Source organism: Streptomyces sp. NPDC057623 (assembly GCF_042800355.1).
Lineage (GTDB): Bacteria > Actinomycetota > Actinomycetes > Streptomycetales > Streptomycetaceae > Streptomyces.
Genome location: NZ_JBHVGZ010000004.1, coordinates 9,004 through 66,674, shown reverse-complemented (window position 1 = coordinate 66,674; position 57,671 = coordinate 9,004). Strand labels below are relative to the sequence as shown.

40 protein-coding genes and 1 pseudogene (1 of these 41 running past the window's edge) are annotated in these 57,671 nt (G+C 69.7%); 14 read left to right on the top strand and 27 right to left on the bottom strand.

The features are described 5' to 3' along the window. The 3 genes from ACFU95_RS06055 to ACFU95_RS06045 form a co-directional block, all read left to right on the top strand. Nucleotides 1-723, top strand: the 3' portion of a protein-coding gene (locus ACFU95_RS06055) for a putative T7SS-secreted protein (protein WP_383822391.1). Its footprint begins 477 nt before the window's first position; only the last 723 of its 1,200 coding nucleotides appear in the window; its start codon lies beyond the left edge, outside the window; the stop codon is at nucleotides 721-723. Nucleotides 724-821: 98 nt separating this feature from the next. Beyond that, nucleotides 822-1,343: a hypothetical protein gene (locus ACFU95_RS06050; protein ID WP_383822388.1), complete on the top strand. Its 522-nt coding sequence runs from the start codon at nucleotides 822-824 to the stop codon at nucleotides 1,341-1,343. 265 nt (nucleotides 1,344-1,608) lie between these two features. Then, the gene (locus ACFU95_RS06045) at nucleotides 1,609-2,898 is read left to right on the top strand and encodes an HRDC domain-containing protein (protein ID WP_383822386.1); all 1,290 of its coding nucleotides are present in this window, start codon (nucleotides 1,609-1,611) and stop codon (nucleotides 2,896-2,898) included. 29 nt (nucleotides 2,899-2,927) lie between these two features. Here ACFU95_RS06045 and ACFU95_RS06040 read toward each other — a convergent pair whose 3' ends face one another. From ACFU95_RS06040 to ACFU95_RS06030, 3 genes are read right to left on the bottom strand one after another with little or no spacing between them, the layout of a single operon-like run. Further along, the gene (locus tag ACFU95_RS06040; RefSeq protein WP_383822384.1) at nucleotides 2,928-3,758 is read right to left on the bottom strand and encodes a carbohydrate ABC transporter permease; all 831 of its coding nucleotides are present in this window, start codon (nucleotides 3,756-3,758) and stop codon (nucleotides 2,928-2,930) included. Then, nucleotides 3,755-4,708 carry a carbohydrate ABC transporter permease gene (locus ACFU95_RS06035; RefSeq protein ID WP_383822382.1) on the bottom strand — a complete coding sequence of 318 codons (954 nt, stop codon included), beginning with the start codon at nucleotides 4,706-4,708 and terminating at the stop codon, nucleotides 3,755-3,757. The genes ACFU95_RS06040 and ACFU95_RS06035 overlap by 4 nt, the downstream gene beginning before the upstream one ends. After that, nucleotides 4,708-6,018 (bottom strand): ABC transporter substrate-binding protein, encoded by a 1,311-nt coding sequence (locus ACFU95_RS06030; RefSeq protein ID WP_383822379.1) that lies wholly within the window; start codon nucleotides 6,016-6,018, stop codon nucleotides 4,708-4,710. The genes ACFU95_RS06035 and ACFU95_RS06030 overlap by 1 nt, the downstream gene beginning before the upstream one ends. A 150-nt stretch (nucleotides 6,019-6,168) precedes the next feature. Here ACFU95_RS06030 and ACFU95_RS06025 point away from each other — a divergent pair, with 150 nt between their 5' ends. The 4 genes from ACFU95_RS06025 to ACFU95_RS06010 all read left to right on the top strand — a co-directional run bounded on the left by ACFU95_RS06025 (nucleotide 6,169) and on the right by ACFU95_RS06010 (nucleotide 13,107). Next, entirely contained in the window at nucleotides 6,169-8,589 is a 2,421-nt protein-coding gene (locus tag ACFU95_RS06025; RefSeq protein WP_383822377.1) for a glycoside hydrolase family 2 protein, read from the top strand. Then, the gene (locus ACFU95_RS06020) at nucleotides 8,586-9,635 is read left to right on the top strand and encodes a LacI family DNA-binding transcriptional regulator (protein ID WP_383822374.1); all 1,050 of its coding nucleotides are present in this window, start codon (nucleotides 8,586-8,588) and stop codon (nucleotides 9,633-9,635) included. The genes ACFU95_RS06025 and ACFU95_RS06020 overlap by 4 nt, the downstream gene beginning before the upstream one ends. Nucleotides 9,636-9,760: 125 nt before the next feature. After that, complete coding sequence (locus ACFU95_RS06015; protein ID WP_383822372.1) at nucleotides 9,761-10,981, top strand: thiolase family protein; 1,221 nt, start codon at nucleotides 9,761-9,763, stop codon at nucleotides 10,979-10,981. Further along, nucleotides 10,978-13,107 (top strand): 3-hydroxyacyl-CoA dehydrogenase NAD-binding domain-containing protein, encoded by a 2,130-nt coding sequence (locus ACFU95_RS06010; RefSeq protein ID WP_383822370.1) that lies wholly within the window; start codon nucleotides 10,978-10,980, stop codon nucleotides 13,105-13,107. The genes ACFU95_RS06015 and ACFU95_RS06010 overlap by 4 nt, the downstream gene beginning before the upstream one ends. A gap of 97 nt (nucleotides 13,108-13,204) precedes the next feature. On the opposite strand, the gene ACFU95_RS06005 is transcribed toward ACFU95_RS06010, so the two are convergent. After that, complete coding sequence (locus tag ACFU95_RS06005; RefSeq protein ID WP_383822367.1) at nucleotides 13,205-14,221, bottom strand: hypothetical protein; 1,017 nt, start codon at nucleotides 14,219-14,221, stop codon at nucleotides 13,205-13,207. 312 nt (nucleotides 14,222-14,533) lie between these two features. Between ACFU95_RS06005 and ACFU95_RS06000 the strand changes: the two are divergent. Continuing rightward, nucleotides 14,534-15,466 (top strand): annotated as a pseudogene (locus ACFU95_RS06000) (NAD(P)-dependent oxidoreductase); the annotation flags it as partial. After that, nucleotides 15,459-15,836, top strand: a complete 378-nt coding sequence (locus ACFU95_RS05995; RefSeq protein ID WP_383822365.1) for an NTP pyrophosphohydrolase — start codon at nucleotides 15,459-15,461, stop codon at nucleotides 15,834-15,836. The pseudogene ACFU95_RS06000 and the gene ACFU95_RS05995, both read left to right, overlap by 8 nt. A 43-nt stretch (nucleotides 15,837-15,879) precedes the next feature. On the opposite strand, the gene ACFU95_RS05990 is transcribed toward ACFU95_RS05995, so the two are convergent. From ACFU95_RS05990 to ngcE, 9 genes are all read right to left on the bottom strand, one after another. Then, a complete protein-coding gene (locus ACFU95_RS05990; protein ID WP_383822362.1) occupies nucleotides 15,880-17,403 on the bottom strand; it encodes an amino acid permease in 1,524 nt (507 codons plus the stop codon). 147 nt (nucleotides 17,404-17,550) lie between these two features. Next, complete coding sequence (dxs, locus tag ACFU95_RS05985; protein WP_383822359.1) at nucleotides 17,551-19,479, bottom strand: 1-deoxy-D-xylulose-5-phosphate synthase; 1,929 nt, start codon at nucleotides 19,477-19,479, stop codon at nucleotides 17,551-17,553. 553 nt (nucleotides 19,480-20,032) lie between these two features. After that, entirely contained in the window at nucleotides 20,033-21,325 is a 1,293-nt protein-coding gene (locus ACFU95_RS05980) for a sugar ABC transporter permease (protein WP_383822357.1), read from the bottom strand. Continuing rightward, on the bottom strand, nucleotides 21,322-22,113 hold the full coding sequence (locus ACFU95_RS05975) for an ATP-binding cassette domain-containing protein (protein ID WP_383822354.1): 792 nt from the start codon (nucleotides 22,111-22,113) through the stop codon (nucleotides 21,322-21,324). Before ACFU95_RS05975 ends, ACFU95_RS05980 begins: the two co-directional genes overlap by 4 nt. A gap of 238 nt (nucleotides 22,114-22,351) precedes the next feature. Then, the gene (locus ACFU95_RS05970; protein WP_383822931.1) at nucleotides 22,352-23,452 is read right to left on the bottom strand and encodes a sugar ABC transporter substrate-binding protein; all 1,101 of its coding nucleotides are present in this window, start codon (nucleotides 23,450-23,452) and stop codon (nucleotides 22,352-22,354) included. Nucleotides 23,453-23,585: 133 nt separating this feature from the next. Further along, a complete protein-coding gene (locus ACFU95_RS05965; RefSeq protein ID WP_383822929.1) occupies nucleotides 23,586-24,785 on the bottom strand; it encodes an ROK family protein in 1,200 nt (399 codons plus the stop codon). Between the two features lie 208 nt (nucleotides 24,786-24,993). After that, nucleotides 24,994-25,929, bottom strand: a complete 936-nt coding sequence (locus tag ACFU95_RS05960) for a carbohydrate ABC transporter permease (RefSeq protein WP_383822352.1) — start codon at nucleotides 25,927-25,929, stop codon at nucleotides 24,994-24,996. 13 nt (nucleotides 25,930-25,942) lie between these two features. After that, the gene (locus tag ACFU95_RS05955; protein ID WP_383822350.1) at nucleotides 25,943-26,866 is read right to left on the bottom strand and encodes a carbohydrate ABC transporter permease; all 924 of its coding nucleotides are present in this window, start codon (nucleotides 26,864-26,866) and stop codon (nucleotides 25,943-25,945) included. A 49-nt stretch (nucleotides 26,867-26,915) separates the two neighbouring features. After that, nucleotides 26,916-28,382 carry an N-acetylglucosamine/diacetylchitobiose ABC transporter substrate-binding protein gene (ngcE, locus tag ACFU95_RS05950; RefSeq protein ID WP_383822348.1) on the bottom strand — a complete coding sequence of 489 codons (1,467 nt, stop codon included), beginning with the start codon at nucleotides 28,380-28,382 and terminating at the stop codon, nucleotides 26,916-26,918. A 365-nt stretch (nucleotides 28,383-28,747) separates the two neighbouring features. Here ngcE and ACFU95_RS05945 point away from each other — a divergent pair, with 365 nt between their 5' ends. Both ACFU95_RS05945 and ACFU95_RS05940 read left to right on the top strand, forming a co-directional pair. Further along, the gene (locus ACFU95_RS05945) at nucleotides 28,748-32,548 is read left to right on the top strand and encodes a GH92 family glycosyl hydrolase (protein WP_383822345.1); all 3,801 of its coding nucleotides are present in this window, start codon (nucleotides 28,748-28,750) and stop codon (nucleotides 32,546-32,548) included. A gap of 20 nt (nucleotides 32,549-32,568) precedes the next feature. Beyond that, nucleotides 32,569-34,524, top strand: coding sequence for an alpha-glucuronidase (locus ACFU95_RS05940; protein ID WP_383822342.1), 1,956 nt, complete (start codon nucleotides 32,569-32,571; stop codon nucleotides 34,522-34,524). Between the two features lie 8 nt (nucleotides 34,525-34,532). On the opposite strand, the gene ACFU95_RS05935 is transcribed toward ACFU95_RS05940, so the two are convergent. Genes ACFU95_RS05935 through ACFU95_RS05915 form a run of 5 tightly spaced genes read right to left on the bottom strand, consistent with a single transcriptional unit; the run spans nucleotide 34,533 to nucleotide 40,791 of the window. Further along, nucleotides 34,533-36,557: a beta-galactosidase gene (locus ACFU95_RS05935; protein WP_383822340.1), complete on the bottom strand. Its 2,025-nt coding sequence runs from the start codon at nucleotides 36,555-36,557 to the stop codon at nucleotides 34,533-34,535. Next, a complete protein-coding gene (locus ACFU95_RS05930) occupies nucleotides 36,554-37,243 on the bottom strand; it encodes a hypothetical protein (RefSeq protein ID WP_383822337.1) in 690 nt (229 codons plus the stop codon). Before ACFU95_RS05930 ends, ACFU95_RS05935 begins: the two co-directional genes overlap by 4 nt. Beyond that, a complete protein-coding gene (locus tag ACFU95_RS05925) occupies nucleotides 37,240-38,895 on the bottom strand; it encodes an extracellular solute-binding protein (protein WP_383822334.1) in 1,656 nt (551 codons plus the stop codon). The genes ACFU95_RS05930 and ACFU95_RS05925 overlap by 4 nt, the downstream gene beginning before the upstream one ends. Nucleotides 38,896-38,932: 37 nt before the next feature. After that, on the bottom strand, nucleotides 38,933-39,805 hold the full coding sequence (locus tag ACFU95_RS05920) for a carbohydrate ABC transporter permease (RefSeq protein WP_383822331.1): 873 nt from the start codon (nucleotides 39,803-39,805) through the stop codon (nucleotides 38,933-38,935). After that, a complete protein-coding gene (locus ACFU95_RS05915) occupies nucleotides 39,799-40,791 on the bottom strand; it encodes an ABC transporter permease (protein ID WP_383822328.1) in 993 nt (330 codons plus the stop codon). The genes ACFU95_RS05920 and ACFU95_RS05915 overlap by 7 nt, the downstream gene beginning before the upstream one ends. Nucleotides 40,792-40,976: 185 nt before the next feature. Between ACFU95_RS05915 and ACFU95_RS05910 the strand changes: the two genes are divergently transcribed. Continuing rightward, nucleotides 40,977-41,981 carry an acetylxylan esterase gene (locus ACFU95_RS05910; RefSeq protein WP_383822325.1) on the top strand — a complete coding sequence of 335 codons (1,005 nt, stop codon included), beginning with the start codon at nucleotides 40,977-40,979 and terminating at the stop codon, nucleotides 41,979-41,981. A 73-nt stretch (nucleotides 41,982-42,054) separates the two neighbouring features. Here the strand turns inward: ACFU95_RS05910 and ACFU95_RS05905 are convergent, their stop codons facing one another. From ACFU95_RS05905 to ACFU95_RS05885, 5 genes are all read right to left on the bottom strand, one after another. Next, the gene (locus tag ACFU95_RS05905) at nucleotides 42,055-43,149 is read right to left on the bottom strand and encodes a lytic polysaccharide monooxygenase (protein WP_383822322.1); all 1,095 of its coding nucleotides are present in this window, start codon (nucleotides 43,147-43,149) and stop codon (nucleotides 42,055-42,057) included. A gap of 183 nt (nucleotides 43,150-43,332) precedes the next feature. Beyond that, nucleotides 43,333-44,676, bottom strand: coding sequence for a DUF4407 domain-containing protein (locus ACFU95_RS05900; RefSeq protein WP_383822319.1), 1,344 nt, complete (start codon nucleotides 44,674-44,676; stop codon nucleotides 43,333-43,335). Beyond that, on the bottom strand, nucleotides 44,666-46,045 hold the full coding sequence (locus tag ACFU95_RS05895) for a hypothetical protein (protein WP_383822316.1): 1,380 nt from the start codon (nucleotides 46,043-46,045) through the stop codon (nucleotides 44,666-44,668). Before ACFU95_RS05895 ends, ACFU95_RS05900 begins: the two co-directional genes overlap by 11 nt. Before the next feature lie 5 nt (nucleotides 46,046-46,050). Next, nucleotides 46,051-48,264, bottom strand: coding sequence for a hypothetical protein (locus tag ACFU95_RS05890; protein WP_383822313.1), 2,214 nt, complete (start codon nucleotides 48,262-48,264; stop codon nucleotides 46,051-46,053). 20 nt (nucleotides 48,265-48,284) lie between these two features. After that, nucleotides 48,285-49,067: a hypothetical protein gene (locus ACFU95_RS05885; protein ID WP_383822310.1), complete on the bottom strand. Its 783-nt coding sequence runs from the start codon at nucleotides 49,065-49,067 to the stop codon at nucleotides 48,285-48,287. A 312-nt stretch (nucleotides 49,068-49,379) separates the two neighbouring features. Here ACFU95_RS05885 and ACFU95_RS05880 point away from each other — a divergent pair, with 312 nt between their 5' ends. Beyond that, the gene (locus ACFU95_RS05880; RefSeq protein ID WP_383822307.1) at nucleotides 49,380-49,907 is read left to right on the top strand and encodes a Pycsar system effector family protein; all 528 of its coding nucleotides are present in this window, start codon (nucleotides 49,380-49,382) and stop codon (nucleotides 49,905-49,907) included. Nucleotides 49,908-49,960: 53 nt separating this feature from the next. Here the strand turns inward: ACFU95_RS05880 and ACFU95_RS05875 are convergent, their stop codons facing one another. The 4 genes from ACFU95_RS05875 to acnA form a co-directional block, all read right to left on the bottom strand. Further along, nucleotides 49,961-50,665, bottom strand: coding sequence for a Crp/Fnr family transcriptional regulator (locus ACFU95_RS05875; protein WP_383822304.1), 705 nt, complete (start codon nucleotides 50,663-50,665; stop codon nucleotides 49,961-49,963). A 56-nt stretch (nucleotides 50,666-50,721) separates the two neighbouring features. Beyond that, nucleotides 50,722-52,254 (bottom strand): sensor histidine kinase, encoded by a 1,533-nt coding sequence (locus tag ACFU95_RS05870; protein WP_383822302.1) that lies wholly within the window; start codon nucleotides 52,252-52,254, stop codon nucleotides 50,722-50,724. Then, complete coding sequence (locus ACFU95_RS05865) at nucleotides 52,251-52,976, bottom strand: response regulator transcription factor (RefSeq protein WP_383822300.1); 726 nt, start codon at nucleotides 52,974-52,976, stop codon at nucleotides 52,251-52,253. The genes ACFU95_RS05870 and ACFU95_RS05865 overlap by 4 nt, the downstream gene beginning before the upstream one ends. Nucleotides 52,977-53,124: 148 nt before the next feature. Further along, nucleotides 53,125-55,842 (bottom strand): aconitate hydratase AcnA, encoded by a 2,718-nt coding sequence (acnA, locus tag ACFU95_RS05860; protein WP_383822298.1) that lies wholly within the window; start codon nucleotides 55,840-55,842, stop codon nucleotides 53,125-53,127. Nucleotides 55,843-56,090: 248 nt separating this feature from the next. Here acnA and argG point away from each other — a divergent pair, with 248 nt between their 5' ends. Next, nucleotides 56,091-57,545 carry an argininosuccinate synthase gene (gene argG / locus ACFU95_RS05855; RefSeq protein ID WP_383822295.1) on the top strand — a complete coding sequence of 485 codons (1,455 nt, stop codon included), beginning with the start codon at nucleotides 56,091-56,093 and terminating at the stop codon, nucleotides 57,543-57,545. Nucleotides 57,546-57,671 lie beyond the last annotated feature (126 nt).

Genomic DNA, 57,671 nt, shown 5'->3' with positions numbered 1-57,671 from the left:
ACAGGCGCTACGTCCAAGCAGCTCTTCGAGTTGGAACGGGCAGGCGACCCGAGGACCATCGGGGCCTGGGGCGACCACAAGAACATGACGCAGGCGGAGAGGGAAGCGCTGCGCGAGGGCAAGGGCCCCGGCATCACCGTGGCCGGCCCGTCCGTCAGCGCCGACGCCAAGGTCTGGGGCGCCGAGGCCAAGGGCCGCGGTGAGTTCGCCGGCGGCGAGGTCTCGGGCAAGGCCGGTGTCAACCTCCTCGGCGTCGACGCCTCCGCCGGCGTGGGACTCGTGGACGGGAACGCCACCGCACAGGCGTCCGGCAAGGCCTATCTCGCCCAGGCCACGGCCGAGGGCAAGTACGGGGTCGGTTACTTCGAGGCCTCCGGCAAGGGCGAGGCCTATGTGGGCGCCGAGGCCGGCGTCAAGGGCTCCATCGGCACGGACGGTGTCCATGTCGGCGGCGAGGCCTTCGCCGGTGCCAAGGCCACCGCGGAGGGTCATGCCTCCGTCGCCGGTGTCGGCGTCGGTGGTACCGCGGAGGCGTGGGCCGGTGCCGGCGCCGAGGCCCACTTCGACGCCGGCATGAAGGACGGCAAGATCGTCATCGGCGGCGACCTGGGCGTCGGCCTCGGCATCGGCGGCAAGTTGGGCGGCCAGATCGAGCTCGACCCGGGCAAGATCACCGACGCGGCCGGCGACGCGGTCGACGCGATCGGGGACTGGTTCGACTGACCCGCCGCGGGGAACCCAGCCCGGGGCTCCCCGCCCGTCCCCTCCTCCCCGACGCTTCCCGTACCGTCGGAACACGTACCGCAAGGAGTTGATCCACCATGCCGGGCACACTTCCGGTGCCGCTCGAAATCGAGCTCCCGCAGGGCTGGCAGTCGGCGCCCCCGGACGAGGTCGGCGCCCCGCACGCCGCCTTCGTCGCCCTGCACATGGCCTCCCGGGGCCAGGGCTTCATGCCGAACATCACCGTCACCGGCCACACTCTCGACGGCTCGTCGAGCCTGCACGGCCTCGCCGAGGAGTCGGTGCGGCGGCTGCGCGAGAACGTCGGCGCCGTCGAGATCGTCAAGCGCACCGAGGTGGGCACCTCGCCTGCGCCGGGCCTCATCGACGCACCGGGGATCGTGCAGAACCTGCGCATCCAGGCCACCGTCAACGGGCAGCCGATGGAGCTCGCGCAGAGCCAGTTCATCCTGGTGCTGGAGAACGAGCAGCGGCGTACCGAACGCGCGGAGATCGAGATCGCGCTGACGGCGAGGACGAGCCAGCTCCAGGACGTCCTCGAGGACTTCCAGACCTTCGTCTCCGCCCTCCGCCCGGCGACCGCCACCCCGGAGGGCTAGGTTCCCGCCCGCCCCCGGTGACGTCGCCGGGGGCGGGCGGGCCCCGTGCTCCGGTCGGCCGGCGCACCGCGTCGCCATCCCCTTCTGCGGGGTGGTGATGGGCCGCTTTCGGAGGATTCCGGCGATTGCCGGGCAGGTCGAGGGCACGCGTGGCCGAGAAGCAACGGTGAGCCGTGAGAAACGACGAGACGTGTTTCCGCAGGTCAGCGCCAACGTGTCCAGAACGCGCAGGTCAGACGCTCGCCCATACAGATATCCTTGACATGTGACCGACGCCCAAGAGACCGCAGCAGACACTTCACTGCGAACCACCGGAGGCGCCCCTCCGGACGACGGCGGATCTTCTGTTACGGAGGCGCCGATCCCTTTGCTGGAGCCCCGCGAGGGCATTCCGCCGGTGATCGCCGACGAGGTGGCGCTCGCCAAGGTGATCACCGCCTTCTCCGCAGGCTCCGGCCCCGTCGCCGTCGACGCCGAACGCGCGTCCGGCTACCGCTACGGCCAGCGTGCCTATCTGGTGCAGCTGCGCCGCGAAGGCGCGGGATCGGCACTGATCGATCCCGTCGCCTGCCCTGATCTGTCGGCCCTCGGCGAGGTCCTCTCCGGCGTGGAGTGGGTGCTGCACGCGGCCACCCAGGATCTGCCCTGTCTGCGCGAGATAGGCATGACGCCGAGCCGGCTGTTCGACACCGAGCTGGCGGGGCGGCTCGCCGGATTCCCGAGGGTCGGCCTCGGCGCGATGGTCGAGGGCGTGCTCGGGTTCGTCCTGGAGAAGGGCCACTCGGCCGTCGACTGGTCGACCCGGCCGCTGCCCGAGCCCTGGCTGCGGTACGCGGCGCTGGACGTCGAGCTCCTCGTCGATCTCCGCGACGCGCTGGAGAAGGAGCTGGACCGGCAGGGAAAGCTGGAGTGGGCGCAGCAGGAGTTCGACGCGATCGCGGCCGCGCCGCCCGCCGAGCCGCGCAAGGATCCGTGGCGGCGTACGTCCGGGATGCACAAGGTGCGGCGGCGGCGGCAGCTGGGCGTGGTGCGGGAGCTGTGGCAGACGCGGGACCGGGTCGCTCAGAAGCGGGATGTGTCGCCGGGCAAGGTGCTGTCCGACGCGGCGATCGTGGAGGCCTCGCTCGCCCTGCCGGCGAACGTCCATGCCCTGGCCGCGCTCAACGGGTTCGGGCACCGGATGGGGAGGCGGCAGCTGGAGCAGTGGCAGGCTGCCGTGGACCGCGCGAAGGCCATGAGCGAGTCGCAGTTGCCCGCGCCGGGGCAGGCGGTGACGGGGCCTCCGCCGCCGCGGGCCTGGGCCGACAAGGATCCCGCCGCCGCGGCCCGGCTCTCCGCGGCTCGTGCCGCGGTTTCGGCGTTGGCCGAGCAGCTCAACATGCCGCAGGAGAACCTGATCACTCCGGACACCGTGCGGCGGGTCTGCTGGGAGCCGCCGAAGGCGGTCGACGCCGAGGCGGTCGCGGAGGCGTTGGCCGGATACGGGGCGCGGCCCTGGCAGGTCGAGCAGGTCACGCCGGTTCTGGTCGCGGCCCTGTCCGCCGAGTCGCCGTAGGAGAGTCCTCTCGTACGGCGACCACGGGCTCACCTGGTCGCGCCCTTCATGAAGCCGTTGTAGATGAAACGTTGCAGGAGCAGGAAGACGATCAGGGTCGGCAGGATCACCAGGACCGCTCCTGCCGAGATCGTTTCCCAGTGCGCGCCGAACGGGCCCTTGAAGCGGAACAGGGACGTCGAGATCACGCCAAGATCTTCCGAGGGCATGTAGAGGAACGGGATGTAGAAGTCGTTGTAGGTGGTGATGCCCTTGACGATCACCACCGTGGCGATCGCCGGCCTCAGCAGGGGGAAGATGATCCTGCGGTAGATCGTGAAGGCATTGGCGCCGTCCAGGCGGGCCGCCTCGTCCAGGGACGTCGGGATCGAGCGGACGAACTGGAGGAAGATGTAGATCGAGACGATGTCCGTGCCCATGTAGAGGACGATCGGCGCCCAGAGGCTGTCGAACAGCCCGAAGCTGTTGACGATCTGGAAGGTCGCCACCTGGGTCGTGACGCCGGGGACCAGGGCGGCGACCAGGAACAGGGCCACGACCAGCTTCTTGAAGCGGAACGTGAAGCGGTCGATCGCATACGCCGTCATCGAGCCGATGAGGACCGTGCCGCCGATGGCGAAGACCAGGATGACCGCCGTGTTGGCGAAGGCCGCGAGCATGTGGCCGTCCTGGAACGCCGTCGCGTAGTTGCCGAAGTTCAGCAGGTTGTCGGGCAGGGCCAGCGCTCCGCTGTCGCCCGCCATCTCCTTCTCGGACTTCAGAGACGTCAGGACGACGGCGGCCAAGGGCAGCAGGACCACCAGCGTCGCGGCGATCAGGGACAGGTACACCAGCGTGCGAGCCACCGCGCCGCGCGTCATACGAGGTCCACCTTGTCGTCGGGGACGAGGCGCCGCTGCACCCAGGTCACGGCCAGGACGATGAGCAGCAGCACGACCGCGGCCGCCGAGGCGAGCCCCGTCTTGTTGAACTGGAAGGCCAGCTTCACGGTCTGGATCACGAAGGTCTCGGTGCCGGTCGCACCGCCGGTCATGATGTACGGGATCTCGAAGACCGAGAGCGAGCCGGAGACCGAGAGGATCACCGTCAGGGACAGGACCGGCTTGATGCCCGGCGCGATGATGTGGCGGAACTGGTGCCAGCGGTTCGCGCCGTCCAGTTCGGCCGCCTCGTACAGCTCCCCGGGGATCGACTGGATCGCGCCGAGGAAGAGGACGAAGTTCAGGCCCAGGTAGCGCCAGACGGAGACGGCGGCGAGGGAGGTGTTCGCCGACTCCGGTGTGCCGAGCCAGGCGCGGTCCGTCTCCACACCGACGAGGCCGAGGACGGAGTCGAGGGTGCCGCCGTCCTGGAAGAAGTAGAGGAAGACGAAGCCGATCGCGACCCCGTTGATCAGATACGGGAAGAACAGCACGCCCTTGAAGAAGTTCCGGAAGCGGACGTTGAAGCTCAGGATCGTCGCGAAGTAGAGGGCTGCGACGATCTGGAAGACGGAGGCGGCCAGGTAGTAGCCGCTGACCCAGAAGACCTCGAACAGGTCGGCGCGGGTGAAGAGTTCGGCGTAGTTCTCGGTGCCCGTGTACTGCAGCTCGGGGCTGACGCCGTCCCAGTCGGTGAAGCTGTACGCGACCATGTTGGCGATCGGCGCGTAGGTGAAGACGATCAGCAGGGCGAGCGGGGCGAGCAGGAAGAGCCACGGGGTGGCCCCGCGCCACAGACGTGCCGGGCGCGGGGCGGGGGCCGGTCCGGGGGCGGTGTGGGCCGCCCCCGCGGTGGTTCTGACGGCCGCCTTCTCGGTCGTGTCCGTCATCAGGACCCCAGGGACTGCTGGGTCTCGGTCCACTTCCTGCCGAGGTCGTCCAGGAAGTCGTCCAGGTCGCCCTTGGTGGCGCCGCGTGCGAGGTCGACGAGGTCCTGGCGGTAGTCGGGCTTGTAGATGCCGACCTCGGACTGGTTGTCGATGGACTTCACCTCGGCGCCCTTGGTGTCGTCGAGATCGAGGATCTTCACCCCCGCCTCCTCGTACGGCTTCATGACCGTGGGCAGCGGGGCGGACCTGAGCGGGGACAGCGCGAGGTTGTCCGCCGCGTAGCCGGACTTGTCGGTGAACCAGTCGAGCCAGGCGCGGGCCGCCTCCTTGTGCTCGGAGTGGATGTTGACGGCCTGGTTGTAGTCGGGCTGCGCCGTCGCGCAGAAGGTGCCGTCCTTCTGGGCGGGGAAGGGCATGAACCCGATGTCGTCGGGGTCGGCGCCGGCCTGCTTCGCCGCGGCCTGCATCTGGATGACCGCCCAGGAGCCGAGCCACATCGTGGCGATCTCGCCCTTCGCGATCCGGGGCTTGGACGCCTCCCAGTTGGTGGTCGTCGGGTCCTTCTCGGCGAGCCCCTCGTGGACGATGTCGTAGAGCAGTGTGTCGGCGGTGCGTACGTCGGCGCCCTCGGCCCACGGGTCGCCCTCGGCGAGCCGGGTGGTGGCCTGGTCGTCGCAGCTGACTGAGCCGTTGACCTGCGTCCACTGGGTGAGTGGCCACATGTCCTTGAAGTTGGTGTAGTACGGGATCGCGTCGGTCTTCGACCTGATCGCCTTCAGGTCGTCGAGGAAGGCGGCCGGCGTCGTGGGCCAGTCGGTGATCCCGGCCTCCTGCCAGACCCTCTTGTTGTAGATGAAGCCCGGGACCGCGCCCAGCGGGCTCTGGCCGTAGACCTTGCCGTCCACGGTGGTGTAGTCGGTGAAGCGGTACTCCTTGCTCCGCTCGGCCTGACTGCCCAGTGAGGCGAAGAACCTGGGGTAGTCCTTCTTCTCGATCACGGTGGGGATCATGAGGACGTCGCCGTAGTTCTCCGTGTTCATACGGATCTTGACTTCGCCCTCGTAGGCGGTGATGGCGTCGAACTCGACCTTCACCTCGGGATACGTCTTGTTGAACTCGGCGGCGTACTTCTTCATCGTCCCGTCCTGCACCAGGTCGGTGCGGTGGGTGAGGACGGTGATGGTGCCGCTCACCTCCGACGGGTCGTCAGGCGCCTTCGCCTCCGCGCCTTTCGAGCTTCCTCCGGTGCCGGTGCACGCCGCGAGGAGCAGGGCACCCGTGGTGATGGCGAGGACTGTACGGCGGTTCATGTGCGTCAGCTCCGTTCTGGGGACGGACGAGCACGTGCGGGATGGCTGGTTCCGAACTCTGACAACGTTTTCTTAACCGGTAAAGTCCGTATCTCGCCAACGATGCCAAAATCTGTCTCAGCGCTGGGATGGATCGGTTTAGGAGAGCGCATGCTTCAGGCCACACCGCTCACCGACGGATGGATCCTGCGGCACGAGGGGGCCGCGCTCCCCGCCACCGTGCCGGGCTGTGTACACACGGATCTGCTGGCGGCGGAGGCGATCCCGGATCCCTTTCTCGGGCGTGCCGAGGCCGAGGTGGCGTGGGTGGGGCGGCGGGACTGGACCTATGAGGCGGACCTGACAGGGACGCCCGCGCACCCGGCGCACGAACACCATGACCAGCACGAGCAGACCGACCTCGTCTTCGACGGGCTCGACACCGTCGCCGAGGTCCTCCTCGACGGCCGGCTCCTGGGCCGGGTACGGAACATGCACCGCTCGTACCGCTTCGACGTGACGGGGATGAGCGGGCGGCTCGCGGTGCGTTTCGCCTCGGCGTACGCCGAGGCCGAGGCGGTGCGCGGCAAGCTGGGCGAACGGCCCGCCGCCTATGCCGAGCCCTACCAGTACCTCCGCAAGATGGCCTGCTCCTTCGGCTGGGACTGGGGCCCGACCCTGGTGACGGCCGGGATCTGGCGGCCGGTGCGGATCGAGCAGTGGTCGACGGCCCGGATCGCGCGCGTGCGGCCCCTGGTGCGGGTCGAAGAGGGCACCGGGCAGGTCGAGTTGGTGGTCGACGTCGAGCGGACCCGGGTCGAGGCACCGCTCGACGTCGAGGCGACGGTCGGCGGGGTGCGGGCGCGGGCCGGGATCGAGGGATCGGGCGGGGTCGTACGGCTGACCGTGCCGGACGTGGATCTGTGGTGGCCGCGCGGATACGGCGAACAGCCCTTGTACGACGTCGAGTTGAGGCTGCTGCACGGCGATGACGTGCTCGACGTGTGGCGTCGGCGGATCGGCTTCCGGACCGTCGAGCTGGACCGCCGGCCCGACGCGCACGGCACCGGCTTCACCCTCGTCGTCAACGGCGAACGGCTCTTCGCGCGAGGCGTGAACTGGATCCCGGACGACGTGTTCCCGTCCCGGGTGACCCGCGAGCGGTACCGGAGGCGGCTGGAGCAGGCGGCCGACGCGGGCGTCGACCTGGTACGGATCTGGGGTGGCGGGATCTACGAGAGCGAGGACTTCTACGACGCCTGCGACGAGCTGGGGCTGCTGGTCTGGCAGGACTTCCCGTTCGCGTGCGCGGCCTATCCGGAGGAGCAGCCGCTGCGCGGGGAGGTGGAGGCCGAGGCGCGGGAGAACGTCGTACGCCTGATGCCGCATCCCTCGCTCGTGCTGTGGAACGGCAACAACGAGAACCTGTGGGGGTTCCGGGACTGGGAGTGGGAGCCGCGGCTGGCCGGGGAGTCCTGGGGCGAGGGGTACTACCTGGGCGTACTGCCGCGTGTGGTGGCCGAGTTGGACCCGACGCGGCCGTACACGGCGGGCAGCCCCTGGTCCGGTTCGTGGGACCACCACCCGAACGACCCCGCGCACGGCACGCATCACTCCTGGGAGGTGTGGAACCGGGAGGACTACGCCGACTACCGGCTGAGCGTGCCGCGTTTCGTGGCCGAGTTCGGCTGGCAGGCGCCGCCCGCGTACGCCACCCTGCGGCGTGCGCTGCCGGGCGAGGAGCTCGCGCCGGACTCCCCCGGCATGCTGCACCACCAGAAGGCGGACGACGGGAACGGGAAGCTCAGGCGCGGCCTCGAGCGGCATTTCGCCGTTCCCGAGGGGGACTTCGAGAAGGGCTTCGAGGCGGACTTCGACCGCTGGCACTACCTCACCCAGGTCAACCAGGCGCGGGCCGTCGCGGCCGGGATCGAGCACTGGCGGTCGCACTGGCCGGTGTGCGCGGGCACGGTCGTGTGGCAGCTCAACGACTGCTGGCCGGTGACGTCCTGGGCGGCGATCGACGGGGACGGACGGGAGAAGCCGCTGTACCACGAGCTGCGGCGGCTGTACGCGGATCGGTTGCTGACGCTTCAGGAGCGGGGGCGGGGGCTGGAGGCGGCCGTCGTCAATCAGGCGGCGCGGGAGTGGAGCGGGGCGGTGCGGCTGCGGCGGATGGCCGTCGAGGGGGCGGTGCTCGGCGAGGTGAGCGTCGGGTTCGCCGCCGGAGGGCGGGCGGTGGCCCGGGTGGGTGTGCCGAGGGAGCTCGAGCCGGCCGGGCCGAAGGAGTTCCTGGTCGCGGACGTGGCTGGGCTGAGGGCCGTGCGCTTCCCCGTCCCCGACCGCGAAGTGCCGTATCCCCGACCGGAGTTCGACATCGCCCTGGTGCCGGGCGGGATCTCGGTGACGGCCCGCACTCTCGTACGGGATCTGCTCCTCCAGGCCGACCGGCTGGATCCGGACGCGGTGGCCGACCGGGGGCTCGTCACGCTGTTGCCGGGCGAAGAGGTGACCATCGGGGTGCGCGGCTGGGAGACTCCTGACGCCGAGGCCGCACGATCGGCCCTGTACTGCATGGAGCCCAGCCGATGACGGCAACGCCGATCCCCCGCGTCACCATCAAGGACGTCGCCGCCCGCGCCGGTGTGTCCAAGGGCGCGGTGTCGCTCGCCTTCAACCACAAGCCGGGGCTGTCGGAGGCGACCCGGGACCGGATCTTCCGGGCCGCGCGGGAGCTTGGCTGGGCGCCCAACCTCACGGCGCGGACGCTGGCCGGGTCGCGGGTGGACGTGGTGGGGCTCGCGATCTGCCGGCCGGCCCGGCTGCTGGGCCTCGAACCCTTCTACATGGAGTTCGTCTCGGGCGTGGAGAGCGTCCTGACCGAGCACTCCTGCTCGCTGCTGCTGCGGCTCGTGCGGACCGTGGAGGAGGAGAGCGGGCTCCAGGAGTCGTGGTGGCGGGGTCGGCAGATCGGCGGGTCGATCCTGGTCGACTTCCGCGCGGACGACCCGCGCGTGGCGATGGCCGAGCGGCTCGGGATGCCGGTCGTCGCGGTCGGGCACCCGTCACTGACGGGCGGGCTGACCTCGGTGTGGACCGACGACGCCACCGCCGTGACGGAGGCCGTGCGGTATCTGGCCGCGCTGGGGCACCGGCGGATCGCGCGGGTGGGCGGTGCGGCGGCCCTCGGGCACACGTCCATCCGTACGGCCGCGTTCGACGAGGCGGCGAGGGCGCTGGCGCTGGCCGGGGCGTGGCAGGTGGCGACGGATTTCTCGGGCGACGCGGGGGCGCGGGCGACCCGGTCCCTGCTCACCGCGTCCGGGGCGGACCGGCCGACGGCGATCGTGTACGACAACGACATCATGGCGGTGGCGGGGTTGTCGGTCGCGGCCGAGATGGGGCTGCGGGTGCCGGAGGACGTGTCGCTGCTGGCGTGGGACGACTCGCAGCTGTGCCGGCTGACGCATCCGACGCTGTCGGCGATGAGTCATGACGTGCACGGGTTCGGGGCGGAGGTGGCCCGGACCCTGTTCGGGGTGATCCTGGGAGATGGGGCGGGGTCGCATCCGGTGCCCACTCCGGTGCTGACTCCCCGGGGGTCGACGGCCCCGCCCGGAGCGCCCTTGCCGGTGTGACCTTCGCCGCTCCCGCCGTCAGGGCTGTGCAGCTACGTTACCCACAAGTAGCATGAGCCTGAGCGCGCGCTCAGCGCTCGCGCAGCGCAGCAGTGCAGATCCCGCACCTCTGGAGGAGAGCCATCGTGCCTCGTACCGTCAGGGACGTCGTCTTCGTCGACGGCGTCCGCACCCCGTTCGGCAAGGCGGGCCCGAAGGGTATCTACCACGAGACCCGCGCCGACGACCTTGTCGTGAAGGCGATCCGGGAGCTGCTGCGCCGCAACCCCGGTCTCGACCCGAAGCAGATCGACGAGGTCGCCATCGCCGCGACCACGCAGATCGGCGACCAGGGCCTGACCCTCGGCCGTACCGCGGGCATCCTCGCCGGTCTCCCCCAGTCGGTCCCCGGCTACTCGATCGACCGCATGTGCGCCGGCGCGCTGACCGCCGTGACGTCCGTCGCCGGTTCGATCGCCTTCGGTGCCTACAACGCCGTCATCGCCGGTGGTGTCGAGCACATGGGCCGCCACCCGATGGGCGAGGGCGTGGACCCGAACCCGCGCTTCGTCAGCGAGAAGCTGGTCGACGAGTCCGCCCTGTTCATGGGCATGACCGCGGAGAACCTGCACGACCGTTACCCGACGATCACCAAGCAGCGCGCCGACGAGTACGCGGTGCGTTCGCAGGAGAAGGCCGCCAAGGCGTACGCCAACGGCAAGATCCAGCAGGACCTGGTGCCGATCTCGGTGCGCCGCACGAACGCGGAGGCCGGTGAGACCGGCTGGGGCCTGGTCACCGCCGACGAGCCGATGCGTCCCGGCACCACCCTGGAGAGCCTCGCCGGTCTCAAGACGCCGTTCCGCGTCCACGGCCGGGTCACCGCCGGCAACGCGGCCGGTCTGAACGACGGCGCCACCGCCTCGATCATCGCGAGCGAGGACTTCGCCCGCGAGAACAACCTGCCGGTCAAGATGCGCCTCGTCTCCTACGCCTTCGCGGGCGTCGAGCCGGAGGTCATGGGCTACGGCCCGATCCCGGCCACCGAGAAGGCCCTCGCCAAGGCGGGCCTGTCCATCGAGGACATCAACCTCTTCGAGATCAACGAGGCCTTCGCGGTCCAGGTCCTCGCCTTCCTGGAGCACTACGGCATCGCCGACGACGACGCCCGCGTCAACCAGTACGGCGGCGCCATCGCGTACGGCCACCCGCTGGCCTCCTCCGGCGTCCGGCTGATGACGCAGCTGGCCCGCCAGTTCGAGGAGCAGCCGAACGTCCGCTACGGCCTGACCACCATGTGCGTCGGCTTCGGCATGGGCGCGACGGTCATCTGGGAGAACCCGCACTTCGACGGAGGCAACAAGTGAGCACCACCGCTGAGCTCCTGAAGGGCGCGGCCGAGCTGTTCCCGGACGAGGTCGTGACATCCGCGCACGTACGTCACCTCGACCTGCCGTACGGCGCCGGGCGCTTCGCGCTCATCACGCTGGACAACGGCTTCGACCACACCAAGCCGACCACCTTCGGCCCTCAGTCGCTGGCGAACCTCGACACCGCCATCGACCAGGTCGAGGCCGAGGCCGCCGCCGGTGACATCGTCGGTGTCGGCATCACCGGCAAGCCGTTCATCTTCGCGGTCGGCGCCGACCTCAAGGGCGTCGAGCTGCTGAAGGAGCACAAGGACGCGCTCGCCATCGGCAAGGGCGGCCACGAGGTCTTCAAGCGCCTCGCCGGTATCGCGGTCCCGACCTTCGCGTACTACAACGGTGCCGCGATGGGCGGTGGCGTCGAGGTCGGTCTGCACTGCGCGTACCGGACCGTCTCGAAGGCCCTCCCGGCCTTCTCGCTCCCGGAGGTGTTCCTCGGCCTGGTCCCCGGCTGGGGCGGCTGCACGATCCTGCCGAACCTGATCGGTGCCGACAAGGCCGTCTCGGTGATCATCGAGAACAGCCTCAACCAGAACAAGCAGCTCAAGGGCCAGCAGGTCTTCGAGCTGGGCATCGCGGACGCCATCTTCGAGGGCGCCGACTTCCTGGAGCAGTCGCTGCTCTGGACCGCCCAGGTGCTGAAGGGCGATGTCGAGGTCGAGCGCCCGGTCATCGACCGCGGTGAGGCCTGGGACCAGGCCGTCGCCAAGGGCCGCTTCATCGCGGACAGCAAGGTGCACGGGGCCGCTCCGGCCGCCTACCGCGCCCTCGACATCATCGCCGCCGCCAAGAACGGCGACCTCCAGCAGGGCTACGACGCCGAGGACAAGGCCCTCGCCGACCTGATCATGGGTGGCGAACTGCGCTCCGGCATCTACGCCTTCAACCTGGTGCAGAAGCGCGGCAAGCGCCCGGCCGGTGCGCCGGACAAGTCGCTGGCGCGTCCGGTCACCAAGGTCGGCGTGGTCGGCGCGGGCCTGATGGCCTCGCAGCTGGCGCTGCTCTTCCTGCGCCGCCTGGAGGTGCCGGTCGTGCTGACCGACATCGACCAGGAGCGTGTCGACAAGGGTGTGGGCTACGTCCACGCCGAGATCGAGAAGCTGCTCGGCAAGGGCCGTATCAACCAGGACAAGGCCAACCGCCTCAAGGCGCTGGTGAGCGGTGTCCTGGACAAGGCCGAGGGCTTCGCGGACGCCGACTTCGTCATTGAGGCCGTCTTCGAGGAGATCGGCGTCAAGCAGCAGGTGTTCGCGGAGGTCGAGGCGGTCGCCCCGGCGCACGCCATCTTCGCCACCAACACCTCCTCCCTCTCCGTCTCGGAGATGGCGTCGAAGCTGAAGAACCCCGAGCGGGTCGTGGGCTTCCACTTCTTCAACCCGGTCGCGATCCTCCCGCTGCTGGAGATCGTCCGCGGCGAGAAGACGGACGACGCGTCGCTGGCCACGGCCTTCGCCGTCGCCAAGAAGCTGAAGAAGACCGCGGTCCTCACCAAGGACGCCCCGGCGTTCGTCGTGAACCGCATCCTCACCCGCTTCATGGGCGAGATCCAGAACGTCATCGACGAGGGCACCTCGGTCGAGGTCGCGGAGAAGGCGGTGGAGCCCCTGGGCCTGCCGATGTCCCCGCTGGTCCTGCTGGAGCTGGTCGGTCCGGCGATCGGTCTGCACGTCTCGGAGACCCTCAACCGGGCCTTCCCGGACCGCTTCACGGTCTCCCCGAACCTCGCGGCCGTCGTCAAGGCGGGCAAGCGCGGCTTCTACGTCTACGACAGTGGCAAGCCGGAGCTGGACCCGGAGGTCGCCGCGCTGCTGCAGCAGGGCGACTCCGTCCTGACCGAGGAGCAGGTCCGTGACCGCGTCCTCGACGCGGTGGCGCAGGAGATCGGGCTCATGCTCGACGAGGGCGTCGTCGCCGAGGCCCAGGACATCGACCTCTGCCTGATCACGGGCGCCGGCTGGCCCTTCCACCTGGGCGGCATCACGCCGTACCTGGACCGCGAGGGTGTCTCCGAGCGCGTGAACGGCAAGAAGTTCCTGGCGCCGGGCGTGGCTTCGGTCCCGGCGTAAGCGCTCCGCTGTGAGCGCCGGTGCCCCGCATGCCTGCTCGGTGTGCGGGGCACCGGCGTTGCCGGCAGGGCTCTGAGGGCTCCGCCCTTCAGGCGCCTCAGACCTCTCTCCACGCCTCCAGGGCCAGCCCCGGCTCGTCCTTGCGCCGGGTGACGAGCAACTGCCCCGTCGACGGCGACAACGTGGCCGCCACCACGCGCCCCTCCTCGTCCACCGCCAGACCCACCACCGCGTCCACCGGCAGCTGCGGCCCCGACTCGGTCCACCACGCCCCCGCCGACTCCTGTTCCGTCGGATACGCGGCGAAGGCGACGCGGCCGCTCGCCGAGCGCTGGGCGAGCAGCGTGCAGTCGTGGCCGTCGAGTTCGCAGCGGATCGCGGAGACCGGACCGGGGCCGGCGGACGCCAGCAGGGTCACCGGCTTGGTGCCGGGGCGCCAGGCGCACAGGTCGCCGGAGCCGTCGGTGTGGAAGAGGGTGGTGTGGTCCGCAGAGGTGGCCAGGGCGCGCAGGGTGCCCGGGCGGACCGAGGACTCCATCGCCTCCTCCAGGTCCGGGACGGCGCCCGGCTTCTGCTGTCGCCAGTGCAGGATGGCGCCCGGGACGGCCGCGTAGAGCTCGACCAGTCCGGACTCGCCGGTCACGGCAGCCAGGCCGTCCTGTACGTCGCGCCCCTTGAGGTCGCGCCAGGGGCCCCAGCCGCCGGCCTCCTTCTGACCGCGCATGCTCACGCCGCCGCCGTTGTTTGGGACGAAGACATGGGCCCGGCCCTGTGCGTCGACCGTGACGGCGGGTGTGCCGGTGCGGTCGCCGGTCCGGTCCGGGTGGCCGATGGAGAGCCAGTCCAGGGCGGCCAGACGCGGGCGGAAGTGCGTGGAGTGGACCAGGCCCGCCTCCCCCGGCTTGGTGGGGCGCCAGGCGGCCAGATGGGCGTAGGCGTCGGCGCCCTGGCCGAACGCGGGGCCGGGGCGCAGCCTCTGGTCGCCGCCGACCCGGCGCGCGGGTTCCCAGGGGCCGCCGGGCCCGAGTTCCGCCCGGCACAGGACGGCCTCGTCGGTCGGCAGATAGACGCTGAGGCGGCCGTCGCGGCCGCGGATGAGCCAGTCGCCGTTCACCGGATCACCCTATGCGGGGAAGGCTTACGGCCGTCTCCCGCCCCCTGTTCCGGGGCGGAGCGGGGGGCGGGCAGGCCGGCCCGGAGGCGGTGCGCGCCGGCGTCAGACGGTGTCCGGCGGGAATCCGTGGTGAGCTCCCCGCGGACCGACGGGCAGGGCGGCACGGGCGTCGAAGATCATCCGTAAGTCGTCGAAGGCCCTCGCCCCCGTCATGGGCCCCGGATCCTTCCCCGGTCGCTGAGTGCCCCAACGCTCCCGAAACCACCTCCCCCGTGAAAGCATGATCTTGGTCACACCGCAAGGGCAACGTCCGTACGAGAACAGGAAGTCCACGTCATGACCGACCAGCTCACCGTGAGCGTCCTGGGCACCGGCATCATGGGCGCCGCGATGGCCCGCAACCTCGCCAGGGCCGGGCACACCGTCCGCGCCTGGAACCGTACCCGGGCCAAGGCCGAGCCACTGGCCGCCGACGGCGCCTTCGTCGCCGGTACCCCCGCCGAGGCCGTCCAGGGCGCCGACGTCGTCCTGACCATGCTGCACGACGGTCCCGCGACACTGGACGTCATGCGTGAGGCCGCGCCCGCCCTGGGCTCCGGCGTCGCGTGGGTGCAGTCGACGACCGCCGGGATCGAGGGGATCGCCGACCTGGCCGACCTCGCCCGCGAGCACGGTCTGGTCTTCTACGACGCCCCCGTGCTCGGCACCCGCCGGCCCGCCGAGGAAGGTCAGCTCACCGTGCTGGCGGCGGGGCCCGCCGAGGGGCGGCGAACGGTGGCACCGGTGTTCGACGCGGTCGGCGTCCGGACGGTGTGGACCGGGGAGGACGGCGGGGCCGGGACCGCGACCCGTCTGAAGCTGGTCGCCAACAGCTGGGTGCTCGCGGTGACGAACGCGGCCGGTGAGGTGCTGGCGCTGTCCAAGGCCCTGGACGTGGATCCGCGGCGGTTCTTCGAGGTGATCGAGGGCGGTCCGCTCGACATGGGGTACCTGCGCGCCAAGACCGGGCTGGTGCTGGACGGCCGCCTGTCCCCGGCCCAGTTCTCCGTGGCCACGGCGGCGAAGGACGCGCGGCTCATCGTGGAGGCGGGTGAGCGGTACGGAGCCCGCCTGGACGTGGCCGCGGCGAGCGCGGAGCGCTTCGAACGGGCGGACGCACTGGGGCACGGGGACGAGGACATGGCGGCGGCATACTTCGCCAGCTTCGAGGAGGGGGCCGCCGTGCCACCCTTGCCCCATGAATGAGGACTCCGGCGCTCCCCTGCTCGTGATCGTCGACGCCGCGAACGTCGTCGGGTCGGTGCCCGACGGGTGGTGGCGGGATCGGCGGGGGGCCGCGGAGCGGCTGCGGGACCGGCTGGCGGCGGACGGGGTGCCGGGGCGTGCGGGGCCCGTGGAGATCGTGCTCGTGGTGGAGGGGGCCGCCCGGGGCGTGGAGTCCGTGCCGGGTGTGCGCGTCGAGTCCGCCGGCGGGAGTGGCGACGATCACATGGTGGAGCTGGTGGAACGGGAGGCCGGGCGGGCCCGCCTCGTGGTGACCGCGGACCGTGAACTACGGCGCAGAGTCACGGAGTTGGGGGCGGACGTGGCAGGACCGCGTACGGTCCGGCCGTAGTCGGATGCGGCTGCCGTACGCGGTCCCGTGACGTCGCGACCGGTTACGCGGTGCCTTGGCCGTGCCCCTTCTCGACCTCGGCCTCGGTCGTCTCCCGGTGCAGTCCGAGGCGGCTGTGGGAGCGGCCGTAGAGGAAGTACACGACGAAGCCGGCGGCCATCCAGACGGCGAACCGCACCCAGGTCTCGGCGGGCAGGTTGATCATCAGCCACAGCGAGGCGCACACCGACAGGATCGGAATGACCGGCACCCACGGGGTGCGGAAGGACCGGGGCAGGTCGGGGCGGGTCTTGCGCAGGATGATCACGCCGATGGCCACGACCACGAAGGCGAACAGGGTGCCGATGTTCACCAGGGCGGCGAGTTCGGTCAGGGGGGTGAAGCCGGCGAGGACCGCGATGACCACGCCGAGCAGGATGGTCGGGCGGTGCGGGGTCTTGAACCGCGGGTGGACGTGGGAGAAGAAGCGGGGCAGCAGCCCGTCGCGGCTCATGGCGAAGAAGACGCGGGTCTGGCCGAGGAGCAGGATCATGCAGACCGTCGTCAGGCCGACCGCCGCTCCGAAGCTGATGAAGCCCCCGAACCAGGGGTGCCCGGTGGCCTTGAAGGCGTCGGCGAGCGGGGCGTCCACGGACAGCTGGCTGTAGTGCTGCATACCGGTGACGACGATCGACACGGCGACGTACAGGGTGGTGCAGATGATGAGGGAGCCGATGATGCCGCGCGGCATGTCGCGCTGCGGGTTCTTGGTCTCCTCGGCGGCGGTGGCCACGACGTCGAAGCCGATGAAGGCGAAGAACACGACCGAGGCGGCGGTGAAGATGCCCATCACGCCGAAGTTGGAGGGCGCCCAGCCGAACATCAGCTGGATCAGTGGGGACTGGAGACTGTCCCCGGCCTCCACGGCCTTCTGCTTCGGGATGAAGGGGTCGTAGTTGTCGCCGTCGATGAGGAACGCGCCCGCGATGATCACGACGAGGACGACGGTCACCTTGATGGCGACGACCACGGACGTGATCCGTGCGGACAGCTTCATGCCGACCACGAGGATGCAGGTGAGGACGAGGACGAGCGCGGCGGCGAGGATGTCGAAGCCGAAGGCGTCGGCGCCCTCCCGGCTGCCCAGGGCCTCGGGCATCGCCCAGCCCGCGGTGTCCATGAGCGACTGGATGTAGCCGGACCAGCCGACGGCCACCACCGCCGTGCCGAGCGCGAACTCCAGGACCAGGTCCCAGCCGATGATCCAGGCGGGCAGTTCGCCGAGCGAGGCGTACGAGAACGTGTAGGCGGAACCGGCGACCGGGACCGTGGAGGCGAACTCGGCGTAACAGAGCGCGGCGAGCGCGCAGGCGACGCCGGCCGCGACGAACGCCAGGGCAACCGCCGGCCCGGCGTTGTTCTTCGCGACGGTGCCGGTGAGCACGAAGATGCCGGTGCCGATGATGACACCGACGCCGAAGACGGTCAGATCCAGCGCGGACAAGGACTTCTTGAGCGCGTGCTCTGGCTCCTCGGTATCGAGGATGGACTGCTCGACTCTCTTCGTACGGAAGAGTGTGCTGCTCACGGTCGTACCTCCCGCGCTTGCGTCCTCGGCATGATCAAGAGGGGGCGTGGTACGCCTGCCCCGACGCCGGGGGATTCACACAGATGGGCCGGTTTCACCACCCCTGACGGTGGCGAAACCGGCCCGTTCGGCGCTAGGGCTCGCGCGTCAGTCGCGCGCCGGCTCCACCGAGTCGACCTCGGCGGCCGTACGGTCGAACCGGCCGTCCAGCTTGGAGACCAGGCCGGTGACCTGGCGGGCGATGTCCGGGGCGGTGAGGCCGATCTCCGCCATCACCTCGGCGCGCGAGGCGTGGTCGAGGAAGCGCGGCGGGATGCCGAAGTCCCGCAGCGGGAGGTCGACGCCCGCGTCGCGCAGGGCCTGGGCGACCGCCGAGCCGACGCCGCCGACCCGGGAGTTGTCCTCGACGGTGACGACCACGCGGTGCCGCTCGGCGAGCGGGGCCATGGCCTCGTCGACGGGCTTGACCCAGCGCGGGTCGACGACGGTGGTGGTGATGCCCTGCTTGTCGAGCAGGCCGGCGATCTCCAGGCACATCGGGGCGAGGGCGCCCACGGAGACGAGCAGCACGTCCGGGGTGTCGGTGCCGGGCTCGCGCAGGACGTCCATGCCGCCGACGCGGCCGACGGCGGGAACGGCGGGGCCGACGGCGCCCTTGGAGAAGCGGACGACGGTCGGGGCGTCCTTGACGTCGACGGCCTCGCGCAGCTGCGCCCTTACCTGGTCGGCGTCGCGCGGGGCGGCGAGCCTGAGGCCGGGCACGACCTGGAGGATCGACATGTCCCACATGCCGTTGTGCGAGGCGCCGTCGGTGCCGGTGACGCCGGCCCGGTCGAGCACGAAGGTGACCCCGCACTTGTGCAGTGCCACGTCCATGAGGACCTGGTCGAAGGCGCGGTTGAGGAAGGTGGCGTACACGGCGAAGACGGGGTGCACGCCGCCCGTCGCGAGGCCCGCCGCGGACACGGCGCCGTGCTGCTCGGCGATGCCGACGTCGTAGATCCGGTCCGGGAAGGTGTCCGCGAACTTCTTCAGGCCGACGGGCTGCAGCATCGCGGCCGTGATGGCGACGATGTCGTCGCGCTCCTTGCCGAGCTTGACCATCTCGTCGCCGAAGACGGACGTCCAGTCGGCACCCGAGGCCTTGATCGGCAGGCCGGTGTCGGGGTGGATGGGGCCGATGCCGTGGAAGCGGTCGGCCTCGTCCTGGAGGGCGGGCTGGTAGCCGCGGCCCTTCTCGGTGAGGCAGTGCACGATGACGGGGCCGCCGAAGCGCTTGGCCCGCGCGAGGGCCGACTCCAGGGCCTCGATGTCGTGCCCGTCGATCGGCCCGACGTACTTCAGGCCGAGGTCCTCGAACATGCCCTGCGGCGCGATGAAGTCCTTCAGGCCCTTCTTGGCCCCGTGCAGGGTCTCGTAGAGGGGCCTGCCGACGACCGGCGTGCGGTCGAGGATCTCCTTCGTGCGGGTGAGGAAGCGCTCGTAGCCGTCGGTCGTGCGCAGCGTCGCCAGGTGGTTCGCGAGACCGCCGATGGTGGGCGCGTACGACCGCTCGTTGTCGTTGACGACGATGACGAGCGGGCGGTCCTTGGCCTCGGCGATGTTGTTCAGCGCCTCCCAGGCCATACCGCCGGTCAGGGCACCGTCACCGATGACGGCCACGACATGGTCGTCACGTTTGCGCAGCTGGTTGGCCTTGGCGAGGCCGTCGGCCCAGCCGAGGACGGTCGAGGCGTGCGAGTTCTCGATGACGTCGTGCTCGGACTCGGCCTGCGAGGGGTAGCCCGACAGGCCGCCCTTCATCTTCAGCTTGCTGAAGTCCTGGCGGCCGGTGAGCAGCTTGTGGACGTAGGACTGGTGGCCGGTGTCCCACAGGACCTTGTCCTTGGGCGAGTCGAAGACGCGGTGCAGGGCGAGGGTCAGCTCCACCACACCGAGGTTGGGGCCGAGGTGGCCGCCGGTCTTGGAAACCGCCTCGACGAGGAAGGTCCGGATCTCCTCTGCCAGCTGGTCCAGCTGCTCAGGGCTGAGCCGGTCCAGATCGCGCGGTCCCGTGATGCGGGTCAGCAGCGGCACCCGTGCCTCCTTGCAGTAGAGCTTTTCGAGCTGTTGCCGGGCTTGTCGAGTCTAATGTTCCGCTCAGGCGGAAGGTTCCCGGCCCAGGGGTCGCACATCACGCATTCGGCTCTACCCACCAACACGCTGTAGTACAACGCCGCGCAAAGGGGCCCGGGGCTGTGTCTACACGCGGCTACCGCCACACGGGCCCGACCACAACGCCACAAGGAGCCCGGGGCTACGTCCACATACGGCTACCGCCGCGCGGGCCCGACCACAACGCCGCAAGGAGCCCGGGGCTGCATCCACATACGGCTACCGCCGCGCGGGCCCGACCACAACGCCGCAAGGGGCACGGGGCTGTGTCTATATGCGGCTACCGCCGCGTGGGCCCGACCACAACGCCACAAGGGGCGCGGGGCTGTGTCTATATGCGGCTACCGCCACACGGGCCCGACCACAACGCCACAAGGGGCGCGGGGAACTGCGCGACCAGCCACAACGGACCGGCACCCGCAATCTCACCCACGCCCCTACGGCGCCACGGCGCCACGGCGTTCCGCGCGGAGCGCTACGCGCGCCCGGCGGTCTTCTGCGTCTTACGGGTGATCGAGTCGATCACCACCGTGGTCAACAGCACACCCGCGGTGATCATGTACTTCACCGGCTCGGCGATCGACTCCAGCTGGAGCCCGTACTGGATCGAGACGATCACCAGCACACCAAGCAACGCGTTCCAGGTCCGCCCGCGTCCGCCGAACAGCGACGTACCACCGATGACGGCCGCCGCGATGGCGTTCATCAGCAGGTCACCGGTACCGGCGCTCTGGTTGGCCGACGCGATCTTCGAGGCCAGGAACAGACCACCGATCGCGGCGAAGCCGCCCGAGATCGCGAACACGGAGATCCGGACCGCGGTGACGTTGATACCGGCACGGCGCGAGGCCTCGACACTGCCACCGAGCGCGAAGATCTTGCGGCCGTACGAGGTACGCCGGAGCAGGAAGTCGGTGGCGACCAGGAAGACCAGGAAGATCACCGTGGCCAGCGGCAGGCCCTTGTACTGGTTGTACATGATCGCCGCGGCGAAGGAGACCACACCGAGCAGCACCGTCCGCAGGATCGTGTCGCTCAGCGGACGGAACGGGATGCCCGCCGCGTCACGTCGGCGATTGCTGAGGAACGAGGTGACGAAGAACACCGCCGTCACCACGGCCGCCAGCCCGTACGCCGCCGCGACGTCCGTGAAGAAGTACGTCGTCAGCTTGCCGATGAGACCGTCGCTGTCGAGGTTGATCGTGCCGTTCTCGCCCAGCGTCTGGAGCATGAAGCCGAGCCAGAAGAGCAGACCGGCCAGGGTCACCGCAAAGGCGGGGGCGCCCAGCACCGCGAAGAAGAACCCGTGCGCGGCGCCGATGACGGCACCGGCTGCGATGGCGAAGATCACGGCGGCCCACTCGGGCCAGCCCTGGTTGACCGCGAGGACGGCCGCGATGGCGCTGGACGCGCCGCTGACCGAGCCGACGGACAGGTCGATCTCGCCCAGCAGCAGCACGAAGACGATGCCGACCGAGATCATGCCCGTGCCGACCATCGTGACGGTGATGTCACTGATGTTCTGCGCGGACAGGAACGCGGAGTTCAGGCTCTGGAAGATGACGCAGATGACGACCAGGCCGAGGATGACCGGCAGGGAGCCGAGTTCACCGGCCTTCAGCTTGCGCTTGAACTCGCCGAGGTAACCGGCCAGGCCCTGCTCCTGCACCAGCAGGCGGGGGTCGACCGCGGTCACCGCTGCCGCGGCGGCCTCGGTGTTGCGCACGTCGTGGTCCTGCGCCGTCGCGGAGGTCTTTTCGATGCTCACTTGGAAACCTCCCCGGTCGTGCGCGCCGCACGGCGGGTCACGGCGTTGTCGGTGGCGCCGGTGATGGCGGAGATGATCTCCTCCTGCGAGGTCGTCTTGACCTCGAACACGCCGTTGTTCTGGCCCAGGCGCAGCACCGCGACCTTGTCCGCCACGGCCTTGACGTCGGCCATGTTGTGGCTGATGAGGATCACGGCGTGGCCGCGCTCGCGCAGCCGCTCGACCAGGTCGAGGACCTGGGCGGTCTGCTCGACGCCGAGGGCGGCGGTGGGCTCGTCGAGGATGACCAGCTTGGGCTCGCCGAGCATGGACCGGGCGATCGCCACGGTCTGGCGCTGACCGCCGGAGAGCGAGGCGATCGGGATCCGCACGCTGGGGATGCGGATCGACAGCGTCTGGAGCAGCTCGCGCGAGCGGCGCTCCATCTCGACCTCGTCGAGGACGCCCCACTTGCGGACCTCGCGGCCCAGGTAGAGGTTGCCGACGACATCGATGTTGTCGCACAGCGCGAGGTCCTGGTAGACCGTCGCGATGCCCAGGCTCTGGGCGTCATGCGGCCGGTTGATCGAAACGGCCTTGCCCTCCCACTCGATGACGCCCTCATCGATGGGATGCACGCCGGCGATCGTCTTGACCAGCGTGGACTTTCCGGCGCCGTTGTCGCCCACCAGGGCGACCACTTCACCGGCGTGGACCTCAAGCTCAACGTCGGTGAGCGCCTGAACGGCACCGAATCGCTTGGAGACCCCGCGCAACGCCAGCACGGGCGTAGCGGACACGTGAACCATCTCCTTCGCCGCCTGACCCGGCGGAAGGGTTGTGCAGAGAAACACAGAGTGGATGGGCGGGGGATACCCGCGGGGGTTCCGTCCGGCGCCCCGCGCCGAGCTTGCGGGGCTGACGTATGCGCGGGGGCGCCGGAGGAGTCTTGTGCGGTCAGGTCCCGTGCGGGAACCCAAGGACGGATTCCCGCGCCCGGAAACTCCAGGAAGGGGACCTGCTGCCGCCCTCTCGGGGCGAGGCTGCCTACTTGAGGCCGATCTTGTCGCAGGCGCTCTTGTACTTCGCCGTGCAGATCTCGCCGACCGTGTAGAAGCCTTCCTTGATGACCGTGTCGTTGATGTTGTCCGTGGTCAGCGACACGACCGGGATCAGCGCGGACGGCACGTCCTGCGCGCTGCCGCTGGAGACCTTGTCCTTGGCGATGGAGTCCAGCTTCTCGCCCTTGGCCAGCGCGACGGCCATCTCGGCGACGACGCTGGCTTCCGTCGGGTAGGACTTGAACACGCTCATGTACTGGTCACCGGCGACGATGCGCTGCACGGCGGCGAGTTCGGCGTCCTGGCCGGTGACCGGGACCTTGATGCCGGCGGCCTGGAGGGCGGTGATGGCACCGCCGGCCATGCCGTCGTTGGCGGAGTAGACGCCGGCGATGTTGTTCTTGCCGACCGCCGAGATCGCCGCCTCCATCTCGGAGTTGGCGTTCTCCGGCTTCCACTCCTTGGTGTCGTACTCCTTGGCGATGGTGACCTTGCCGTCGAGCGCGGAGTGGGCGCCCTTCTTGAACTGCGCGGCGTTCGGGTCGGTCACCGAGCCGTTGATCATGACGATCTTGGAGTCCTTGGTGGCCTTGTCACCCAGGGCCTTCAGCAGGGCCTCGCCCTGGGTCCTGCCGACCTCCTCGTTGTCGAACGAGGTGTAGCCGCTGATCGGGCCCTCGGCCAGGCGGTCGTAGGCGACGACCTTGATGCCCTGGTCCACGGCCTTCTGGACGGAGTTCTTGATCGCCTTGGCGTCGACGGCGTCCAGGATGAGGACGTCCACCTTGTTGGTGATCATGGTGTCGACCTGCTGCGCCTGGAGGTTGGCGTCCTGCTTGGCGTTGTTGTAGTCGATCGTCGCCTTGTTGTTCGTCAGCTCCTTGATCTTCTCCTCGATCAACGGCCGGTCGAACTTCTCGTAGCGCGCGGTCTGGTTCTCCGGAAGCAGGAGACCGACCTTGATGTCGTCGCCCTTGGCCGCACTGGCCGAGGAGTCGTTGTCGCCACCCGCTTCCTCGGCGCTGCCACAGGCAGCCAGCGAGACGGCCATCGCACCAGCGGCGACGGCGACAGCGGCACGACGCATACGCGTGTTCACTTCAGAAACCTCCCTGACGAGGCCGCGTCGTTGCGGCCGAGGTGGCTGGAAGTCAACTCGGCCACACGTGCGACGTCAAGAAGTAAATCCTTAACGGGTTGGCAACGGTGCCATCCGTTCTCTAAGTGAAGGCAGGGGTGGCCGCATGCAGCGTGCTGTCCAAAAGGGTTGAATCGCCCATCTCGCTGAGTGCCAGCGCAAGGGCTCCGAGCACCTCCGCACGACCGCCAAGTGCCCCCGGAAGAACGGACAGTTGACGCGCCGCGCTGGGAATGGCGTAGCGGCCGACGGACTCCCGGATCGGCCCGAGGACCAGCTCACCGGCCTCGGCGAGATCACCGCCCAGGACCACGCGGCTCGGGTTCAGGAGATTGCAGAGATTCGCGACTCCACTGCCGATATGGCGGCCGACGTCGGCGATCACCCGACGACAGCCCGGGTCTCCGTCCCTGGCCAGCCGTACGACACCCTCCATGGTCAGATCCGTGCCGTGACTGGACTGGAGGAGCGGGAGCACATAGCGGGCGGCCGCGAAGGTCTCCAGGCAGCCCCGGTTTCCACAACGACAGACCGGGCCGGACTCATCAAGAGTAATATGCCCGATTTCTCCTGCCGTGCCACCCGGGCCCCGGTAGATCTTGCCGCTGATCACCAGGCCGGCGCCGACACCGCTGGCGACCTTGATGTACGCCAGGTCCCGCACGCCCCGCCCGCTGCCCCAGACCAGCTCGCCCAGGGCTCCCAGGTTGGCGTCGTTGTCCACGTGCACGGGCACCCCGAGCCGGCCGCGCAGCTCCTCGGCGGGCCTGGTGCCGGTCCAGCCGGGCAGGATGGCGGTCGAGCCGAGGGTGCCGGACTCGACGTCGATCGGGCCGGGCACGCCGAGGCCGACCCCGGCGATCTTGGACCGGTCGACGCCGGTCGCCTCGATCAGCCGGTTGACCAGCTCCTCGGCCCGGTCGAAGCCCTGCGTCGAGGACGCGTCCACGTCCAGCGGTTCGGACTCCTCCGCCAGCACCTGGTGGGCGAGGTTCCCGACCGCGACGCGCAAATGCGTATGGCCGAAGTCGACCCCTATGACGATCCCGGCGTCCCCGCTCAGGGAGACGCTGCGGGCCCGGCGGCCACCCGCCGAAGTGGGCGTGACCTCGACTGTTCCGCCGTCCTTGAGCTCCCGGACGATGTTGGAGACCGTCGCCGCGGACAGCCCTGTGGTCCTGGCGATCTCCGCCTGGGTGAGGGATCCGGCCAGCCGGACGGCCCGGACCACCCGTTCCAGGTTGGCTCGGTGCAGCGACGACTGCGACCCCGGAGTCTCCACGACGACCTCCTGCGCGCGGGACCGCTTCTGTGAGGCCCCGTCCGTGTCCAACTAGTGAACTCTAAGCTGAGCCGTTCGGGTTGCCTCCCGTCAAGAGGTTGAACCGGATCCGGGGATGTGTACGCGCACACGTGAGCCGCCCCTGTGTGGGACGGCTCACTGTGACATGGGGTGATGCGGTGCTTACGGTGGAGCGAACAGAGAGCGTTTACTTCAGCGCACCGGCCGTCAGTCCCGCCTGCACCTGCCGTTGGAAGATGAAGTAGACGATCAGCACCGGCAGCATCGCGATCATCATGCCGGCCATCAGGGCGCCCCAGTCGTTCTCGTAGCCCTGCTGGAGGGCGATCATCGCAAGTCCCTGGGTGAGCACGTACTTGTCCTCGTTCTGGTTGAGGACCATCGGCAGCAGGTACTGGTTCCACTGCCCCAGGAAGTTGAAGATGCCGATGCTGATCAGGCCCGGCTTGGCCATCGGCAGCATCACCTGGAAGAACGTTCGCGTGTGCGATGCCCCGTCGATGAGCGCCGCCTCCGCGACCGAGGTGGGCAGCGTGCGGAAGAACGCGGTCATGAAGAAGACCGTGAACGGCAGCGAATACGCGATGTAGACCAGGATCAGCCCCTGGTACGTCGCCAGCAGCGAGCTGCCCGGGAAGTCCCGCAGCACGAAGAACAGCGGGATGACCAGCATGAAGACCGGGAAGGACATGCCGGCCACGAACATGAAGTAGATGAACCGGTTGCCCGGGAAGGTGAACCGGGCCAGCACGTAGGCGGCCATCGAGCCCAGCACCATCGTGCCGACCACCGAACCGCCCACCACGATCGCGGTGTTGAGGAAGTACTGGCCCATGTTCGCCTTGTTCCAGGCATTGGCCCAGTTCTCGAAGTGCAGCGAGGTCGGCAGCCCCCACGGGTCGGACAGGATGCCGTTGCTCGTCTTGAAGGAGCTCCACAGCACCCACAGCAGCGGTACGCCGACCATCAGCGCCCACAGGACGAGCATGCCGTGCGAGAAGACGTGCAGGACGCCGCCCTCGGAGCTGCGGCCGTCGGTCGCGCCGAGCTTCCTGGTGAGGCCCGGACGCTCCGCCTCGTCCGTCTTGGTGACCGTGCCGGTGTTCGTCGTGTCCGTCGTCATGTCGCCCGTACCCCTAGAACTCGATCCGCTCACGCCGCGCGAAGCGCAGGGTGAGCACTGCGAACGTCATGGTGACGATGAGCATCGCGACACCCATCGCGGACGCGTAGCCGAACTGGCTGTCGCGGAACGCCGTCAGATACAGGCGCAGCGGCATGACGTCCGTGGCGCCGTCGGGGCCGCCCATGTTGACCGACATGATCTGCACCAGGGCGAAGCCGTCCAGCGCGATGATGCCCATGTACACCCAGCCGGTCTGCACGGTGTCCCACAGCAGCGGCAGGGTGATCCTGAAGAAGGTGGGGAAGCGGCCGGCACCGTCGAGCAGCGCCGCCTCGTAGATGTCCCGCGGGATGGAGGCCATCGCCGCCGAGAACAGCACGACGTAGAAGCCGACGTGGGACCAGATCATCACCGCCATGATGCACAGCAGGGCGAGGCTCTTCTCCCCCAGCCAGGCGTTCTGCCAGCCGTCCAGACCGACCGTGCCCAGCAGGGAGTTGAGCATGCCGTCCTGCGGGTCCGGGTTGTAGATGTTGAACCAGATGACGGCGATGATGGTGATGGAGATGACCTGCGGGAAGAAGAAGACGAAACGGTAGAACTTCGAACCCGTGACGCCGGTGATGACTTCGTTCTTACGTCGCTTTCCGCCGACATTGAGCATGAACGCGAAGAACAGACCGAGTGCCAGTGTCACAAACGGCACCGCGATCAGCATCCAGACGTTGTGCCGCAGCGCGTTCCAGAAGTCCTCGTTGTGCCAGAGCTTTTCGAAGTTCTCGAATCCGACGAACTTCGCCGTGCCGACGAGCCCCGACCAGTCGGTCATCGAGATCTGGAACGCCTGGACGAACGGCGAGATCACGAAGATCGCGTAGACGATGACGGGCAGGGCCAGGAAGCCCACGATGAATCGGTATTTGCCGTGTTGCATGGTGCTTCCCGGCCCTTCCCCTTGAGTGCCGTTGTGCCGGACCGGACTCTTAACTCTCGCGCTTGAACTTCTTCACCGCGTCGTCCTTCGCCACGGCGTCGGCGTATTGCTGCGTCTTCTTGATCCAGTCGGCCGCGCTCATCTCACCGGTGAGCAGCTGCCCGGTGAGACCGCCGATCTTCTCGTCGGTGAGCGAGGGGTACCACTCCTGGAGCTGGAGGCTGATGATGTTGTCACCGGCGTCCTTGAACGCCTTGCTCGCCGAGGCGAGACCCGGCGAGAGAGTCATGCCCTCGGTGGCGTCGACCACACAGGTGAGCGACTTGACCTTGGTGGCGAAGTTCTGCGCGTGCTTCTTGGAGAGCATGATGCGCAGCAGCTCCATACCGCCGGCCGGGTTCTTTCCCTTGGCGGACACGATGTACGGCTCGCTGGGCTCGGCGCGCAGGGTGCCGTGCGGCAGCTTGTCGCCGCTGGAGCCGTCGAAGAGGGCGCCGACGGACATGGCGAAGTCCTTGGGCGTGGTCGGGGCCGCCTCGTTCTCCACCCAGGAGCCGTTGGGGATGAAGACGGCCTTGCCCTTGTTCCAGGCGGTCTGCGACTGAATGTGCGTCAGGCCCTGGCTGCCCTGGAGGAAGTACTTCTTGGCGGCCAGCTCCTCGTAGTGTTCGACGACCTGCTTGACGGCGTCGTTGCTGGTCCAGGCGTTCGGTTCCAGGTTGTCGATGGCGATCCAGCCGTCCATGCCGCCGATCTTGGCGATCTGGGCGAACAGGTTGAAGTGGACGTAGTACGGATACTTTCCGGCGTACGTCCAGGGCGCGATGCCCTTCTTCTTGATCTCGCCGCAGAGCTTGACCATGTCGTCGAGGGTCCCCGGGTATTCCCAGCCGTTGTCGTCGAGGGCCTTCTGCGAGTACCAGGTGCCGTAGATGGTGAAGGCGTAGTAGAGCACGTCGAAGGTGTCGCCGTGCTTGCCCTTCTCGATCGTGCTCGGGTGGATGACGTCCGAGATCTTCTTGCTCGCGTCGTCCAGGGAGGGCGCGTCCAGCAGCGCCTTGAGGTCCTGGAGCTGGCCCTGGGTGGACAGCTTGTTCATGTCCAGGTGGTCGGCGCCGGAGTTGTCGATGACGTCCGGCGGGTTGCCGCCGGCGAAGCGCGGGGTGAGCTTCGGGCCGACCTGCTGGGTGCCGGTGTGCTTGACCTCGGCCTTGTACTTGGCCTTGTAGTCGGCCTCGGCGTCCTTGGCGTACTGGTCGCCCAGACCGCCCTTGAAGATGAACGCCTCCAGCGCGGTGCCCTCCTTGACCCCGAGGGGGTTGGTGGCGGACTTCGCGCCCCCCGGCGCCTTGCTCTCCTCGTCGCCGCCACCGCCCCCGCCGGTGGCACACGCCGACAGGAAGGCCATGGTCGGAACGGAGATCAGACCGAGCGCCGCGGAGCGCTTGATCAGATCGCGGCGCCCCACACCTGCGGAGCCGTTGTTCTCAGGGTTCTCGGCGGAAGTGGATCCCATGCTCAAGTCCTCGCCTTCTCCAGGACTCAGGCGGTGAACCGGATCCTCCCCGGCACCGCGGTCGGGTCGAGCTGGTCGTGCAGGCTGGGTCGTGCAGGAAGTGCGAATCGTGTGAATCGCCGACAGGTATAGTCCACTTCCCGCCAACGGAGCAAGATCGAATGCAAGGTTGGCCGGTGGTCTTTTCCGAGTTGAGACCTGCCGGAAATATGAGCGGCCTGTGCGTTCCTTGGCGGAAAAATCCCTGTCATTGCCCTCGAATGGCACATCCAACACCCTTGACACGACAGAGCACTTGAGCCACAACTGTTCCTTGCGCAGCGAAGTTGACAACGTTGTCCCGTGCGCAGGGAGGGTACCGGCTTATGCAGCAGAGAGCTCGGCACAGATGGGGTACGGCGGTCGTGTCGGCGACCGCTTTCGCTTTGACCGTGGGCTCGCAGGGCGCTGCGGTCGCCCTGCCCGGCGCGCCCGCGGCGGCCGACCGGAGTTTCGCGTCGTCCTTCGAGGCGGACGATCCGGCACCCGACTGGCTCAACACCGTCGACACCGCGCCGGACGGCACCAAGCGGGCCTCGGGCGTCGACGGCGGCTACAGCAGCGGTATCCCGGGCAATGTGACCGACCATGTCACGGACGTACGGGCGAGCGGCGAGAACAGCGGCGGCGGCGAGGTGAAGGAGAACCTCGCCGACGGGGAGCCGAGCAGCAAGTGGCTGGTCTTCGCCCCCACGGGGTGGGCGGAATTCGACCTGGACAAACCTGAACGGGTGACGAAATACGCCCTCACCTCGGCCAACGACTACGCCGAACGTGACCCGCGGGACTGGACCCTTCAGGGTTCCACGGACGGCAAGGACTGGAAGACCCTCGACACCCGCTCTGGTGAGACGTTCGCCGAACGGTTCCAGACAAAGACGTACGACCTCGCGGAGCCGGCCGAGTACCGGCACTTCCGGCTGGAGGTCACCAGGAACAACGGCGCCGACGGCATCCTCCAGCTCGCCGACGTCCAGTTCTCCACGGGCGGCGGCGACGGCCCCGTCCCGCAGGACATGCTCTCCCTCGTCGACCGCGGCCCGAGCGGCTCGCCGACGGCCAAGGCGGGCGCCGGCTTCACCGGCAAGCGGGCGCTGCGCTACGCGGGCCGGCACACGGCGGACGGGCAGGCGTACTCGTACAACAAGGTCTACGACGTGAACGTGGCCGTCGGCCGCGACACCCGCCTGTCCTACCGCGTCTTCCCGTCGATGGCGGACGGCGACCGCGACTACGACGCCACCAACGTCTCCGTCGACCTCGCCTTCACCGACGGCACCCACCTGAGCGACCTCGGCGCCACCGACCAGCACGGCTTCCCGCTCTCGCCCCGCGGACAGGGCGCGGCCAAGGTGCTCTACGTCAACCAGTGGAACGCCGTCGCCTCGCGGATCGGGTCGGTCGCGGCGGGCAGGACGGTCGACCGGATACTCGTGGCGTACGACTCCCCCAAGGGCCCGGCGAAGTTCCGGGGCTGGCTGGACGACATCGCGCTCGAGTCCGTCGCGCCAGAGAAGCCCAAGGCCCACAAGTCGGACTACGCGCTCACCACCCGCGGCACCCTCTCCAGCGGCGGCTTCTCGCGCGGCAACAACTTCCCGGCGACCGCCGTGCCGCACGGCTTCAACTTCTGGACGCCGGTGACGAACGCGGGCTCGCTGAGCTGGCTGTACGACTACGCGCGCGCGAACAACGCCGACAACCTGCCGACGATCCAGGCGTTCAGCGCCAGCCACGAGCCGAGCCCCTGGATGGGTGACCGGCAGACCTTCCAGGTGATGCCGTCCGCCGCCTCGGGCACCCCGGACACCGGGCGGGAGGCGCGCGAGCTGGCCTTCCGGCACGAGAACGAGACCGCGCGGCCGTACTACTACGGGGTGCGGTTCGAGAACGGGCTCAAGGCGGAGATGGCGCCGACCGACCACGCGGCGGTGCTGCGCTTCACCTACCCGGGCGACGACGCGAGCGTCCTCTTCGACAACGTGACCGACCAGGCGGGGCTGACGCTCGACAAGGAGAGCGGGACCTTCACCGGCTACTCGGACGTGAAGTCCGGGCTGTCGACGGGGGCGACCCGGCTCTTCGTGCACGGCACCTTCGACAAGCCGGTGACCGAGGGTTCCTCCAGTGGGGTGAAGGGCCACCTGCGCTTCGACGCCGGGGACGACCGGACCGTCACGCTCCGCCTCGCCACCTCGCTGATCAGCGTCGACCAGGCGAAGGACAACCTGCGCCAGGAGGTCGACGGCGCCTCCTTCGAGACGGTGAAGGCGCGCGCCCAGCGCCAGTGGGACGGGCTGCTCGGCAAGGTCGAGGTCGAGGTCGCGACGCAGGACCAGCTGACGACGCTGTACTCCAGCCTGTACCGGCTGTACCTGTACCCGAACTCCGGCTTCGAGAAGGTCGGCGGGAAGCACCGGTACGCGTCGCCGTTCTCCCCGATGCCGAACCCGGACACCCCGACGCACACCGGCGCGAAGATCGTCGACGGCGAGGTGTACGTCAACAACGGCTTCTGGGACACCTACCGGACCACCTGGCCGGCGTACTCGCTGCTGACACCGAGCCAGGCGGGAGAGATGGTCGACGGCTTCGTGCAGCAGTACAAGGACGGCGGCTGGACCTCCCGCTGGTCCTCCCCCGGCTACGCGGACCTGATGACCGGCACCTCCTCGGACGTGGCCTTCGCGGACGCGTACGTCAAGGGCGTCGACTTCGACGCGAAGTCGGCGTACGACGCGGCCGTGAAGAACGCCACGGTCGTGCCGCCGTCCTCGGGCGTGGGCCGCAAGGGCATGGCGACCTCGCCCTTCCTCGGCTACACGAGCACCGAGACGCACGAGGGCCTGTCGTGGGCGCTGGAGGGCTACCTCAACGACTACGGCATCGCGAGGATGGGCCAGGCCCTGTACCGGAAGACCGGCGACAGGCGGTACCAGGAGGAGTCGGAGTACTTCCTCAACCGCGCGCAGGACTACGTCAACCTCTTCGACTCCAAGGCCGGGTTCTTCCAGGGCCGCGACGAGAAGGGCGACTGGCGCGTCGAGTCCGCCGAGTACGACCCGCGCGTCTGGGGGTACGACTACACCGAGACCAACGGCTGGGGCTACGCCTTCACCGCCCCGCAGGACAGCCGGGGTCTCGCGAACCTCTACGGCGGCCGCGACGGCCTCGCCGACAAGCTCGACGAGTACTTCGCCACCCCGGAGACGGCCTCGCCCGACTTCGTCGGCTCCTACGGCGGTGTCATCCACGAGATGACGGAGGCGCGGGACGTCCGGATGGGCATGTACGGCCACTCCAACCAGGTCGCCCACCACGCGAACTACATGTACAACGCGGCCCAGCAACCCTGGAAGACGCAGAAGAACGTCCGTGAGGTGCTGTCGCGACTGTACGTCGGCAGCGAGATCGGACAGGGCTACCACGGCGACGAGGACAACGGCGAGCAGTCGGCGTGGTTCCTGTTCTCCGCGCTGGGCTTCTATCCGCTGGTGATGGGCAGCGGCGAGTACGCCATCGGGTCGCCCCTGTTCACCAAGGCCACGGTCCATCTGGAGAACGGGCGGAAGCTGGTCGTCAAGGCACCGAAGAACAGCGCCCGCAACGTCTACGTCCAGGGCCTGAAGGTCAACGGGGTTCCCTGGAGGTCGACCTCGCTCCCTCACTCGCTGATCGCGAAGGGCGGCGTCCTGGAGTTCGCCATGGGTCCGCGGCCCTCGTCCTGGGGCACCGGCAAGCATGCGGCACCGGTGTCGATCACCAAGGACGACGAGGTGCCGGTACCGCGGGCCGACGTGCTGAAGGGCGACGGGGCGCTGTTCGACAACACCTCGGGGACCGAGGCGGGTGTCACCTCGCTGGAGCTGCCGGTGTCCGAGCCGGCCAAGGCCGTGCAGTACACCCTGACCTCGCCGTCGGACCGGACGAAGGCGCCGACCGGCTGGACGCTCCAGGGGTCGCAGGACGGGACCACCTGGCGGACCCTCGACAAGCGCTCGGGGGAGTCCTTCACCTGGGACAGACAGACACGGGCGTTCACCGTGGGGTCTTCGGGTACGTACGGGAGGTACCGCCTGGTCTTCGACGGCGAGGCGGTGGTCGCTGAAGTCGAACTGCTCGCCTGAGCAGGTGCATTGGGGGTCTCATGCGGGGTGTCGATCCGGCCTGGCTGCCGGACGAGGCGTTCCGGCCGATCGGCACCCGGCGGACGCTCATCCGTGGTTCGGGTCCGCTGGTGGACACGGTGCACGGGGAAGTGGCGGAGGCCTGCGTACGGTTCGGGGGAAGCGTCTCGCGCGACGGGTCCCCCCAACCGTACGACCTGGTGCTGGAACTGACCGGCGCCGGGGACGGCGACGGCGGCGAGGCGTTCACCTGCGAGCGCGGTGACGGCCCTACGACCGTCACCGCGTCCGGGGGTCCCGGGCTGCTGTACGGCCTGTTCCACGTCGTACGGCTCGGGGACGCGGCGTTCCAGGGCTCGTACGAACGTGCGGAGCACCGGCCCGGGTCGGCGCTGCGCATGCTCGACCACTGGGACAACGTGGCCGTGCATCCGGTCATGGGCCAGGTGGAACGCGGATACGCGGGCGGGTCGCTGTTCTGGGAGGACGGCCGGGCGCGTGGGGAGCTGCTGGGGCGGGTGCGGGCGTACGGCAGGCTGTTGGCGGCCTGCGGGATCAACGCCGTGGCGGTGAACAACGTCAACGTGCACGCGACGGAGGCCCGGCTGCTCACCGACCGGATCGGTGAAGTCGCCGAGATCGCGGGCGCGTTGCGGCCGTACGGCATCCGCACCCATCTGTCGGTCACCTTCGCCGCGCCCCTGGTGCTCGGCGGACTGACCACGGCGGACCCGTCGGACGCGGCGGTACGGGCGTGGTGGGCACAGGCCACCGCGCGGGTGCACGAGGCGATACCCGACTTCGGCGGATACGTGGTGAAGGCCGACTCGGAGGGCCAGCCGGGGCCCTTCGCCTACGGGCGCAGTCACGCGGACGGCGCGAACATGCTGGCCGCCGCACTGGAGCCGTACGGCGGCACGGTGCACTGGCGGGCGTTCGTCTACGACCACCGCCAGGACTGGCGGGACCGGACCACGGACCGGGCGCGTGCCGCGTACGACCATTTCGTGCCGTTGGACGGGGAGTTCGCCGACAACGCCGTGCTCCAGGTCAAGCACGGGCCCATGGACTTCCAGGTGCGGGAGCCTCTCTCACCGCTGATCGGCGCCATGCCGGGCACCAGGCTGGCGGTGGAACTTCAGGCGACCCAGGAGTACACCGGGCAGCAGCGGCATGTGTGCTGGCTGGGGCCGATGTGGAGCGAGGTGCTGCGGTTCCGGGCCGACGGGGAGTCCACTGTCGGGGAGGCGGCGCGCGGCGGGCTCGTCGCCGTGTCCAACGTCGGCGACGACCCCTTCTGGACCGGGCATCCGCTGGCCCAGGCGAACCTGTACACCTTCGGGCGGCTGGCCTGGCAGCCGCACGCCGATCCGCGTCAGATCCTCGACGAATGGATCGGGCTCACCTTCGGGAACGGTCCGTCGGCAGGGCTGCACGCGATCATGGACGGCTCCTGGCGGACGTACGAGAAGTACACCGCGCCGCTCGGGGTGGGCTGGATGGTGCAGCCCGGTCATCATTACGGTCCGAGCGTGGACGGCTACGAGTACAGCCCCTGGGGCACCTACCACTTCGCCGACCGCGACGGCATCGGCGTCGACCGCAGCGCGGCGACGGGGACCGGGTTCGCGGGGCAGTACGCCAAGCCGTGGGCGTCGGTGTACGAGTCGCCGGACACCTGCCCCGACGAGCTGCTGCTGTTCTTCCACCACATGTCGTACGAGCACGTGCTGCACAGCGGCAAGACGGTGATCCAGCACATCTACGACACGCACTTCGAGGGCGTGCAGGAGGTGGAGGCGGCCCGGGAGGTGTGGGCCTCGCTGGTGGATCTCGTGGACCCGGCGCGCCACGCGCGGGTGACGGAGCGGTTCGAGGAGCAGCTCCGGAGCGCCCGCGAGTGGCGCGATCAGGTCAACAGCTACTTCCTCCGCAAGTCGGGTGTGCCCGACGCACATGGGCGCCGCATCCACTGACCGTGCGGCTACTGAGTGCGGAGGATCACTGTGCTCAGCGGGTCGAGGGTGAGCGGCTCGCCCTCCTCGACCCGCTTGCCGGTCAGCAGGTCGGTGGCGGTGGTGTGGGCGGTCAGGTGGGCCGGTTCCGGCGCGTGGTTGAGGAGGAAGAGCAGACGGGTGCCGTCGGGCGCGAGACGGGTCGCGGTCTCCAGGCCGTGATGGTCGGCGTAGGGGCCGAGCAGGTCGTGCCGGGCCAGGATCCGGCGGACGATCCGGTCCACGCCGGGCTGGTCGAGAGCGGTGGCGACGTACCAGCCCTCGCCTCCGCTGTCGCCGAACCGGTTGCGGGTCACGGCCGGGGTGCCGGCGTAGAAGTCGGTGCCGTAGGTCCCGACCGCCTCGGCGCCGCGCGGCAGCACGATCTCGAAGACCAGGCGGGCCTCGCAGGTCAGCTCCCCCAGCTGGACGGGCTGTACGAAGTCCCGCGGCCGGGAGTCCCATTCGTCGACGCGGACGCCCATCAGGGGCGCGAGCGGGCCGGGCACGTCCGCGAGGAACGCACGGTCGTGTTCGTCGACGCGGCCGGAGAGGAAGGTCGTCAGGACCGTCCCGCCGCGCGCCGCGACGGCCTCCAGACGCTCCGCGAGGTCGCCCTTGACCATGTGCAGGACGGGGGCGAGGACCACGTCGTACGAGGTCAGGTCGGCGGTGACCGGGACGACGTCCACGTCCGCGCCGGCCTCGCGGGCGGCCCGGTAGTAGGTGTGGACCACCTCCTGGTACTTGACCAGCCGGGACGGGCCGTCGGAGATCTCCAGGGCCCACCAGCTGTCCCAGTCGAAGAGCAGGGCGGTGCGGGCCGGGGTGCGGGCGCCGAGGGTCGCGTCGCCGAGCGACTCCAACTCCCGCCCCAGTTCGGCCACTTCGCGGAACACCCGGGTGTCGTCACGGCCCGCGTGGCCGATCACCGCGCCGTGGTACTTCTCGCAGGCGCCGCGTGAGGCGCGCATCTGGAAGTAGAGGGCGGCGTCGGCGCCGTGGGCGATGGCCTGGAAGGTGGCGAGGCCGAGCTCGCCGGGGCGCCGCAGGGGGTTGACGTCACGGCAGGCCGTCGTGGACGGGGTCTGCTCCATCAGCCAGAAGGGGGCGCCGTCCTTCAGACCGCGCATCAGGTCGTGGGCCAGGGCGGGCCAGGTCGGCGGGGCGTCGAGGGGCGGGTAGCTGTCCCAGGAGGCGAAGTCGAGGTGGGGCGCCCAGCGGTGGTAGTCGAGGGGGCGAAACATGCCCATGAAGTTGGTGGTGACGGGGGTGTCGGAGTCGTGGGCGCGGATCACCTCCTTCTCGGCGAGGAAGCAGCCGAGCAGGGCGTCGGTGGTGAAGCGGAAGTAGTCGAGGGTGATGCCCTGGAAGGCGGTGTGGTCGGGGCCGCGCCAGTGCTCGGTGAGGGCGTTCGGGGGCTCGACCTGGTCCCAGCCGGTGTAGCGGTGCGACCAGAAGGTCGTCCACCAGGCGTCGTTGAGGGCGTCGAGGGTGCCGTACCTGTTCCTGAGCCATTCCCGGAACGCCTCGGCGCACAGCTCGCAGTAACAGGCGCCGCCGTACTCGTTGTTGATGTGCCAGGCCAGCAACGCGGGGTGCTCGCGGTAGCGTTCCGCGAGGCGTGCGGCCATCGCCGTGGCGTGGCTGCGGTACGCCGGTGAGCTGGGGCAGAAGCTGTGGCGCTGGCCGTAGCGGTGGCGGCGGCCCTCGAAGTCGGTGCGGTTGACCTCGGGGTACTGCTTGGCGAGCCAGGGTGGGAGGGCCGCGGTGCCGGTGGCGAGGCAGACACGGCGGTTCTCGGCCGCCGCGCGGTCCAGGATGCGGTCGAGGATCGTGAAGTCGTAGGTGTCGGGGCCGGGTTGGGTGAGGGACCAGGAGAAGACACCGACGGTGAGGGTGTCGATGCGGGCCTGGGTGAACAGGCGATGGTCGTCGTCCCAGACGGGCTGCGGCCACTGTTCGGGGTTGTAGTCGCCGCCGTACGGGATCTTCGGGGTGCGCGGCGCGGTCATACGGTGAAGTCCTCCTGGGTCTCGGCGATCACCGGGCGGCTGCTGTGCAGCAGGGAGAACAGCAGCGGGGCGGCCAGCAGGGCGGGCAGGGCCTCGGTCAGCAGGGCGGTCGACGCGGCCACCAGGACGAGCAGGGAGGCAGCGCCGAGGGTGGTGCGGGCGTGCCGGACGAGGAAGTACGCGGCGAGGCGGGCGGTGTCGCGGGTGCGGAAGGCGAACAGCGAGGTGAGGACCAGCGCGTGCGCCCCCCACAGCAGGGAGCCGGCGCCGATGACGCCGAGCATGACCGCCCACCAGCCGGGCAGGCCGGTGGCGGAGAAGTGGGTGAGGGTGAAGGCGATGACGGTCAGCCAGGCGAGCAGGGGCGTCCAGAGCTTCAGGGCGGGGAGGGCGTTGAGCCGCCAGCCGCGTACGTAGGTCCGGGCGGGATGCAGGTCCGTCAGGTCGCGGCTGCGGTGGTGCAGGGCGTACAGGGCGCCGGACAGGGCCGGGCCGAGCGGCAGCAGGCATACGGCGGCCAGGGGCAGGTTGGCCGGGTCGGGGCCGGTCAGGAGCAGGGCGACGAGTCCGGGCGAGGCGGCGAGGAGCAGCAGGGCCTCGACGGTGACCAGGGTGTGGATCAGGGCGGCGGCGCGGGAGAGGGCTCCCGCGCCGAAGTCGGCCGCGTGGTGTACGCCGCTGCTCACCCGTTCTCCTTCTGGAAGCGTTCGTAGGCCTTGTTGTGCAGGTCGACGAGCTGGTCCATGTTCTTGGACTTCAGCTCGGTGACGTAGGCGTCCCATTCGGACATGGGGCGTTTGCCGAGGACGAACTTGAGGGTGTTCTGGGTGACGTGGTCCCTGAGCGGGGTGTCCCAGAGCGTGGCCTGTTCCTGCTCGACCGACTGGAGGGGGTGGGCCGGGTCGATGGGCAGCTCGCTGCGCTCGGTCATGGCGTCCTGGAACTTCTGCTCGTCCGGGCTGAAGTTGGAGGAGACCAGGGCCCAGCTGCCGCCGTAGGTGAAGACGCCGTTGAAGAAGCCGTAGTTCTTCTGGAGGTCCTTGGGGGCGTCGGGGTCCGAGCCCATGAGGCTGATGCCGGGCTTCAGCCGGTACTTGCCGCCGGCCTCGGTGTAGGTGACGCCCTCGACGCCCCACTTGCAGAACACCTGGCCCTCGTCGGAGTACCACAGCCAGTCCACGAACTGCATCATCGCGACGAAGGTGTCGCTCTTGAGGGCCTCGCTGGAGATCATGAGGCCGTTCTCCAGGCGCGTGCCGCCCAGGATCACGGGGCCGGCCGGGCCGAGCGGTACGGGCACCATCTCGATCTTCGAGCCCTTGACCTGCTTCTGGAGGTTGTAGCGGTACTCCTGGACCAGCACCTGCGGGTTGGCGCTGATCACATAGGACTTCTCGGCGAGCAGCTTCTGCAACGCCTGGTCGTCCTGCTGGGTGAAGCTCTCCGGGTCCAGCAGCTTCTCGGCGACGAGCTTTCGCAGGTACTCGATCATCTGGCGGTAGCTGTCGGTCGCGCCGTTGAAGACGAACCTCTTCGCCTTGCTGTCGAAGGTGACGTTGGTGTACGTCCAGCCCGACTTGACCCCGTACGCCTGGCCCAGATAGCTGAACAGCGCGCCGCACGGGAAGGGGGTGTTGCCGCTCCAGCGGTCCGTCCAGGGGTATTTGTCTGGGTACTCCTGCTTGAGCGCCTTGAGGACGTCGTAGACCTCGTCCCAGGTGGTGGGCAGGGACAGGCCGTGCTTTTCGAGGATGTCCGTGCGGAAGGACAGCGAGTAGCCGGACTTGGCCTTCTCGTGCAGGCCGGGCAGCAGGTAGTACTTGCCGTCGGACTGGCGTATCGAGTCGAGCTCCGGCTCCAGCTTCCACTTCTTCACCTTGGCCTGGAAGTTGGGCATCAGGTGCACGTACTCGCTGACCGGGAGAATCGCGCCCGACGACACGAAGGCGACCTCAGACGGGTGGTACGTCTTGGGGATCAGGAAGGGGGCGTCGCCGGCGCCGATGAGGACGCTGCGCTTCTTCTCGTAGTCCGCGAGCGGGACGTCGACGGGCTTCAGGGTGATCCCGGTGCGCTGGGTGACCTCCTTCCAGAACAGCCAGTCGCTCTTCGTCGGGTAGACCGGGTTGTTGTTGTGCAGCAGCGAGAACGACAGCGGCTTGGCGGCCTTGAACCGCTGCCCCGCGCGGTACTCCTTCATCGCGCCGTTCTGCTTCTTCGACAGGTCCTTGGAGTCGCCTCCGTCCTCGCCGCTGCCGCAGCCGGTGAGGGTGGCGAGGCCGATGAATCCGGCGGCGGCGAGGATCTGGCGCCGCGAGAGCTGCCCTGGGTTCTGCACGGAGACTCCCTTGTTCCGTATGTGAGGTGACGAGCGGTCAGCCCTTGACGGCGCCGAGCATCACGCCCGAGACGAAGTAGCGCTGGACGAACGGGTACACGCAGAGGATCGGCAGCGCGGTGAGCACGATGGTGACCGCCTGGATGTTGGCCCCGACCTGGCTGAGCTGCTCGGTGCCGGCGCCGGCGTTGGAGCCGCCGGTGGCGCCCTGGATGAGGTTGCGCAGATAGACGGTGACCGGCATCAGGTCCGTCTGGTCCATGTAGAGGAAGGCGCTGAACCAGGAGTTCCAGAACGACACCGAGTAGAAGAGCACCATCGTCGCGACGACCGCCTTGGACAGCGGCAGCACGATCCTGAGCAGGGTGCCGTACGTACTCAGCCCGTCGATCTGCGCGGCCTCCTCCAGCTCGGTCGGCAGGCTCTCGAAGAAGGCCTTCATCACCAGGAGGTTGAAGACGCTGATCGCGTTGGGCAACGCGATCGCCCAGACGCTGTTCTTGATGCCTAGGCTGGTGATCAGGACGTAGTTCGGAATCAGGCCGCCGGTGAAGAACATGGTGAACACGGCGATGCCGACGAGCGCGGAGCGGCCCTTGAGGTGCTTTTTCGACAGGACGTAGGCGTAGCAGGTCGTCAGGACCATGGCGACGGCGGTCGCCACGACCGTGTAGAGCACGGTGTTGCCGTAGTTCCGCCAGAACATCGAGTCCTGGAACACGATCTTGTACGTGGTGAGGTTGAACCCCTTGGGCCACAGGGTGACTTCACCGGCCCGGATCTGCCGCTCCCCGCTGAAGGAGCGCGCGATGATGTTGAGGAACGGGTACAGGGTCACGACCACGACGAGAGTGAGGATCACCCCGTTGACGCCCTGGAAGACCCGGTAGGAACGACTCGGCTTCACCACAGGCTGGTCCCCACTGTGCGGCGCGAGAGCTGGTTGGCGGACGTGATCAGGACCAGGCCGATGATCGCCTCGAACAGGCCGATGGCGGCGGCGTAGCTGAAGCTGTTGGACTCCACACCGGTCCGGTAGACGTAGGTGGAGATCACGTCGGAGGTCGGGTAGGTCAGCGGGTTGTAGAGCAGCAGGACCTTCTCGAAGCCGACGGCCATGAAGGTGCCGATGTTCAGGATCAGCAGCGTGATCATGGTGGGGCGGATCCCGGGCAGGGTGACGTGCCAGATCTGCTGCCAGCGGTTGGCGCCGTCGATGCGGGCGGCCTCGTACAGGTCCTCGTCGATGGTGGTGAGCGCGGCGAGGTAGAGGATCGTTCCCCAGCCGGCGGTCTGCCAGATCTCGGAGCCGACGTAGAGGGTGCGGAACCACTCGGGTTCCTGGATGAACCGGATCGGCTCGTGGCCGAACCAGCCCAGCGCGTGGTTGATCGGGCCGTCGGTGGCGAGCATCTGGAGGGTGATGCCCGCGACGATCACGATCGACAGGAAGTGCGGCAGATAGGACACCGACTGCACGAACCGTTTCAGCGAACGCCGGCGCACCTCGTTGAGCAGCAGGGCGAGCACGATCGGGATCGGGAAGCAGAAGACGAGCGTGAGTCCGCCGAGCCACAGGGTGTTGCGGAACACCTGCCAGAAGGTGGGGTCGCTGAGGAACATCTCGACATAGCGCAGGCCCACCCACTGCTCGCCGAAGATCGAGCCGCCCGGTTCGAAGCGGCGGAAGGCGATCACGTTGCCGATCATCGGCAGATAGCGGAAGACGAGGAAGAACAGCAGGGGCAGTACGGCGAGCGAGTACAACTGCCAGTCCCGGCGCAGCGCCCGCCGCCACCCGGTGCGCGTCGTCCGCCGCCCGCGGCGGGGTGGGGTCCTGGTCGGCGGCGGCTCCTGTGTACCGGGCGGTGGAGCCGATCTGGTGGAGGTGCTCATGCAGTGGCCTCCCGGTGGCACCGAAAGTTTCGGAGTCGTACCGGCAACTTTGCGGCGAGGTTAGGGGCGGGTGTAATGGCTGTCAATGGGGCTGACAGGGATGGTCGGTTGAGGAGGCTGGGACCGGGACGAGCCAGAGGCTACGAAACATTCTGATGTAGAGGCGCAACAATCGGAGGCCACCGTTGCCCGCGTTCGACCTGCCGTCGGCGGATCTGGAGCGTTACCGCCCGGACCCCCAGGAGCCCGCCGACTTCGACGAGTTCTGGCGTGACACCCTCAAGGAGGCGGCACAGCCGGAGGTGTTGGTGTCGGCGGACCCGGTGCAGACGGGCCTGCGGCTCACCGAGACCTGGGACGTGACCTTCCGGGGGTTCGCCGGCGACCCGGTGCGGGCCTGGTTCAGCAGACCGGCCGGGGGGCCCGAGCCGCTGCCCGCCGTCGTCGAGTACGCCGGCTACGGCCGGGGCCGCGGCCTCCCGCACGAGCGGCTGACCTGGGTGAACGCCGGGTACGCGCATCTGCTGATGGACAACAGGGGCCAGGGCGACCAGTACGGCAACGGCGGCGCCACCCCGGACCCGCACGCCACCGCGCCGGGCGGCCCGGGACCTGCGGCACGCGGCCTGCTCTCCCCGCGGGACTACCACTACCGGCGCCTGATCACGGACGCGGTGCGCGCGGTGGCGGCGGTGCGCGCTCTGCCGGGCGTGAACGGCACCCGGGTCACGGCCGTCGGCAACAGTCAGGGCGGCGGGCTCGCGCTGGCCGTCGCGGGACTCGTCCCGGACCTGGCCGCGCTGCTGGTCACCGCCCCGTTCCTGTGTGGGATCCGGCGCGCCCTCGACCTCACCGACGCGTCGCCGTACGGCGAGATCGCCGCGTACCTCTCGGTGCACCGGGACGCCGAGCGGGCCGCGTACGCCACGCTCGCCTACATGGAGGGCATCTCCTTCGCCCGGCGCGCCCACGCCGCTGCTCACTTCGGGGTCGGCCTGCGCGACACGGTGTGCCCGCCGAGCGGGGCGTACGGCGCCTTCAACCGCTATGCGGAGCTGTCGGGCGCCGACCCGCGCAAGGAGATCCGCCCGTACCCGTTCAACGGTCACGAGGGCGGGGACGCGGTGCACGTCCGCCGCCAACTGGACTGGCTGGCCGACGTGTTGGGCTCAGGTCCGCGACCGGCGTGAGCGCGACGGCGACAGGGTCGCGGACCCGGTGGACGGCGGCTCGGTGCCCACCGGGTCCGCGCACAGCAGCGGTTCAGCCCACCCGGCAGGGCAGCGCCGTCGTACTGTCCCCGCCCGAGCCGGAGACGACATAGCCGAAGGTCGCGCTCTCCCCCGGATCGAGCGAGCCGTTCCAGTCGGCGTTGTGCACCATCACGTTCTGACCGGTGTAGGTCGCGTTGCCGCTCCACAGGCTCTCGACCTTCTGGCCGACGGGGAGCGTCCAGTCGACCATCCAGCCGAGCATCGGGACGTCGCCGGAGTTGGTGACGGTCACCTCGGACTGGTAGCCGCCGGACCAGTTGCCGGTCGTGCGGCGGGTGGCGGAGCACTCGCCGGGCACCGGGTCGGTCGGGTTGCCGGGCTCCTTGATGCCGGTGACCTCGCCGTTGCCGCCGTCGAAGACGATGTCGGAGCAGGAGTAGAAGGTCTCCGCGCTGTCCGAGCGCTGCCAGACCATGTAGACGATGTGGCGGCCCGACTTGTTCGCCGGAAGCTGCCCGGTCCAGGAGTAGTTGGCCTCGACCGTGCCCGGGGAGCCGTTGAGCGGCGGGTGGTCGACCGAGAGGAAGGGCTGCTCCTCCATGTCGTCCCAGGTGAGGGCCTGCTTCGGGTCGAAGCCGTCCTTGGTGATGTAGACGTGGAACCAACCCGGGTGCGCGGCCCAGGCGTTGTAGGAGAAGTCGACGGTCGCGCCCGAGGTGAGGTGGGTGAGCGGCCAGTCGTCGCGCGGTGTGTTGAAGCCGGTGAAGTTGGTGTTGCCGCCGCTGCACAGCTCGCCGTCGGGCACGAAGCCGCGGGTGCGGCCGGCGCCGTCGGAGCGGAGCACCGAGAACCAGTTGTAGAACGGCGTGGTGCCGCTGACCTGTTGGGCCGCCCTGCACGCCGGGTTGACCGGCTTGATCTCACCGGTGTCGGTGAGGCCGTCCTGCCAGCACAGGAAGGTGCGGCTGCCGGGTTTCATGGGGGTGCCGTGGGCCTCCGCCTCGCCACCGGCGCTCATGACGAGCGCCACGGCCGGGATGGTGGCCAGCAGGGAGACCAGGACGAGGAAGAGGGCTCTGGCGCGGGTGGGGAGAGTTAATCGGCGGGGAGGCGGGGCGCCCATCCCCTTTTTTGTCAGGATCATGACAGTCCAGTCCGTTCTTTGGGATACGGGCCGTGCGGATGCGTGTGTGTGGACGAGCGGGGTGGGGCCGTCCCGTGGGCGGGTTCCGGTCCACCCGTGTGGGAGCGCTCCCACCCCACCTGTTTCGGAAGCTAGCGCGAACTGGGGCAGGTGTAAACGGTCGGCGCGCCAGGCGCCGCTCGGCTATGCGTCGTCCTGGAGGAGGCGGGCGGTGCGGGCGTCGAGTTCGGCGCGGAACTCGGCTGCGCGTTCCTTGCGTGCCAGGTGGTGGCGGTGTTCGAGTCTCGCCATGCGTTCGGCGATCTCCTGGGTCACACGGTGCTGCTGAGCCTCGTGTTCCAGTGCGGCGCGGGAACGCTGCACGTCCAGTTCCTCCGCGTGCAGACGCCGGCTGGCCTCGGAGTGCGCGGCGAGGAGACGGTCGTACGAGGAGGGGCCGCTCACATACCTCGCCGCTCCCGGCAACGCGCCGGCCATCAGGACGAGATGGACCAGGCCCGTGAGGAACGCCGCGTATCCGTCCGTCCTCACCACGGTGGCCAGGGCGTCGGCACGGGTGAGGAGGCCGTCGTCGTCCAGTGCCGCCGCCATGCGAAGGGTTCTGGCGTCGATGCTCCGCGACAGGGCCGCCTTGTAGGTGCCGGTGGCCTCGTCCACCCGGTCGGCCAGTGTCCGCTTCTTGGCGACGAGGGCCGCGAGCTCCTTCTCGTACGTCGCGATACCGCTCGTGGTCCGGTACGCGGCGGTGTCCGCCCGGGCACGTTCGCATGCCTGGCTCACCTGGGCCACGCCGTTCTGCCAGACCCATCTGTCCGGGGCGCAGGCACGCTGCTCCGTGGCCGTCCTCTCGCGCAGTGTCGCGTGGAGGCCGTCCACCTGGGACTGGAGTGTCCTGGTGCGGGCGGTCACGGCGGTGAGCTGCGCGTGCGGCTCGGCCGGCGAACCGTCGACGAGCAACTGATGGGCCGCGCACCGCGGGCGGGCGGAGGTGTCACCGCCGTCGGACGGATTGCAGGAGACGAGCAGGTTCCGGTAGTCGGCCACTGTCCGCGCGTTGGTCATCGCGATCTCCTGCCGGATCTCCCGGTCGAAGATCTGGAGGAGGAGCGGCTGCGCCATGCACAGGCTCAGCAGGGCGGACAGGACCAGTTGCGGCAGGAGGAGCCGCAGGCTCCTCGTGGCCATGCCGTGGCTCGTGGACACCAGCCAGCTCTCCAGCGCCAGGACGAACCAGAACCAGATCCCGGCGACAAGGATCACCACGGCGAGCGGAAGGCCGGCTTGGGACGAGGTCAGGGCCGCGCCCAGGGAAACGGCACCCAGAAGGGCCGTGTTGCAGACCAGGGTCCCGTACCAGGTGTAGCGGGTGCGTTCCTCGGGAGCCCAGTCAAGGATGTCCTCGCGTACGCCGACCAGACGGCGCAGCCACACCGCCGGGCCGCGACGCGGGGACGCCGGCTCGGCGGATCGGGGTTCCCGGGAGGACGAGGCCCCGCCCGCCCTGCGGACAGACGTGTCAGTCGCCAAGTCGCTCCTCCATGACGGCCTCCCCCAAGTCGTCGTCACCACAGCCCTCCTCGTGGCGCCCGGCTTCGGCACCTGCCCCGCTCGCCGATCGCGGCAACTCGCCCTGCTGCGCCTCCTCATCGCCGCCCGATGCCAGGGCAGCCGTCAGGATCGCCGACGGAAGCCTGTTCTCGGCCACGGCGTCGAAGAGACGGCGTACATCGGGGGACACGTCGTCGACGAGTCCCCGGTCGATGAGCATCACGCCGAGTTCCTGCTGGGCCCTGAGCCGCCGCTCACGCCACTCGCGCTCCTCCTCACGCAGTCGCCGGGCCTCCTCCCGCCGCTCCTGCCGTTCCCGCAGGTCGTCCAGGCGAGCGAGCTCGGTGCGCTTGTCCTCCCTCTCGAGGTGGAAGCGCTCGTCCTCCCGGTCGAAGGAGACGCGTCGCTCCAGATGCTCCCGTTCGAGCTGGTGCCGCGCGTCCTCCCGGTCGGCGCGCTGCGAGTCGACGGCGTGCAGCCGTTCGGCGAGCACGTCGGCCGAGAGCTTCCCGCTGCGAAAGGCGTTCAGGTAGGCGGCGGCCGGGTCACCGCGCAGGAGTGCGGTGTCCTCGTCGACCTGGTGCCTGACGAACCTGTTGCGTCGTTCCTCCAGCGTGAGTTCGTGCTGCAGCTCGTGCTCGCTGACCTCGCGTTCGTACATCGAACGCAGCGTGCCGAGCTCCTGCCGGTGACGTTCCTCCAGGAGGGCCTGCTCACGGCGGAGTTCCGCCAGTTGCCGGTCCCTCTCCCGGGCGAGCCTGGCCTCCTCGACGCCACGCAGGTGCTCGGCGAGTTCCGCGGGGGTGAGCACCTCGATCCCGGACGGCACCACCGTGAGTCCGGAGAAGACCGGCGGCCGCATCTCCGCGTACGCCGTCAGCCGGGCGTCTATCCTGCGCCGCACCTCGGCGGAGGCGGGCAGGGACAGTTCACCGACGTCCTCGACGAGCCCGGGGATGGCCCGCAGATAGCCCGCGAGCAGGGGCTCAGCGACCGTGACCCCGTCCCGTACGGCGGCGACGGCATCGGTCACGGTGCAGTGGAAGGTCACCCGCACCGTGAAGTCGCCTCCCTCCGCGGACGGGAGGGACAGTTCGACGCCGACGGGTACACCGACCCGGCGGTCGACGACCGTGACCGAGCTCGCCGCGACCACCACCGGGGCGTCCGGGCCGAGCCGGCCATGGTCCTCGACGTACTCCTCGCCCACCCTGAAGACACGTACCTGGTGCGGGGCGACGAGCGGGAGATCTTCTTCGGCCCGCCGCGGGCGGGTGCGGAGCCAACCGCCACGCTGTCGCGGCGCGCCGTACTCCCGCTGCTCGACGAGGGGGTATTTCCCATCCATGCGCGTCAGTCCTTCGTGCTCAGTACGGCGGTGAGGAAGGTGTCCGTCAGCTCGGTGGATCCCTCGGCCGAGCGGGCCGGATACGCCTGTGCGGCGGATGACCCGGACGGCCAGGTCGGGACGGACCGGGGAGCGAAGAAGCGGGTGACGGGGGGACGCAGCGCGTCTTCCAGCAACGTGACCTCACGCGACGGCAGGACCGTGCCCACCCGCCGGCCGAAGTAGTCGGCGACGGAGCCGGGATCGTCGCAGGTGACGGGCAGTGCGCGCAGCGTGTCCCGCAGGGCCGTGAGGGCGCTGCTGCGCCGGGGCCGGTTGCGCAGCGCGCTGGCCCACAACTCGGCCATCTTGCCCAGCAGTTGTGCGTTCCATTCGGCCAGCACCGCGCAGATGGGGTGCCCGGTCCGCAGGTCACGGGCCGTCAGTACGGCCATCACGGCGTCGAGCGTCGCCTCTCTGACGCGGGGTTCCACCCTGCTCCTGTCCTGCACGCCCAGCCGGTAGACGAGGGCGTCCACGACCACACCCGCGTCCTCGCGGCACTCGGTGAGCAGGGCGAAGAGGTTCGCCAGGGCCACCGCCGCCTCGTCCGCGTCACGTCGGCCCTGTCGGATCAGATGCCAGAGCCACTTGACGGCGTCGTGGGGGAACCGCACGCCCAGCTGGCCGCTGAACGCCACCATCGCCGTCGACCGCAGCCCCGGGTTCTGGGACTCGGCCCAGCTCCGGGCCAGGGTGAGAGCCGTGGCGTCGAGGGTCTCGTCCAGACACATGCACCACAGGACGAGGGGAACGATGTGCCGGCCGTGCTGCCCCGCCGCGCCCCGCGCCCACGGGTCCAGGTAGTGCTCGGCGACCTCTTCGAAGTCGGGCCGGGCGAGCAGGGCCAGCCCCGAGGCGATCGACATCTGGAGCTCGCCGTCCGGCTGACGGCCGGCCAGGGAGGTGAGCCAGTCACGCACCCCGTTCCAGTACGAGGTGGAGTAGTTCTCGCACAGCTCTTCCAGCACCCACTGGCGGTACTGGTGATCGGGGAAGACCAGGACGGTCCTGGTGACGGATCCGTGCCGCTGCTCCTGGGTCACGACGAGATCGTTCTGCGTCAGGGACCGGCGGCGGTCGGTGACGGGCGGCCGAGGCAGGGCCGGGAGAAGTTCGGTGCCGCTCGGGCCCGTTGCTGCTTCCGGACCCGCGCCGTCCGAGGCGACTGCCCATGCGCCCGGCGTCGGGGACGGCGGCTGCGGGAACGCGCCGGCCAGAAGCGGCTCCAGTTGCTCCTGGTAGGTCTCGAAGGCGCGACGCGATGCTCCGGGCGTGAAGGCCGCCGTCGTGATCTCGGCGATCTCCTGCAACGTGCGTTCCTTGGCGAACCAGTCACGCACCGGCTGGGCGGCGCCGTCGCCGATCCGCCGCCAGACCTGGCCGGGTTCCGAGCCTTCGATGATCTGCTCCGCCGCTTCGGCGACCTCCCCCACGCGGCACCCCGGCGGCAGGGCCCCGGTGGCCTCCCTGACGATCTCCGCGCCGCAGCCCGCCCGGCGCAGCCTCGTGCGCAGCACCTCCGCCGGCTCCGGCGGACGCCAGCGCACATGACGTACGGACTCGGGCGTCTCCCCCACGGCTTCGTGCACGGTGGTGACGACCAGGTGCGCCCCCTTGTCCCGCAACCGGTCCCGTACCCGCCGCCAGTCGAAGTCCTCCGTGCCGGTCGCGGCCTCGTTGATCCGGTCCAGCAGGACATAGCCGAATCCCCGGGTGAAGGCACGCTCGGCCAACTGACGTATCTCCTGATCCGGGGTGATCACCACGAAGGAGCGATTCCCGGTGATCCCGGCGAGGAGGGCGATCGCGCCCGAGCGTTTCCCGGTTCCCGTAGGCCCGACGAGGACCACCACTCCGTCGCGTTCCAGTGCCTGCGCCGCTTCACGGAAACAGTCCGGCTCGACGTACGGATCGAGGCACGCCTCGACCTCGTGGTCGTCGATCCACCCCGTCGCGGCGCCGTGTCCGCCCGCCGTGACCGGCCGGCCGATGCCGAAGTGGGGCTGCGAGGCGTTGACCGGGCCGAAGAAGAAGTTCTTGACGTTGTTGTGCTGCGCGGACCCCGGCTCCGGTTCCGTGTGCGGTCGGTCGGCGTCGGCGCGGGGTCCCGCCGTCTTCCCCGAGGCCGGTACGAGACCCGTGTGTCTCGCACCCCGTCGGCGCTGTTCCTCGTCCATACCTGAGACGTCGCTCGCAGTCAGTTGGAGATTCCGAAGTGGGCGCCGTCGGCGTGCACGGGTCCGTGGAAGTGGTGGATTACCGTCGCCTCCCGTGGTGCCGGGGGCGACGGCTTCGGCCCCTGCCGGTCCGCCGGGGCGCTCGCGGCCCGGCCGGGCCCCGCGGCCGCGCACCCGGCCAGATCCAGCTGCCACACGTCGGCGCCCGGCACCCGGATCCAGGCCCGGCCCCGGTGCTCCTTCTCCTCGATCAGCACTTCCCGGAACTCGTCGGCGCGCAGGGTGGTGTACGCCTCTCGCACCACGTCGTTGAAGATCCCGGCCGAGATTCCCACCGCCAGACAGGCGTCCGGCGCCGCGGTGAGAGCCGCGCGCAGGGCCACGCTGTCGCAGATGCGGCCGAGTTCGACGGGTGCCGGGCCCACGAAGCCGTTGGGGCCCGGTGACGCCGAGCCGAAGTGCGCCGCCGCCCTGAGCCTGAGCCAGGCCGCCCGTTCCCGACCGTGGTTGAAGCTCCGCAGACCGGCGTCCAGGGTGCGCATGAACGGGTCGACGAGAGCGGGCTCCGACGCGCCTTTCGGCAGGGCGGCGAACAGCGAGTCCCCGCCCTGCTGGGTCTGCCACCGTTCCCAGTGGAGCCCGGCCGCGTCGGCCGCCTCCTCCAGCAGACGCTGGATGGCCTCCTGGAACTGATGCTGTGTCAGCGCGTCTGCGGCTCCGTACCTCTTCGCGTCCACCAACAGCAGCAGTCTGCGCTCGAAGGCCCGCGTGCCACTCGGTCCGCCCGCACCGTTGTCCGCCATCACGCCCCTCACGTACGTGCCCAGGGAGGGCAAGGATGCCGCACCCGTCAACCCGGCGACTCCACAACCGAGTTACTACTCAAACGTAGGATTTGTTCGACAATGTTCGCCGTCTCACTCACGGCGAGCCGGCGCCCGCTCTCCTCCCGAAGCGGACGCCGGTGTACCAGTCGTACACGCCTCGCTCCGCGCACAACCCATGGAAATACGGGATGTGGAAGTTCGCGGAACCCACGAAAGTGACTGGTTCGGTCGGCCGGCTCGGCGGCTACTGGAGGGGCCACGCTCCGTGTGCCGAACGAGGAGGTCCCGATGACACCGCCCGACACCGCCGCCACGGCCCCCGACGGCCGTTCCGGGCCCCGCATGTTCACCGCGCTCCAGACGACCCACCAGCACGCGGACTCGAAAGCCGGCGTACTCGCGGCGGCACAGGCCGCGCTGGTGGGCACGGCGGACGCGTGGAGCCGCCGCGCGCTGTGGGCCTGGGACAACGGTGGCGCGACCGGCGCGCTCGCCGGTGCGCTGCTGGCCCTGTTCGTCTGCGGTCTCGTCGGCGGAGCCGTCTGCCTGGCCGCGACGCTGCGGCCGCGCGTGATGCGGCCGCGGTCCGCCAATCGCTACAGCTTCGTCCACCTCGCCTCGGGTCCGGGCCTCACGCCTGGCGGTGACCCGAGCACCGACGACACGGCGGACCGGCGGGAGTTGGCGCAGACACTCCACTTCCTCGCCCGGGTCGCCGTACGCAAGTACCGGTGCCTCACCGGCGCGGTGGTCTGCACCGCGGTGATGGCTGTGAGCGCGGGACTGGCGGTGGCCCTGCGGCCGCTGCTGATGTGACGGAAGCCGGGGCGCGGCCTGCCGACCGTGTCACCCCTCTGCGCGACGAACGGCTAGGGCAGCTCGTCCGCCAGGTCCGCCAGCCGCCGCAGCCGGGGCAGGTCGCGGATCGTGGTGGAGCGGTAGCCGGTGACGAGCAGGCCCTCGTCCCGGAGTTCGCGCAGCCCCTTGTGGATCGTCGTCTCGGCGGCGCCGATGAAGGCGGCCAGCTCCGGCTGCGTCAAACGACAGCCGATCACGACTCCGTCGTCCCCGGAACTCCCGTACGCGGTGGCCAGCTCCGCCAGAAGCCGAGCCAGCCGAACCTTCGCCGGATAGCCCCGGAAGTCCAGCCGGCGGCGGTTGGCCCAGCGCAACCGGTAGGAGACGATCCTGGTCAGCGCCATGGACACCTCCGGGCGGCGCATCAGGAACTCGTGCAGGACGCCGGGCTGGAGGACCCTGGCCGTCATCGGACCGCAGGCGGTCACGGTCGCGGACCGCGGTGCCCCGTCCATCGCCGCCATCTCCCCCAGGGTGTCGCCGCCGACCCGCACCGCGAGCAGCGAGCTCTCGCCGTTCTCCACCGTCGCCGTGACCTTGGCCAGGCCGGAGAGCAGGAGCAGGATGTGCCGGTCCCGAGCCCCTTCGCTCAGCAGCACCGAACCCTGGTCGTAACGGGTCTTCGTGCCCAGCGCGAGCAGTTCCCGCCGCACCGGGAGGGGCAGTGTGCCCAGCAGACTGCGCGTGGGCCACTCGTCGGCTCCCGCCGCTGTCATCGCGTCTCCTCCCGCCCGCCGTGCTTCGCTCCGGGCACCATCCTGGCACCGCGCCGTCACAAGAGCGACGCCTGCGCCCGCCGGTTCGGGGTGCCCGCACGGGTGTCGGCCACGAGCGGCAACCCGATCACGAACTCCGTACGGCCCGGCTCGCTCTCCACGTCGACACGGCCGCCGTGCGCGGAGACGATCGCCGCCGCGATGGCGAGGCCGAGACCGGATCCGCCGTCGCGCGGGCCGCTGCGGGCGCGGGAGGTGTCGGCGCGGGTGAAGCGGTCGAAGACCTTGGGGAGGAGGCCGGACGGGATGCCGGGGCCGTCGTCCCGTACCCGGATCACACACTGTTCGGGGCCGGCCTCGACGGAGGCGACGACCGTCGTGCCCGGCGGGGTGTGCGTCCGCGCGTTGCCCAGCAGGTTGGCCACCACCTGATGCAGCCGGGCCTCGTCACCGAGGACCAGCGGCACGGCGTCCAGGCGGAGTTCGAGCTGCCAGTCGTGCCCGTCCCCGGCGGCCCGCGCGTCCCACACCGCCTGAGCGACCAGTGCCGCGAGGTCGACCTCGGTGGAGTGCAGCGGCCTGCCCTCGTCGAGCCGGGCCAGCAGGAGGAGGTCCTCGACCAGGCCGGTCATCCGGGCCGACTCGGCCAGGACGCGGCGCCAGGCGAGCACGGGCTCGATCCTGTCGGTGCCGCGGTTCATGAGTTCGGCGTAGCCGGAGATCGAGGCGAGGGGCGTGCGCAGTTCGTGGCTGGCGTCGGCGAGGAAGCGGCGCATGCGTTCCTCGGTGCGCTGACGGGCGGTGAGGGAGGACTCGAAGTGGTCGATCATCCGGTTGAGCGCGGCGCCGACCTGGCCGGCCTCGCTGGCGGGGTCGGTGTCCCGGGCCGGGACCCGGGTGAGGGCGGCGACCTCGCCCCGGTCGAGGGGCGCCCGGGAGACCTCGGCGGCGGTGGCGGCGACCCGCCCGAGGGGGCGCAGTTGGCGTCGTATGACGACCGTGCACACGCAGCCCGCCACGAGGAGGCCGGCCACCGCGACGGCGGCCTCGGCGACGACCAGGCCGCCGATCATGCGCTGGACATCGTCCATGGGCAGCCCGGTGAGGACCCGGATGCCGCCGCTCTCGACCGCGGTGACCCGGTAGGTGCCGAGGCCGGGGACGGTGCGGGTGTGCTGGGAGCCGTCGGGGGCGATTCCTGTCAGCGCGGTGATCTGCGGCGCGGTGAGGCGCCTCGGGGCCGCGTCCTGGGTGACGACCTCGGCGGCGGCGACCGTGCCGTCCGCGTCGAGGCGGGCGGCGAGCAGGCCGGCGGGGTGGCCGTTCTCGTTGAGGAAGCCGAGGTCGTCCTGGTTCTCCGGGTGGAGCGCGGCTCCGCCCAGGCTGCGCGCGGCGGCGTTGGCGACCCGGCCGTCCAGGTCGCTCATCAGATAGGCGCGTTGAACGAAGGCGGTGGTGAGCGCCATCGCGGCGCAGACGAGGATGAGGGTGGCGGTGACGAAGACGAGCAGGCGGGTCCGCATCGAGCGGGCGCGCGGCCTCGCCCATGGCAGACGGGCCGTCGTCTCAACGGCGGTCGGGGTGCTCATCTCCCGTCCTCCACCGGCCGGATGGCGTACCCGAGGCCGCGCACGGTGTGGATCAGCGGCGCCCGGCCCCTGTCGATCTTGCGGCGCAGGCTGGAGATGTAGACCTCGACGAGGTTTCCGCCGCCGTCGAAGGAGCCGCGCCAGACGTGGTCGAGGATCTGGGCCTTGCTGAGGACCTGCCGGGGGTGGCCCATCAGCAGGCTGAGCAGGTCGAACTCCTTGGCGGTGAGCCGCACCGGTACGCCCGCGCGGTGCACCTCGCGGGTCTCCTCGGTCAGCACGAGGTCACCGAGGGCGCGTTCGCGGACGTCGGTCCGGGCCTGCCCCGCCGCGGCCCGGCGCAGCAGTCCGCGCAGCCGCAGGACGACCTCCTCCAGGGAGGACGGCTTGGTGACGTAGTCGTCGGCGCCGGCTTCCAGGCCGTCGAGCCGGTGCTCCAGGGCGTCGCGGGCGGTGAGCATGAGCACGGGCAGCTTCGGGTTCTCGAACCTCAGCCGGCGCAGCACCTGGAGGCCGTCCAGGTCGGGCAGCATCCCGTCGAGCACCACGGCGTGCGGCGCGCACCCGCGCGCCAGTTCCAGGGCACTGTGCCCGTCCAGCGCCGGGCAGGCTTGCCAGCCCGCCTCCTCCACGGCCACGGAGAGCACGTCGGTGAGCGCGGGCTCGTCGTCGACGACGAGCACACGGACGCGTCCGGTTCGAAGCCCGGCGGTGGCGGTCATGTCCCGATCCTGTCCGCGTCCGCTGAGGGAAACCTGTGTTCCACCTGAGGGTGGGTGATGACCTGGGGTTTCCCGGGCGCCAGGGGCATGGCGGAGGGCCGCACCCCCGGCACCGGGGATGCGGCCCTCGACCGCTGTGCCATACCGCTTACTTGCGGATCAGGCTGCGCAGCACGTACTGCATGATGCCGCCGTTGCGGTAGTAGTCGGCCTCACCGGGGGTGTCGATGCGGACGACCGCGTCGAACTCGACGCCCGTGTCGGTGGTGACCTTGACCGTGCTCGGCGTGGTGCCGTTGTTGAGCTCCTCCACGCCCGCGATGGAGAAGGTCTCCTCGCCGGTCAGGCCGAGCGAGTCGGCCGTCTGGCCGGCCGGGAACTGGAGCGGCAGGACGCCCATGCCGATGAGGTTCGAGCGGTGGATGCGCTCGTACGACTCGGTGATGACGGCCTTGACGCCGAGCAGGGCCGTGCCCTTGGCCGCCCAGTCGCGGGACGAGCCGGAGCCGTACTCCTTGCCGCCCAGGATGACCAGCGGGATGCCGGCGGCCTGGTAGTTCTGCGAGGCGTCGTAGATGAACGACACCGGCGCGTCGGCCTGAGTGAAGTCGCGGGTGTACCCGCCCTCGGTGCCCGGCGCGATCTGGTTGCGCAGGCGGATGTTGGCGAACGTGCCGCGGATCATGACCTCGTGGTTGCCTCGGCGCGAGCCGTAGGAGTTGAAGTCACGACGCTCCACACCGTGCTCGGTGAGGTACTTGCCGGCCGGGGTGTCGGCCTTGATGGCACCGGCGGGCGAGATGTGGTCGGTGGTGACCGAGTCGCCCAGCTTGGCCAGGACGCGGGCGCCCGCGATGTCGGAGACCGGGGTGGTCTCCATCGTCATGCCCTCGAAGTACGGGGGCTTGCGGACGTACGTCGACTGCGGGTCCCACTCGAAGGTGTCGCCGGTCGGGATCGACAGCGCCTGCCACTGGGCGTCGCCGGCGAAGACGTCCTGGTAGGACTTGCTGAACATGTCCTCGCCGATGGCGTTGGCCACGACGTCGTTGACCTCGGCCTCGGAGGGCCAGATGTCCTTCAGGAAGACCGGGTTGCCGTCCTGGTCGGCGCCCAGGGCGTCCCGCGTGATGTCCACCTTCATGGAGCCCGCGAGGGCGTACGCGACGACCAGCGGCGGGGAGGCCAGGTAGTTCATCTTGACGTCGGGGTTGATACGGCCCTCGAAGTTACGGTTGCCGGAGAGCACCGAGGTGACCGCGAGGTCGTGGTCGTTGACGGCCTTGGAGACCTCCTCCGGCAGCGGGCCGGAGTTGCCGATGCAGGTGGTGCAGCCGTAGCCGACGAGGTTGAAGCCGACCTTGTCCAGGTACGGCGTCAGACCGGCCTTGTCGAAGTAGTCGGTGACGACCTTCGAACCCGGGGCGAGGGTGGTCTTGACCCACGGCTTGCGGGTCAGGCCCTTCTCCACGGCCTTCTTCGCGACGAGCGCGGCGGCGACCATGACGTACGGGTTCGAGGTGTTGGTGCAGGAGGTGATGGCCGCGACCGTCACCGCACCGTGGTCGATCTCGTAGGTCGAGCCGTCGGGGGCGGTCACGGTGACCGGGTTGGACGGGGCGCCGTTCGGGGCGACGGCCGGGGCGTCGGACGCCGGGAAGGACTCCTGGCCGGCCTCGTCCACGGTGTCGACGTAATTGAGGACGTCCGACTTGAACTGCTCGGCGGCGTTCGCGAGGACGATGCGGTCCTGCGGGCGCTTGGGGCCGGCGATGGAGGGGACGACCGTGGAGAGGTCGAGCTCCAGCTTCTCGGAGAAGTCCGGCTCGGCCTTCGGGTCCAGCCAGAGGCCCTGCTCCTTGGCGTACGCCTCGACGAGCGCGACCTGCTGCTCGGAGCGGCCGGTGAGCTTGAGGTAGTTCAGGGTCTCGCCGTCGATCGGGAAGATCGCGGCGGTGGAGCCGAACTCCGGCGACATGTTGCCGATGGTGGCGCGGTTGGCGAGGGAGGTGGCGGCCACGCCCTCGCCGTAGAACTCGACGAACTTGCCGACGACGCCGTGCTTGCGGAGCATCTCGGTGATGGTCAGCACGAGGTCGGTGGCGGTGGTGCCGGGCGTGAGCTCACCGGTGAGCTTGAAGCCGACGACGCGCGGGATGAGCATCGAGACCGGCTGGCCGAGCATCGCGGCCTCGGCCTCGATGCCGCCGACGCCCCAGCCGAGGACGCCGAGGCCGTTGACCATGGTGGTGTGCGAGTCGGTGCCGACCAGGGTGTCGGGGTAGGCCTGGCCGTTGCGCACCATGACCGTACGAGCGAGGTGCTCGATGTTGACCTGGTGGACGATGCCGGTGCCGGGGGGTACGACCTTGAAGTCGTCGAAGGCGGTCTGGCCCCAGCGCAGGAACTGGTAGCGCTCGCGGTTGCGGCCGTACTCCAGCTCGACGTTCTGCGCGAAGGCCTCGTTGGTGCCGAACTTGTCGGCGATGACGGAGTGGTCGATGACCATCTCGGCCGGGGAGAGCGGGTTGACCTTCGCCGGGTCACCGCCGAGCGCCTTCACGGCCTCACGCATGGTCGCGAGGTCCACCACACACGGCACGCCGGTGAAGTCCTGCATGATCACGCGGGCCGGCGTGAACTGGATCTCCTGCGACGGCTGGGCCTGGGAGTCCCAGCTGCCGAGGGCGCGGATGTGGTCGGCGGTGATGTTCGCGCCGTCCTCGGTGCGGAGGAGGTTCTCCAGCAGCACCTTCAGGCTGTAGGGGAGGCGCGCGGCGCCCTCGACCTTGTCCAGCCGGAAGATCTCGTACGACTCGTCGCCCACGCTCAGCGTGCTGCGGGCGTCGAAGCTGTTCGCCGACACGACAGTCTCCTTCATTTCTGTGCGCTTACCACCGCATCCTGCCGCCACACCGTCTTGGCCGATCCGCTAAGGTAAGGCTAAGTTAGGTATGCCTTACCGCCAGACCGGCGACAGCGGGCGACCGCGGTACGCCTCGGCAGATATCTCGATGTCGAGATAACTCTAGTACATGGGGCCCGGATGGTCATGTCCCGGGGCTTCGACATGCCCCCTTTGCATGACCATGCGTCTTGATGCATACTCTTCCTATGTCCAAGGTCCTCACCTCCCTGCCCACCGGCGAGCGCGTCGGCATCGCCTTCTCGGGCGGTCTCGACACCTCTGTCGCGGTCGCCTGGATGCGCGACAAGGGCGCCGTCCCGTGCACCTACACCGCCGACATCGGCCAGTACGACGAGCCCGACATCGCCTCGGTGCCCGGCCGTGCCCACGCCTACGGCGCCGAGATCGCGCGCCTGGTCGACTGCCGTGCGGCACTGGTCGAGGAGGGCCTGGCCGCGCTGACGTGCGGCGCGTTCCACATCCGTTCGGGCGGGCGCGCCTACTTCAACACCACCCCGCTGGGCCGCGCCGTCACCGGCACGCTGCTGGTGCGGGCGATGCTGGAGGACGACGTCCAGATCTGGGGCGACGGCTCGACCTACAAGGGCAACGACATCGAGCGGTTCTACCGCTACGGCCTGCTCGCCAACCCGCACCTCAGGATCTACAAGCCCTGGCTGGACGCGGCGTTCGTGACCGAGCTCGGCGGCCGCAAGGAGATGTCCGAGTGGCTGGTCGCCCACAACCTGCCCTACCGGGACTCCACGGAGAAGGCGTACTCCACCGACGCCAACATCTGGGGCGCCACGCACGAGGCGAAGACCCTGGAGCACCTGGACACCGGCCTCGAGACCGTCGAGCCGATCATGGGCGTCAAGTTCTGGGACCCGTCGGTCGAGATCGCCACCGAGGACGTGACGATCGGCTTCGAGCAGGGCCGCCCGGTCACGATCAACGGCAAGGAGTTCGCCTCCGCCGTGGACCTGGTGCTGGAGGCCAACGCCATCGGCGGCCGGCACGGCCTGGGCATGTCCGACCAGATCGAGAACCGGATCATCGAGGCCAAGAGCCGCGGCATCTACGAAGCGCCCGGCATGGCCCTGCTGCACATCGCGTACGAGCGCCTGGTCAACGCGATCCACAACGAGGACACCCTCGCCCAGTACCACAACGAGGGCCGGCGTCTCGGTCGCCTCATGTACGAGGGCCGCTGGCTGGACCCGCAGGCCCTGATGATCCGCGAGTCGCTCCAGCGCTGGGTCGGCGCCGCGATCACCGGTGAGGTGACGCTGCGCCTGCGGCGCGGTGAGGACTACTCGATCCTCGACACCACCGGCCCGGCGTTCAGCTACCACCCGGACAAGCTCTCCATGGAGCGCACCGAGGACTCCGCCTTCGGCCCGGTGGACCGGATCGGCCAGCTCACCATGCGCAACCTCGACATCGCCGACTCGCGCGCCAAGCTGGAGCAGTACGTCGGCCTCGGCCTGATCGGCACCGGCAGCCCCACCGTCGGCGCCTCCCAGGCCGCCGCCACCGGGCTCATCGGCACCATGCCGGAGCTGCCGCAGGGCGGCGCCGAGGCCATCGCCTCCCGCGGCGAGGTCTCCGAGGAGGACGCGCTGCTGGACCGCGCGGCGATGGAGTCCGGCACGGACTGACCGACCGGACAGGGGACGGACCACCCGAAGGGGCGGGGTGGGGAAGCCAACATGTGGAAAGGCCCCTCCGTTTTTCTAGTCCGCCCTCAGTTGCCCAGCTCGGGGCGAACAGAGAGGAACTCACAC

Coding starts and splice junctions, on each gene's coding strand:
- ACFU95_RS06020 (WP_383822374.1), top strand. CDS start 8,586: ATGACGGCAACGCCGATCCCCCGCGTCACCATCAAGGACGTCGCCGCC.
- ACFU95_RS05880 (WP_383822307.1), top strand. CDS start 49,380: ATGACACCGCCCGACACCGCCGCCACGGCCCCCGACGGCCGTTCCGGG.
- ACFU95_RS06035 (WP_383822382.1), bottom strand. CDS start 4,708: ATGACGGACACGACCGAGAAGGCGGCCGTCAGAACCACCGCGGGGGCG.
- ACFU95_RS05890 (WP_383822313.1), bottom strand. CDS start 48,264: ATGGACGAGGAACAGCGCCGACGGGGTGCGAGACACACGGGTCTCGTA.
- ACFU95_RS06030 (WP_383822379.1), bottom strand. CDS start 6,018: ATGAACCGCCGTACAGTCCTCGCCATCACCACGGGTGCCCTGCTCCTC.
- ACFU95_RS05975 (WP_383822354.1), bottom strand. CDS start 22,113: ATGGTTCACGTGTCCGCTACGCCCGTGCTGGCGTTGCGCGGGGTCTCC.
- ACFU95_RS05875 (WP_383822304.1), bottom strand. CDS start 50,665: ATGACAGCGGCGGGAGCCGACGAGTGGCCCACGCGCAGTCTGCTGGGC.
- ACFU95_RS05955 (WP_383822350.1), bottom strand. CDS start 26,866: ATGCAACACGGCAAATACCGATTCATCGTGGGCTTCCTGGCCCTGCCC.
- ngcE (WP_383822348.1), bottom strand. CDS start 28,382: ATGGGATCCACTTCCGCCGAGAACCCTGAGAACAACGGCTCCGCAGGT.
- ACFU95_RS05885 (WP_383822310.1), bottom strand. CDS start 49,067: ATGGCGGACAACGGTGCGGGCGGACCGAGTGGCACGCGGGCCTTCGAG.
- ACFU95_RS05865 (WP_383822300.1), bottom strand. CDS start 52,976: ATGACCGCCACCGCCGGGCTTCGAACCGGACGCGTCCGTGTGCTCGTC.
- ACFU95_RS05970 (WP_383822931.1), bottom strand. CDS start 23,452: ATGCGTCGTGCCGCTGTCGCCGTCGCCGCTGGTGCGATGGCCGTCTCG.
- ACFU95_RS05870 (WP_383822302.1), bottom strand. CDS start 52,254: ATGAGCACCCCGACCGCCGTTGAGACGACGGCCCGTCTGCCATGGGCG.
- argG (WP_383822295.1), top strand. CDS start 56,091: ATGTCCAAGGTCCTCACCTCCCTGCCCACCGGCGAGCGCGTCGGCATC.
- ACFU95_RS05940 (WP_383822342.1), top strand. CDS start 32,569: ATGCGGGGTGTCGATCCGGCCTGGCTGCCGGACGAGGCGTTCCGGCCG.
- ACFU95_RS05935 (WP_383822340.1), bottom strand. CDS start 36,557: ATGACCGCGCCGCGCACCCCGAAGATCCCGTACGGCGGCGACTACAAC.
- ACFU95_RS06025 (WP_383822377.1), top strand. CDS start 6,169: ATGCTTCAGGCCACACCGCTCACCGACGGATGGATCCTGCGGCACGAG.
- ACFU95_RS05945 (WP_383822345.1), top strand. CDS start 28,748: ATGCAGCAGAGAGCTCGGCACAGATGGGGTACGGCGGTCGTGTCGGCG.
- ACFU95_RS05895 (WP_383822316.1), bottom strand. CDS start 46,045: ATGGATGGGAAATACCCCCTCGTCGAGCAGCGGGAGTACGGCGCGCCG.
- ACFU95_RS06050 (WP_383822388.1), top strand. CDS start 822: ATGCCGGGCACACTTCCGGTGCCGCTCGAAATCGAGCTCCCGCAGGGC.
- ACFU95_RS05960 (WP_383822352.1), bottom strand. CDS start 25,929: ATGACGACGGACACGACGAACACCGGCACGGTCACCAAGACGGACGAG.
- ACFU95_RS05915 (WP_383822328.1), bottom strand. CDS start 40,791: ATGAGCACCTCCACCAGATCGGCTCCACCGCCCGGTACACAGGAGCCG.
- ACFU95_RS05995 (WP_383822365.1), top strand. CDS start 15,459: ATGAATGAGGACTCCGGCGCTCCCCTGCTCGTGATCGTCGACGCCGCG.
- ACFU95_RS05905 (WP_383822322.1), bottom strand. CDS start 43,149: ATGATCCTGACAAAAAAGGGGATGGGCGCCCCGCCTCCCCGCCGATTA.
- ACFU95_RS06040 (WP_383822384.1), bottom strand. CDS start 3,758: ATGACGCGCGGCGCGGTGGCTCGCACGCTGGTGTACCTGTCCCTGATC.